The sequence below is a fragment of the Vibrio sp. Vb2880 genome (genome assembly GCF_033337975.1).
Taxonomy (GTDB): domain Bacteria; phylum Pseudomonadota; class Gammaproteobacteria; order Enterobacterales; family Vibrionaceae; genus Vibrio; species Vibrio alginolyticus.
Window position 1 is genome coordinate 57,672 of record NZ_JAWORT010000013.1, and the last position, 56,514, is coordinate 114,185.

Annotated in this window: 63 protein-coding genes (2 of these 63 running past the window's edge); 20 read left to right on the forward strand and 43 right to left on the reverse strand. The window is 44.1% G+C overall.

Going from position 1 to position 56,514, the window contains the following annotated elements:
• Positions 1 to 141, forward strand: partial view of an adenylate kinase gene (locus R7M92_RS15055; RefSeq protein ID WP_054728525.1) — the 3' portion only. Its footprint begins 375 nt before the window's first position; only the last 141 of its 516 coding nucleotides appear in the window; its start codon lies off the left edge, out of view; the stop codon is at positions 139 to 141.
• 81 nt (positions 142 to 222) lie between these two features.
• Positions 223 to 993, forward strand: a complete 771-nt coding sequence (locus R7M92_RS15060) for a sulfite exporter TauE/SafE family protein (protein WP_047102688.1) — start codon at positions 223 to 225, stop codon at positions 991 to 993.
• Positions 994 to 1,287: 294 nt separating this feature from the next.
• Here R7M92_RS15060 and R7M92_RS15065 read toward each other — a convergent pair whose 3' ends face one another.
• The 14 genes from R7M92_RS15065 to sctW form a co-directional block, all read right to left on the reverse strand.
• Complete coding sequence (locus R7M92_RS15065; protein WP_262653942.1) at positions 1,288 to 2,259, reverse strand: TAXI family TRAP transporter solute-binding subunit; 972 nt, start codon at positions 2,257 to 2,259, stop codon at positions 1,288 to 1,290.
• 259 nt (positions 2,260 to 2,518) lie between these two features.
• The gene (locus tag R7M92_RS15070) at positions 2,519 to 2,884 is read right to left on the reverse strand and encodes a hypothetical protein (protein WP_017821699.1); all 366 of its coding nucleotides are present in this window, start codon (positions 2,882 to 2,884) and stop codon (positions 2,519 to 2,521) included.
• Positions 2,885 to 3,237: 353 nt separating this feature from the next.
• A complete protein-coding gene (vopD, locus tag R7M92_RS15075) occupies positions 3,238 to 4,242 on the reverse strand; it encodes a type III secretion system translocon subunit VopD (protein WP_005377262.1) in 1,005 nt (334 codons plus the stop codon).
• Between the two features lie 10 nt (positions 4,243 to 4,252).
• On the reverse strand, positions 4,253 to 5,452 hold the full coding sequence (gene vopB / locus R7M92_RS15080) for a type III secretion system translocon subunit VopB (RefSeq protein WP_005377260.1): 1,200 nt from the start codon (positions 5,450 to 5,452) through the stop codon (positions 4,253 to 4,255).
• Between the two features lie 7 nt (positions 5,453 to 5,459).
• Positions 5,460 to 5,945, reverse strand: coding sequence for a SycD/LcrH family type III secretion system chaperone VcrH (gene vcrH / locus R7M92_RS15085; protein WP_005377258.1), 486 nt, complete (start codon positions 5,943 to 5,945; stop codon positions 5,460 to 5,462).
• Between the two features lie 12 nt (positions 5,946 to 5,957).
• Entirely contained in the window at positions 5,958 to 7,781 is a 1,824-nt protein-coding gene (locus R7M92_RS15090) for a virulence-associated V antigen (protein WP_318133748.1), read from the reverse strand.
• Positions 7,782 to 7,791: 10 nt separating this feature from the next.
• A complete protein-coding gene (locus tag R7M92_RS15095) occupies positions 7,792 to 8,076 on the reverse strand; it encodes an LcrG family type III secretion system chaperone (protein WP_005395092.1) in 285 nt (94 codons plus the stop codon).
• 60 nt (positions 8,077 to 8,136) lie between these two features.
• A complete protein-coding gene (locus R7M92_RS15100) occupies positions 8,137 to 8,550 on the reverse strand; it encodes an LcrR family type III secretion system chaperone (RefSeq protein WP_053304394.1) in 414 nt (137 codons plus the stop codon).
• Complete coding sequence (gene vcrD / locus R7M92_RS15105) at positions 8,550 to 10,676, reverse strand: SctV family type III secretion system export apparatus subunit VcrD (RefSeq protein ID WP_086013006.1); 2,127 nt, start codon at positions 10,674 to 10,676, stop codon at positions 8,550 to 8,552. The genes R7M92_RS15100 and vcrD overlap by 1 nt, the downstream gene beginning before the upstream one ends.
• Positions 10,660 to 11,001 carry a type III secretion system chaperone VscY gene (gene vscY, locus R7M92_RS15110; RefSeq protein ID WP_213871875.1) on the reverse strand — a complete coding sequence of 114 codons (342 nt, stop codon included), beginning with the start codon at positions 10,999 to 11,001 and terminating at the stop codon, positions 10,660 to 10,662. Before vscY ends, vcrD begins: the two co-directional genes overlap by 17 nt.
• 5 nt (positions 11,002 to 11,006) lie before the next feature.
• Complete coding sequence (gene vscX / locus R7M92_RS15115) at positions 11,007 to 11,384, reverse strand: type III secretion system protein VscX (RefSeq protein WP_005377246.1); 378 nt, start codon at positions 11,382 to 11,384, stop codon at positions 11,007 to 11,009.
• Positions 11,381 to 11,755 (reverse strand): type III secretion chaperone SycN, encoded by a 375-nt coding sequence (gene sycN / locus R7M92_RS15120; protein WP_017634544.1) that lies wholly within the window; start codon positions 11,753 to 11,755, stop codon positions 11,381 to 11,383. Before sycN ends, vscX begins: the two co-directional genes overlap by 4 nt.
• The gene (locus R7M92_RS15125; RefSeq protein WP_005377239.1) at positions 11,742 to 12,026 is read right to left on the reverse strand and encodes a TyeA family type III secretion system gatekeeper subunit; all 285 of its coding nucleotides are present in this window, start codon (positions 12,024 to 12,026) and stop codon (positions 11,742 to 11,744) included. Before R7M92_RS15125 ends, sycN begins: the two co-directional genes overlap by 14 nt.
• Positions 12,007 to 12,900 carry a type III secretion system gatekeeper subunit SctW gene (gene sctW / locus R7M92_RS15130; RefSeq protein ID WP_017821331.1) on the reverse strand — a complete coding sequence of 298 codons (894 nt, stop codon included), beginning with the start codon at positions 12,898 to 12,900 and terminating at the stop codon, positions 12,007 to 12,009. Before sctW ends, R7M92_RS15125 begins: the two co-directional genes overlap by 20 nt.
• Before the next feature lie 185 nt (positions 12,901 to 13,085).
• Here sctW and vscN point away from each other — a divergent pair, with 185 nt between their 5' ends.
• The 10 genes from vscN to R7M92_RS15180 all read left to right on the forward strand — a co-directional run bounded on the left by vscN (position 13,086) and on the right by R7M92_RS15180 (position 21,648).
• Positions 13,086 to 14,408, forward strand: a complete 1,323-nt coding sequence (vscN, locus tag R7M92_RS15135) for a SctN family type III secretion system ATPase VscN (protein WP_213894451.1) — start codon at positions 13,086 to 13,088, stop codon at positions 14,406 to 14,408.
• Positions 14,405 to 14,866, forward strand: a complete 462-nt coding sequence (locus R7M92_RS15140; protein ID WP_005377236.1) for a type III secretion protein — start codon at positions 14,405 to 14,407, stop codon at positions 14,864 to 14,866. The genes vscN and R7M92_RS15140 overlap by 4 nt, the downstream gene beginning before the upstream one ends.
• A 9-nt stretch (positions 14,867 to 14,875) precedes the next feature.
• On the forward strand, positions 14,876 to 16,087 hold the full coding sequence (locus R7M92_RS15145) for a type III secretion system needle length determinant (protein ID WP_213874506.1): 1,212 nt from the start codon (positions 14,876 to 14,878) through the stop codon (positions 16,085 to 16,087).
• Entirely contained in the window at positions 16,084 to 17,052 is a 969-nt protein-coding gene (gene vscQ / locus R7M92_RS15150) for a SctQ family type III secretion system cytoplasmic ring protein VscQ (protein ID WP_017634547.1), read from the forward strand. The genes R7M92_RS15145 and vscQ overlap by 4 nt, the downstream gene beginning before the upstream one ends.
• Positions 17,049 to 17,699 carry a SctR family type III secretion system export apparatus subunit VscR gene (vscR, locus tag R7M92_RS15155; RefSeq protein ID WP_005377232.1) on the forward strand — a complete coding sequence of 217 codons (651 nt, stop codon included), beginning with the start codon at positions 17,049 to 17,051 and terminating at the stop codon, positions 17,697 to 17,699. The genes vscQ and vscR overlap by 4 nt, the downstream gene beginning before the upstream one ends.
• Positions 17,700 to 17,712: 13 nt before the next feature.
• On the forward strand, positions 17,713 to 17,979 hold the full coding sequence (vscS, locus tag R7M92_RS15160; RefSeq protein WP_005377227.1) for a SctS family type III secretion system export apparatus subunit VscS: 267 nt from the start codon (positions 17,713 to 17,715) through the stop codon (positions 17,977 to 17,979).
• Positions 17,976 to 18,761, forward strand: coding sequence for a type III secretion system export apparatus subunit SctT (gene sctT, locus R7M92_RS15165; RefSeq protein WP_318133751.1), 786 nt, complete (start codon positions 17,976 to 17,978; stop codon positions 18,759 to 18,761). Before vscS ends, sctT begins: the two co-directional genes overlap by 4 nt.
• A 15-nt stretch (positions 18,762 to 18,776) precedes the next feature.
• Positions 18,777 to 19,826, forward strand: a complete 1,050-nt coding sequence (vscU, locus tag R7M92_RS15170; protein WP_005387129.1) for a SctU family type III secretion system export apparatus subunit VscU — start codon at positions 18,777 to 18,779, stop codon at positions 19,824 to 19,826.
• A gap of 102 nt (positions 19,827 to 19,928) precedes the next feature.
• Positions 19,929 to 20,639 carry a helix-turn-helix domain-containing protein gene (locus tag R7M92_RS15175; protein WP_054575033.1) on the forward strand — a complete coding sequence of 237 codons (711 nt, stop codon included), beginning with the start codon at positions 19,929 to 19,931 and terminating at the stop codon, positions 20,637 to 20,639.
• Positions 20,640 to 20,745: 106 nt separating this feature from the next.
• Positions 20,746 to 21,648: a DMT family transporter gene (locus R7M92_RS15180; protein ID WP_411974283.1), complete on the forward strand. Its 903-nt coding sequence runs from the start codon at positions 20,746 to 20,748 to the stop codon at positions 21,646 to 21,648.
• Between the two features lie 89 nt (positions 21,649 to 21,737).
• Here R7M92_RS15180 and R7M92_RS15185 read toward each other — a convergent pair whose 3' ends face one another.
• From R7M92_RS15185 to R7M92_RS15280, 20 genes are all read right to left on the reverse strand, one after another.
• Positions 21,738 to 23,216 carry a hypothetical protein gene (locus R7M92_RS15185; RefSeq protein WP_053304391.1) on the reverse strand — a complete coding sequence of 493 codons (1,479 nt, stop codon included), beginning with the start codon at positions 23,214 to 23,216 and terminating at the stop codon, positions 21,738 to 21,740.
• Between the two features lie 9 nt (positions 23,217 to 23,225).
• A complete protein-coding gene (locus R7M92_RS15190; RefSeq protein ID WP_005387141.1) occupies positions 23,226 to 23,684 on the reverse strand; it encodes a CesT family type III secretion system chaperone in 459 nt (152 codons plus the stop codon).
• 230 nt (positions 23,685 to 23,914) lie between these two features.
• Positions 23,915 to 24,892, reverse strand: coding sequence for a type III secretion system effector VopR (gene vopR, locus R7M92_RS15195; RefSeq protein ID WP_318133756.1), 978 nt, complete (start codon positions 24,890 to 24,892; stop codon positions 23,915 to 23,917).
• 10 nt (positions 24,893 to 24,902) lie between these two features.
• Positions 24,903 to 25,349: a type III secretion system chaperone gene (locus tag R7M92_RS15200; RefSeq protein ID WP_025768119.1), complete on the reverse strand. Its 447-nt coding sequence runs from the start codon at positions 25,347 to 25,349 to the stop codon at positions 24,903 to 24,905.
• Positions 25,350 to 25,604: 255 nt separating this feature from the next.
• Entirely contained in the window at positions 25,605 to 26,768 is a 1,164-nt protein-coding gene (locus R7M92_RS15205; protein WP_318133758.1) for a VopS family T3SS effector adenosine monophosphate-protein transferase, read from the reverse strand.
• A gap of 3 nt (positions 26,769 to 26,771) precedes the next feature.
• On the reverse strand, positions 26,772 to 27,203 hold the full coding sequence (locus R7M92_RS15210) for a type III secretion system chaperone (RefSeq protein WP_042523798.1): 432 nt from the start codon (positions 27,201 to 27,203) through the stop codon (positions 26,772 to 26,774).
• Positions 27,204 to 27,388: 185 nt separating this feature from the next.
• A complete protein-coding gene (locus R7M92_RS15215; protein WP_005387146.1) occupies positions 27,389 to 28,027 on the reverse strand; it encodes an HrpE/YscL family type III secretion apparatus protein in 639 nt (212 codons plus the stop codon).
• On the reverse strand, positions 28,006 to 28,671 hold the full coding sequence (gene vscK / locus R7M92_RS15220) for a SctK family type III secretion system sorting platform protein VscK (RefSeq protein WP_137282060.1): 666 nt from the start codon (positions 28,669 to 28,671) through the stop codon (positions 28,006 to 28,008). The genes R7M92_RS15215 and vscK overlap by 22 nt, the downstream gene beginning before the upstream one ends.
• Positions 28,664 to 29,410, reverse strand: a complete 747-nt coding sequence (sctJ, locus tag R7M92_RS15225; protein ID WP_086012989.1) for a type III secretion system inner membrane ring lipoprotein SctJ — start codon at positions 29,408 to 29,410, stop codon at positions 28,664 to 28,666. The genes vscK and sctJ overlap by 8 nt, the downstream gene beginning before the upstream one ends.
• Positions 29,410 to 29,754: a type III secretion system inner rod subunit SctI gene (gene sctI / locus R7M92_RS15230; protein ID WP_005387149.1), complete on the reverse strand. Its 345-nt coding sequence runs from the start codon at positions 29,752 to 29,754 to the stop codon at positions 29,410 to 29,412. Before sctI ends, sctJ begins: the two co-directional genes overlap by 1 nt.
• Before the next feature lie 8 nt (positions 29,755 to 29,762).
• Positions 29,763 to 30,398: a YopR family T3SS polymerization control protein gene (locus R7M92_RS15235; protein WP_054575039.1), complete on the reverse strand. Its 636-nt coding sequence runs from the start codon at positions 30,396 to 30,398 to the stop codon at positions 29,763 to 29,765.
• Positions 30,395 to 30,754, reverse strand: coding sequence for a YscG family type III secretion system chaperone (locus tag R7M92_RS15240; RefSeq protein ID WP_017634556.1), 360 nt, complete (start codon positions 30,752 to 30,754; stop codon positions 30,395 to 30,397). The genes R7M92_RS15235 and R7M92_RS15240 overlap by 4 nt, the downstream gene beginning before the upstream one ends.
• 3 nt (positions 30,755 to 30,757) lie before the next feature.
• Positions 30,758 to 31,006, reverse strand: coding sequence for a type III secretion system needle filament subunit SctF (gene sctF / locus R7M92_RS15245; protein ID WP_005377199.1), 249 nt, complete (start codon positions 31,004 to 31,006; stop codon positions 30,758 to 30,760).
• 18 nt (positions 31,007 to 31,024) lie between these two features.
• On the reverse strand, positions 31,025 to 31,228 hold the full coding sequence (locus R7M92_RS15250; RefSeq protein WP_005377198.1) for an EscE/YscE/SsaE family type III secretion system needle protein co-chaperone: 204 nt from the start codon (positions 31,226 to 31,228) through the stop codon (positions 31,025 to 31,027).
• Positions 31,215 to 32,516, reverse strand: a complete 1,302-nt coding sequence (sctD, locus tag R7M92_RS15255; RefSeq protein ID WP_213912363.1) for a type III secretion system inner membrane ring subunit SctD — start codon at positions 32,514 to 32,516, stop codon at positions 31,215 to 31,217. Before sctD ends, R7M92_RS15250 begins: the two co-directional genes overlap by 14 nt.
• Positions 32,517 to 32,521: 5 nt before the next feature.
• Positions 32,522 to 34,396 (reverse strand): type III secretion system outer membrane ring subunit SctC, encoded by a 1,875-nt coding sequence (gene sctC / locus R7M92_RS15260; protein ID WP_238939336.1) that lies wholly within the window; start codon positions 34,394 to 34,396, stop codon positions 32,522 to 32,524.
• The gene (locus R7M92_RS15265) at positions 34,393 to 34,821 is read right to left on the reverse strand and encodes a YscB family type III secretion system chaperone (protein WP_005377195.1); all 429 of its coding nucleotides are present in this window, start codon (positions 34,819 to 34,821) and stop codon (positions 34,393 to 34,395) included. Before R7M92_RS15265 ends, sctC begins: the two co-directional genes overlap by 4 nt.
• A gap of 12 nt (positions 34,822 to 34,833) precedes the next feature.
• Positions 34,834 to 35,814 (reverse strand): T3SS regulon anti-activator ExsD domain-containing protein, encoded by a 981-nt coding sequence (locus R7M92_RS15270; protein WP_318133761.1) that lies wholly within the window; start codon positions 35,812 to 35,814, stop codon positions 34,834 to 34,836.
• A gap of 148 nt (positions 35,815 to 35,962) precedes the next feature.
• Positions 35,963 to 36,823 (reverse strand): AraC family transcriptional regulator, encoded by an 861-nt coding sequence (locus tag R7M92_RS15275; RefSeq protein WP_005377191.1) that lies wholly within the window; start codon positions 36,821 to 36,823, stop codon positions 35,963 to 35,965.
• Positions 36,824 to 37,432: 609 nt separating this feature from the next.
• Positions 37,433 to 37,846 carry a YscW family type III secretion system pilotin gene (locus tag R7M92_RS15280; RefSeq protein WP_042523812.1) on the reverse strand — a complete coding sequence of 138 codons (414 nt, stop codon included), beginning with the start codon at positions 37,844 to 37,846 and terminating at the stop codon, positions 37,433 to 37,435.
• A 388-nt stretch (positions 37,847 to 38,234) separates the two neighbouring features.
• Here R7M92_RS15280 and exsC point away from each other — a divergent pair, with 388 nt between their 5' ends.
• Entirely contained in the window at positions 38,235 to 38,681 is a 447-nt protein-coding gene (exsC, locus tag R7M92_RS15285) for a type III secretion system regulatory chaperone ExsC (protein WP_005377174.1), read from the forward strand.
• 8 nt (positions 38,682 to 38,689) lie between these two features.
• Positions 38,690 to 38,995 (forward strand): T3SS regulon translocated regulator ExsE2, encoded by a 306-nt coding sequence (exsE2, locus tag R7M92_RS15290; RefSeq protein ID WP_005377171.1) that lies wholly within the window; start codon positions 38,690 to 38,692, stop codon positions 38,993 to 38,995.
• Positions 38,996 to 39,121: 126 nt separating this feature from the next.
• Here exsE2 and R7M92_RS15295 read toward each other — a convergent pair whose 3' ends face one another.
• Complete coding sequence (locus tag R7M92_RS15295) at positions 39,122 to 40,642, reverse strand: aldehyde dehydrogenase family protein (protein WP_104975362.1); 1,521 nt, start codon at positions 40,640 to 40,642, stop codon at positions 39,122 to 39,124.
• A gap of 239 nt (positions 40,643 to 40,881) precedes the next feature.
• Between R7M92_RS15295 and R7M92_RS15300 the strand changes: the two genes are divergently transcribed.
• Entirely contained in the window at positions 40,882 to 42,648 is a 1,767-nt protein-coding gene (locus tag R7M92_RS15300; RefSeq protein WP_042523814.1) for a sigma-54-dependent Fis family transcriptional regulator, read from the forward strand.
• A gap of 61 nt (positions 42,649 to 42,709) precedes the next feature.
• Here the strand turns inward: R7M92_RS15300 and R7M92_RS15305 are convergent, their stop codons facing one another.
• Complete coding sequence (locus R7M92_RS15305; RefSeq protein WP_005377165.1) at positions 42,710 to 42,847, reverse strand: hypothetical protein; 138 nt, start codon at positions 42,845 to 42,847, stop codon at positions 42,710 to 42,712.
• A 578-nt stretch (positions 42,848 to 43,425) separates the two neighbouring features.
• Between R7M92_RS15305 and R7M92_RS15310 the strand changes: the two genes are divergently transcribed.
• Positions 43,426 to 43,629 carry a hypothetical protein gene (locus tag R7M92_RS15310; protein WP_005377162.1) on the forward strand — a complete coding sequence of 68 codons (204 nt, stop codon included), beginning with the start codon at positions 43,426 to 43,428 and terminating at the stop codon, positions 43,627 to 43,629.
• A 10-nt stretch (positions 43,630 to 43,639) separates the two neighbouring features.
• Here the strand turns inward: R7M92_RS15310 and R7M92_RS15315 are convergent, their stop codons facing one another.
• The 5 genes from R7M92_RS15315 to zwf form a co-directional block, all read right to left on the reverse strand.
• Positions 43,640 to 44,167 carry a hypothetical protein gene (locus tag R7M92_RS15315; protein ID WP_053350328.1) on the reverse strand — a complete coding sequence of 176 codons (528 nt, stop codon included), beginning with the start codon at positions 44,165 to 44,167 and terminating at the stop codon, positions 43,640 to 43,642.
• Complete coding sequence (locus R7M92_RS15320; RefSeq protein WP_053350327.1) at positions 44,164 to 45,018, reverse strand: hypothetical protein; 855 nt, start codon at positions 45,016 to 45,018, stop codon at positions 44,164 to 44,166. The genes R7M92_RS15315 and R7M92_RS15320 overlap by 4 nt, the downstream gene beginning before the upstream one ends.
• Positions 45,019 to 45,215: 197 nt before the next feature.
• The gene (gene gnd, locus R7M92_RS15325; protein ID WP_005442184.1) at positions 45,216 to 46,664 is read right to left on the reverse strand and encodes a decarboxylating NADP(+)-dependent phosphogluconate dehydrogenase; all 1,449 of its coding nucleotides are present in this window, start codon (positions 46,662 to 46,664) and stop codon (positions 45,216 to 45,218) included.
• A 38-nt stretch (positions 46,665 to 46,702) separates the two neighbouring features.
• On the reverse strand, positions 46,703 to 47,419 hold the full coding sequence (gene pgl, locus R7M92_RS15330) for a 6-phosphogluconolactonase (protein WP_005387158.1): 717 nt from the start codon (positions 47,417 to 47,419) through the stop codon (positions 46,703 to 46,705).
• A complete protein-coding gene (gene zwf, locus R7M92_RS15335) occupies positions 47,416 to 48,918 on the reverse strand; it encodes a glucose-6-phosphate dehydrogenase (protein WP_017634563.1) in 1,503 nt (500 codons plus the stop codon). The genes pgl and zwf overlap by 4 nt, the downstream gene beginning before the upstream one ends.
• Before the next feature lie 537 nt (positions 48,919 to 49,455).
• Between zwf and R7M92_RS15340 the strand changes: the two genes are divergently transcribed.
• A complete protein-coding gene (locus R7M92_RS15340) occupies positions 49,456 to 50,421 on the forward strand; it encodes a helix-turn-helix domain-containing protein (protein ID WP_137282067.1) in 966 nt (321 codons plus the stop codon).
• A gap of 99 nt (positions 50,422 to 50,520) precedes the next feature.
• Complete coding sequence (locus tag R7M92_RS15345) at positions 50,521 to 52,656, forward strand: TonB-dependent siderophore receptor (protein WP_213904052.1); 2,136 nt, start codon at positions 50,521 to 50,523, stop codon at positions 52,654 to 52,656.
• A 91-nt stretch (positions 52,657 to 52,747) separates the two neighbouring features.
• Here the strand turns inward: R7M92_RS15345 and R7M92_RS15350 are convergent, their stop codons facing one another.
• Both R7M92_RS15350 and R7M92_RS15355 read right to left on the reverse strand, forming a co-directional pair.
• Entirely contained in the window at positions 52,748 to 53,434 is a 687-nt protein-coding gene (locus tag R7M92_RS15350; protein ID WP_017634565.1) for a response regulator, read from the reverse strand.
• Positions 53,431 to 55,050, reverse strand: a complete 1,620-nt coding sequence (locus R7M92_RS15355) for a sensor histidine kinase (protein ID WP_318133764.1) — start codon at positions 55,048 to 55,050, stop codon at positions 53,431 to 53,433. The genes R7M92_RS15350 and R7M92_RS15355 overlap by 4 nt, the downstream gene beginning before the upstream one ends.
• 476 nt (positions 55,051 to 55,526) lie before the next feature.
• Here R7M92_RS15355 and R7M92_RS15360 point away from each other — a divergent pair, with 476 nt between their 5' ends.
• Together R7M92_RS15360 and R7M92_RS15365 are read left to right on the forward strand one after the other, a co-directional pair.
• A complete protein-coding gene (locus R7M92_RS15360; protein ID WP_005377125.1) occupies positions 55,527 to 55,754 on the forward strand; it encodes a hypothetical protein in 228 nt (75 codons plus the stop codon).
• Positions 55,755 to 55,884: 130 nt separating this feature from the next.
• Positions 55,885 to 56,514 carry the 5' portion of a TolC family protein gene (locus R7M92_RS15365; RefSeq protein WP_318133766.1) on the forward strand. It continues 786 nt past the right edge of the window, so 630 of the gene's 1,416 nt are visible here — the first part of the coding sequence; its start codon is at positions 55,885 to 55,887; its stop codon lies beyond the right edge, outside the window.

Genomic DNA, 56,514 nt, shown 5'->3' on the forward strand with positions numbered 1-56,514 from the left:
TACAAAGTTCTTCAGCAATGCCCCGCATTCTGGAATGATGACTTTATGTATCGCCTCGAAGGGTACTCTCAAAGTAAAGCCGTTCATGTCATCAAAAACGTTACAGAACTGAACAATTTTGTTTTAGAGCGGGTAAAGTAAACCTCATATCAGAACATTAGAGCATGTAGGTTAGATCATCTGAAGCTCTAACAATGAAAAAGAACATAACAAGGATTGTTTATGCTTTTAGAACTCTCACTTTTATTCATTGCTGGCGTAATTGGTGGGATCATTAACTCCATAGCAGGAGGCGGAAGCTTTATTACTTTTCCGGCTCTATTGGCAGTTGGTGTTCCTCCTATTATGGCTAACGCAACAAACACGTATGCTTCATGTGCGGGTTACATTAGCGGAGCCGTCGGGTTCAGAGAAGAGATCATGAAGAACAAGCATGAACTGCTGTTCACAGTCTCATTCAGTTTAGTCGGCGGCGCTGTCGGAGCATATCTGTTGCTCAACACGCCAGAATCGCTATTTATGGAAGCTATCCCTTGGTTACTCTTATTTGCCACCGTGCTTTTTCTCACCGGTTCTCGTTTAACAATGCTAATCAAAACTGTCGCGAAAGAGCACAAACATGCTGGCATACTCGGAGCAATCGCGTTGGGTTTACTACTTGTTGGTGTCTCTGCTTACGGTGGTTTTTTCAACGCAGGTTTAGGGGTTATTGTTCTGAGTTATCTGGTAGTAGCTGGCCACCAAGACATTAATTTAATGAACGGTTTGAAATTGCTCGTATCTACGTGTGTTTCACTCATTGCTATCGTGATTTTTGTTGCCAATGGCTCCATTGACTGGCACACAGGTAGTGTTGTTTTGGTCGGTACGTTGGTAGGTGGGTATCTTGCAGCTCGTGTCTCTCGTCAACTGAATCCCAATCATGTTAAAGGGTTTGTTGCTCTTTCTTCTATTCTCATCACTATCTACTTTTTCATTGATGTTTATGTTTAAGCAAAACTTGTACAAGTGGATAACAATCCTACAAAAAACGCTAGCGCGAAAGATTAATGCAGATAGCTTAACGATTTTTTGTGTCACTCCAGCGAGGTTAGGAATCTAATAACACTACACTAAGCGGCTAATGAAACAATTTTGATCACAAAGTGCTCGGATAGAAGATCCTGTATCACGCTCCTTCGTCGCTGTACAGGATGACGAGAAATAGAAATATGCCACTCGCGGTTAAACGAGTGGCATTGATCGAGAAAGATGGCGTTTTACATCAATAATAAGAGAAAGTAACGCTTACTTAATCAGCCCTACTTCTTTGTAGTATTTGAGCGCTCCTGGGTGAAGAGGCGCAGATAAACCGTCTTTTACCATTTCCTCTTTCTTCAAGTTTGCAAATGCTGGGTGGAGACGGCGGAAATCATCGAAGTTTTCAAATACCGCTTTAACCACGTTATAAACCACATCTTCTGGTACCGCAGTAGAAGAAACAAACGTCGCGCCCACACCAAAGGTTTGAACATCACTATCTGTGCCACGATACATACCACCCGGGACATTTGCGACACGATAGAAGCTGTTGTCTGCAACCAGTTTTTTTACATTAGGTCCAGCTACCGTTACGATATTACTATCACACGACGTAGTGGCTTCTTTAATCGCTCCACTTGGGTGACCAACGGTATAAATCATCGCATCAATTTTGTTATCACAAAGTGCTTTTGATTGCTCTGCTGCTTTTAACTCAGAGACAAGCTTAAAGTCGTCGTTACTCCAACCATACTGGTTCATTAGCACTTCCATAGTACCTCGCTGACCAGAACCAGGATTACCAATGTTAACGCGCTTACCTTTCAAATCATCAAAAGTTTTGATGTTCGCGTCTTTACGTGCAACGACAGTAAACGGTTCTGGATGAACGGAGAATACGGCGCGCAGCTCTTTAAAAGGCCCGCTTTCTTCAAACTTACTGGTTCCTTTGTAAGCATGATACTGCCAGTCTGATTGCGCGATACCGAGGTCCAATTCACCAGCACGAATAGTGTTGATGTTATAAATCGATCCCCCAGTACTTTCTACCGAACAACGGATACCGTGCTCTTCTCGCGATTTGTTAACCAAGCGACAAATAGCGCCACCAGTCGGATAATAAACCCCTGTTACGCCACCGGTACCAATCGTGACAAACGTTTCCTCCGCAGACGCAGAAAAGCCTGTTGTGAGTGCAGCCAAAGAAGCCGCAAGTGCGATTTGCTTAAACTTAAACATTGAACATCCCTTTTACTTGTGTTGATGACCGTTTAAGTATAGCAACCGTTAACAATTTGATAACGTTTGAGTTCTCATCCTTGGCGGTTAGCTTAGTAATCACCATTTTATTGGCATATTCTGCCGTTATATAATGGCTCTATATAAGCGTAAACCGTATAGTCTAGAAAATTAAATCTTTAGACTGATATGTCCATTCTAAATTATCTATTAAATAGAAATACTCAGGTCAAATTACTATAATCTTGTTAAATAACCTTTATTCTATATAAATATGATGAGTTATAACTCCAGCCAGAAGACATGATGTACTTGAAATAAATAATACGAATGAGAGAACAAACAATCGTTGAATATGAATTGGAACCTTATCCCTCTTCTCTAACATTTTGTATCGTTTCGCATGAAAAGTGCTCAGAAAAACAGTTCCATATTGTAGTACTCCGTGACCTGATAAGAATATATTCAGAGTGTAGTATCGAACTCCATTATCAAGAGCATCTTCAAGATACTTCAACCACTTGGATTTCAAATAAATAACAAACAAAAACCAAGCAAATATACCTAAAATTCCAACCGTAGTCAGATAAATCACTAAATCTGATGCTAAACTGATATCTTCCATCTTCGACTACTTATTAAGTTGAGTTTTATATAATTCTGTTCCCAAATACTCACCAGTCGAACTACCATATTTTGTTATTGAGTATCTAATTACACCCTTCACTACAAAAAATTCTTAAACACACTTTTTGTGAATAATAATGGCACTTTAACTTAATTTTACGCAACAAGGCTACTATGAAGTTGTTAGCTTTGAGCTGAGTTCAACAAAAACAGTAACTTTTATGCAATGTAACTCACTACGTTATATTGCTTTACAAACAAATCACCCAGTAAATATCCGTATCTAGTTTAGATAGCTGAAATAAAAAAAGCGTTGTATAAACAACGCTTTGTAGTTAGTGAAACAGATGGTTACACCGTTGGGACTGATGCTCGCCACGCTTGATTCTGGCTATCTGAGATAGATCGGAACAAGTCACGTAGCTCTTTCAATAAGCCTTCTTGGAAACCAATGTTTTCATCGGCTTTCTGTTTGGCTGCTTGTGCGCGAGTCGCTTGTACTTCATCATCTTTGCTGCGCGCTTGCGCTTTGGTTTGCTCTACATTCGATGCTGAGTTTGCCATCTGGCCCAAAGCTTGAAGAATAGCGTTCTTCGCTTGGTTTGAGCTCATCAACTTATCGAACTTACGACCACCACTTGTCAGCTGCGCTGTCGTGTCTGCGATATTGTCTTTCGCTAGTGAGTGCGCACGCTTAACCTGATCTTGCTGAGTTTTAGACAAGCTATTGTTATTTAATAACTCTTCTGCTTGATCGAAGCCAGCTTTTTGCGTTTTCAGTACATTATTGCTCGCCATTTCATTCTTGATTTCTTTCCCTGCTTTGAAAGAACCAAGGGCACCAATAATTGCGGTAGCACCCGCTAGTACACCCGAAACGACTGCCATCGCGATCATTGCGCTTGCCGAGTTGTTGAGTTCTGCCGCTTGGCTTTCTAAACTCGCGACGTTTGCTTCAACAGCAATTTCACGTTGTAGCACTTGCTGCTCACGGCTCAGCTTTGATACTTGATACAACAATGTTAATAGCGTCAACGATTGTGATACCGCATCTGATGGTGACTTGATCACCTCCTCACCGTTAAGTGCTTTCATCGTTGTGCTCATTAATGAGCTCACCGTCGGCGCAAGAGCACTCATTAAGTTTGCAACAACTTGAGCTTGATTACTCACTGTAGGAGCTTTAGGTGTCTCTAACTGGTAGCGTGCTGCACCAGAAACACCTGACTCACTTTGGCTTTTAACGGCGCCCGCTTCAAGCTTTGTTTCCGGCGCTTTTTCTGCTTTGTTGGTTTTAATGGTATCGCCTAAACCGTATAGTTCACCACGACCCGTTCCGCCTACTTTATCTAGCATAATAAACTCCTTATACCGTTGCAGGACGGCTTAACACCGTTTGCATAGTTTCACTTTTCGCTTGAATCATTTGCATGATGAGGCTCATCAGCTCTTGGAAGTCTTCCATCAACTTACCAATCTCTTCTTTGAGCTTATCAATGACAGCCTGGCTTAACGTCATTTTGGCTCGAAGGTCTGTGATATCAGCCTGAATCTCTGTCACGTGAGCATTGTTAGCAGCGTGGACACTGTCCGTTGCGCCTTTACCCACGTTGACGGCGAGATCAACGGTTTCTGCGCCATAACGAATCGCTTTCGCTGTTGTTGTCGCAGCTTTTGTGCCCATATCCGCCACTTTCGCCATGTTTGCAGCGGCTTTCGTAGCGATTTCCGTGACCTTTTGAGCTACCTTACCAGCACCTTTCGCTGCAAGTTTCGCGATACCACCAGCTGCTGCACCACCAAACGTCACAACAGCTCCGATAACCGCGACGGCGATTTCTAATGCCATTACGACTTTGTTTAACACATCGACATTTACGCCCGCTTCTTTTAGCGCATCTTGAACGGCTGGCTCTTGCAACGCCATGCTCACTGCTCCCATGACGCCACCAGCGATCATAAGTGCACCGGCTGCTGCACCAACACCCGTTGCCACCATTACGGCACCAACAACAATAGAAACCACCGCACTGATCCAACCAAAGATCTTCGCTGCTAAGCCTGATTTTTGGGCTTCTTTTGCAGCGGCTTCCGATTCTTTGATTTTGTCTTGGTTTTCCACCATCTCTTTTTCGTGCTTAGCTTTTGCGACCTTCACTTCCTGAATTTTCAGCTCGTTTTGAGCACTTTTCAGTTTATCCGTGATAGCAGCAAGCTCTACTTCAAAATCATCAGCAGATCCTGCGATGATTTTGACGGCAATCGAACCTGTTTGGTCTGCAACTGCATGGAGAGATTTTGCAATGGTATCGACGATCTTTTGCAGCTGTGCCATGGCTTTTAGCGTCAAATCATTCACTTTGTCACTAACAGCTGCGTTAGGTGCATCTAACTGAACTTTTACTTTTCCGGTGTTCAGTACATCTGCATCTTTACTCTTCACGTTTTCTACCGTCACAGAAGGCGTCGCTGTAGACGCCGTTTTCTGCACGTTATCTAACGTGGCTTGGCCAGATTCAGGGCTATAAACCTGTGTCTGGATGCGGTCAAGTGCAATAGAACTCATAGTCTAATTACTCCTTTTTATTTCTCACCGCTTCTAACATGATGCCTGCACGCTCATGCAAATCTGCATATTGTGATTTTCCGGCAGACATCTCCTTCGCGCTATAAAACCCACTCTCTGCTTCTGTCAGTTGTTCCAGTTTCAGGTGACATTCAGCAGAGTGAAAAGGTGGGCGTGGATCATTTACGTCCACTAGCGCTGCGTAGCTGTAGGCGTCTATTGCCTGCAGATACTCACCCAACTCCTGACGAGCCGCGCCAAGGCCAATGAAAAATCGCGCCTGATAATGATCAAGCATGCTGAGTAATTGAAATACTTTCGCTGCTTGCTCAATCTTTCCCGATTGGAAAAAGTTGTAACCTACGGCATAAATGTGTTCGATGGTGTCCTGAGACACATCGTGCAACATTTTTAGCGTGCCTCCCTCTTCCAGAAAAGACAGCAGCTCTTCTGCTTGCATTTGGGATGGATCGGTCGCGTTTGTTTTAGTCATGGTTGGTTATCCTTAAATGGCTCGTAGGATTTCTTGTAAAATACTGTGGTACTTCTGAACAAACTTGTTCATCGCTTCAACGGTCGAGTTGTATTGAGAACTGGTGTCGTTCAGCTCAGTGGTTTTGATTTGCACTTCATCGTTAAGCAACTTGGATTTAGCACTGACAGAACTAGAAAAATTAGACAGTTTTTTCGACTTCTCTTCGTCTTGGTACGACGCACCATCACCGATAGTAATACCTTGTGTTTGAAGGAAGTCTCGATGGTTTGTTATCTTATTATCCGTCAAATACTTGTACTCAGGTGAAGCTTCAAAATCCGTTTGATTGCTGTAGTTAAAGTCACTCGCTTTGAAGTTACTTTCTGGATATCCCGGTTTATAAACCCCATCAACACTTTGCGTAGAGTGAATTTTTGATTGCACAACACCAAAAACTTTAAGCTGTATTGTGAGATCCTCTAATGCCTCTTTCTGGTCATTACGTTTCTCTAAACGGTTAACACGACGCTCATTTAGTGCAAGCAGCACTTGCTCATCAAAACGGTCTCCAATGCTGGACTCAACAACGGCCAACAAATCACGAGCCGTTAGAGAGTGCTCTGCTCTCACCTCGCGATCCGCTTTCTCTTTATCGGTGATATTGAGTAGACGCTCTTTCAATGCCCCTAAGTTCTTGCGCAATGCCTCGTATCGCTCAGTAAATGAAGCCCCGGTAGATTCACCTTTTACTATTTTTTCAAACTGTAATCGGATATCTCGTTCGGTGTTTTCTTTGATCAAATTAACTTGAGCTGCCGTTATCTGTGTCTTTTGGACATCGGCTATCGCGCTGTCCTGGAAAAAGTCGTCGATTTCTATATTTGTTAAACTCACCGCGAAGTTGGCGAACAGACTAGAAAGAGTCAAAGGCTCAGTTCCACCAATAACAGTGTTAAGTGCTGCTTTTAGATTGTTCGTTCCACTCGCCTCACCATAAGCTGCGCTATATTGGCCTTTCACTTGAGCGGCCATTTCATCTAACGCTTCTTTAAGCTGCTGTTTAGAAATACCAGGAGTCCAGGTAATTCTGCTAGGTAGCGCACTTGCGTCATCGGTGCTTAAAGTAATACCGATGCCTTGAAAACTACTTTTTAATTGAGCTGAGACTTGAAGAGCGAAACTCTCTTTAGTCAACAGAAAATCCGAGCTCTTCAGTTGCGCGAGATTAACGGAACCTAAGCTACTAAAGGCATTGCGAAGAAAAGAAATAGAAGCATCTCTCACTTCACGGGAGCCCATTTGATTAGCAAGCTCTGCAACAAAAAGAGAAATTTCTTTGGTGGCATTAGCCAGACCTGTCTCGGAGAGGTTGGCGATCTGCTCCGCTTGGTTACTCTGAGTGCCCAGATTAAATTGACTAACAAACTCAGTAGACAACGAGCTATCTACGTTTTCCGTCAGTAACTTACTAAACCAAGCCTGAAACTGATTTGATAGCGTTTGGTTTGTTTGAGCATTAAACTCAGCTGTGGTTAATTCGCCATCTGAGTTAGAACTTTGTAGCGACTTTATCCAGACAGATGCGGTGTCGTTCAACGATATGCCAGCAAACGCGTTATTTTTCGCTTTTAGGTTTTCAAGTGTATCAACATAAAGCGCAATGCTTTGTGATTCCGTTTGTCCCGAGATAGTTGGCAATGAAGAGATTAGAGAGGCAAGTTGCTGAGTCTCTGCTTCACCCAGTACAGGGGTAAATGCCTCTATCAAGTTTTGTTGGAAAGTGGGTAATGGTGCACTACTCGCAGCTGTGTCTGTTGCTCCTGTCGTAGAGCCAGTCGTTTTCATATTCGTCATTTCCAAACCTCTAAATCATCATGCCGCGCATCACTGTGGGACGCTTTCTGCGTTTACCTGACGTACCTTGTAGCTGATTTTGTTGTTGCCGACGGCGCTGGACTTCGTCTATTAGCTCTTGCTCTGCACGTTTCATGGTATCTACTGGCGCTTTTATGCCGCCAAGTAAAACATCCCCCGCGACAGGACCAACACCTAAACCTTCCAATAGCTCGTTAAAAATATCGGTTCTGTCTTCAGCTTTTCTAATGGCAAGCTCAGCGTTCTCAATCGCATCGGTAAACGGTTGCTTCATCTTGATTCCTATCTTAAAGCGGGTCATCTCATCGGTGCTGTCAGTAACAGTCGTGAGTTTTTACTTTTTCAACTTTTTCAAAGGTCTATAATCTGCTAGGCGCAAACAGTACCAGTCGTCTAGCTCATCATGGCTTGCACCGCATGCTTTTAGATAGAACTGTGCTAATCGCTGGCTGCTCATGTTGCTACCACGTAACACATCGACGTTGCCGCGAATGACCCAATCGGAGGGATAAAGTTGAATGGCATGTTCAGCCAAGAGAAATAAGCCGGCAAAGGGGTTACTCAACCCCAATTTTGGACGAACGCGTTTCAGAAGAACGATGATGATTTCACCGTCCTCCACCCGAAAAACGAGCTCTAAGCCTTCAACTTCAATTCGATAACCAAGTTGAATTTCACTTTGTTGCCAAAAGTATGGCGTCACTTCGATCCCCGCTTGCGCCAGCGAGAGTATTAGTTTTGTTTTCATTACATCCCCACCCTTCCAAGTGGCTGAATATTGATTTGCTGGGTTAGTTCTTGAAATGACAAAACGGGCAGATCGTAGTATTCCGATTCAATAAGCTTTCGCACATATCGGCGTACATCCATAGACACAACTAACACAGGTTTGTTCGGCATGCGGCTTAAGTCACCAATGGTCTGTTTCACATCACTGACAAATTGTTGCGTTACTGACGGGTCTAACGCCAAGTAACTCCCTGCTGAGGTTTGACGAATACCGCTGCGTATTGTGTCTTCGAGATTTTGATCCAATAAGTAAGCGGGCAACATGTTTTGTCCGCTCGCGTATTTGTAGCAAATGTAACGTTTTAAGCTGGAACGAATGTACTCCGTCAGCTGTACAACATCTTTCTCTTTTTGGCCCCACTCAACCATCGCTTCCAAGATCACGCGAAGGTTTCGGATAGAAATGTCTTCAGAAACCAAGCGTTGCAAGATTTCCGTCATTTTTTGCAACGGAACAATACGCTGGGCCTCTTTGACTAGCTCCGAATAACTGCCTTCCATCTGCTCCAACAGATAACGCGTCTCCTGAATACCAATAAAGTCTTGTGCGTACTCCTTGAGAACATGAGACAAGTGGTACGTTAAAATCCTGTCGGGTGTGAGAAAACCGACATGACTGGCTACGAGTTTTTGCTCATAACTCTGTGCCACCCAAATGCTAGAAATACCGGGTAGAAAATCTTCATCTTGCTCATAAGGCACGCCTAATAAGTCGATCTGCTCATTCCCTTCTGTCACCAAGAGTTGGTCTTTTACAATTCGTCCTCGTGCAACCGGAACTTCTTGTAACTGAATTAAATATTCGCCATTTTGCATCCCCTCGTTAAAACGCAGGTGGATACCCGGGAAAGGCACGCCGAGGTCGAGATATAGTGCGCGCCTCACCCTTGCTAGCTCTTCATTTAATGCGACCGCTTCCAAGCTTTCCTGAAGGCTCGCGTCAAGATCAATCAACAGCGGGACCGTCATGGCGAACTCTTCTTGCTCACCTAACTTACCTTTACTGTTTCTAGAAGGCGTAGGTTTGCTTGGCTTCGCTGCTGGCGAACCGGCCCCTTGCGAAACAAAGCTTGATAAGTCGGTGCTATCTGATTCCGCTTGTTTTTTCTGTTGATAGAAAAGGAAGAAACCACCACCACCAACCACGGCGGCCAAGACCAGAAAAGTGATTTTTGGAAACCCAGGGATGAGTGCGAACAGCACCAAAAGCACACCACCAATAAGAAGTGCTCGTGGCTGAGCAATCACCTGCCCACCAATATCCGATCCAAGATCAGAAGAGTCTTCATGAGAAACACGCGTCACGATAATACCGGCGGTAATCGCGATAAAGAGTGCCGGGATCTGCGATACCAAACCATCACCAACGGTCAAAATCGCAAACAATTCAAGTGCTTCAGAAGCACTCATGCCTTTTTGCGTTACCCCGATCGTGACGCCACCTAAGATGTTGACCACAATGATGACCAGACCCGCAATGGAGTCGCCTTTAACGAACTTCATCGCGCCATCCATCGAGCCATACATTTGGCTTTCTTTTTCAATCAGTGATCGTCGGTGCCTAGCTTCGTGTACGTCAATTACTCCGGCACGCATGTCACCGTCAATACTCATCTGCTTACCAGGCATCGCATCGAGTGAGAATCGCGCACTAACTTCTGCTACCCTTTCTGAGCCTTTAGTGATCACCATAAACTGAACAATGGTAATGATCAGAAACACAACGATACCGACCACTAAGTTACCGCCCACAACGAAGTTACCGAATGTATAAACGATTTGACCAGCATCGCCTTGTAGCAAGATCAAGCGGGTTGTCGTGATAGATAAAGACAGACGAAACAATGTCGTGATCAATAGCACCGCAGGAAATGCAGAGAACTCAAGTGGCGTGGTGATGTAAATCGCTAACATAAGCAGCACCACCGCAATGCTCATGTTGGTGCCAATCAGCACATCCACCAGTGCGGTAGGAAGTGGCAATATCATCATAAAGACGATCGCGAGTAACATCACCGCAAGCATGATGTCTTTGCGTTGCCCTACTTTGTTTAGAATATCGATCAACTTATTCATGTGATTCACTATTTAAAGATTGCAGATAGCGTCGGTGCGCTTGACGGGCACCATCGACGTCATTTTGTTTCCAACGCGCTTGGCTTAAACAAAACCAGAGTCCTGCCGAGTCAGGATGAAGGTCAGATTTTAATAAGTGCTCACACACCTCAATCGCCCGGGGATATCGACCACTTTGTAAACACGCCACAGCAAGTGTTTGCATCGCCTCTTTGTGCTGCGGCTCTATTTCTAGAACCGCATCGAGAATAGAAATGGCATGCTCTGGCTTTTGGTATTGAACTTGTAGCGCAGCGTGAACAAGTAAGAGTTCAATGTCTTTGGATCTCAACATGTTGGTTAGACCTGAATAAGGAGATTGAGCGCCATAGTGAGGTAACGCTGATCTAGTTGCGTACTTTGTAGCGTTTCGGATGCTTTGATAAAAGAAGCGGAGCCTGAATCCTGTGCAAGAACTTGCAGCTGAGCTAACGTTTCATCAAATTGTTGACGGTATTTTTCTGGACGCAACAACTCTGAGTGCAGCAGCTTGGGCTTAGTTAACGCGATGAGATATTGGTCTGAAGGCCGGAGGTCATAGAGCTTCTCTAAATGTGTAGCGACCGCCTGCCCATCCGGAAGTAATTGAAACCGTTCAGGGAAATCGGCCTTAACCTCACTATGAGTAACATGCGTGAAGGCTTCGATGCCTACGTTTAAAGTGCTGACTCGAGTCATGAGCCTGCCACATCGTTATGTAGACGAGCCAAAAGCGTAAACGCTTGCTCTAAGGTCGGAAGTGTTACTTCTTCTCCTTTTAGCCTTGCTGAAAAAACCAGAGTTTGCTCATCTAACAAGCCGGTTTTAATTTCGAAAGGCCAGCCTTGATCGGCATGACACAAACACAGTGCACTTTGAATCATGTCACTGATTTGATGCCAAGATAACGCTCGAGACAACATCAAGAATAACTGCTCACCCTGTCGCTCAATATGCAGCGTACCACTTTGCTCAAAATCCAGCTGCACCCGTCCAGCTGATGAGAAATCGACGGCATCGAGCCCCATTCCTCGGCAAAATTCATCGACGGATGCATCAATCCAACTCATCTTCCCACGCTTCCTCTTCTTCTATATCAATGGCTTCGTCTAGCGCCTTTTGTACCGCTTGGATTAAATTCTGTCGTTGTTCTTCATCGGCGAATACGTCAATTGGGATTGCGCGAACTAACTTATGGAACTCTCGAAAAAAATCGATTTTTTGTTCTACCGCCGTCAATTCCATTGCGTTGGCGACTTTCCATATCTCATCACTGCTTACCCATCGCTGCTCTACCAACGCAATCACATCAGCCATCAAATTAGAAACTTGATAAGCCATAATTCGTCCTTTCCGGTTTAAACATTTGGAACAGCTGACTCACACGATCTTGCAACGTATTTAGAGTTTTGAGTTTTTGCATATCGGACATCAACCACTGCAACTTAACCGAATCGATACTGCTACCTTGAACACTAAGATCTGCACTCATGCCTTGCAGCATAAAGTCAACAGCGGTCGATACCTCCTGCTCACCAAAGCGCGCCACTACATCTTGATAAGCCGCGCCGAGCCCTTGATAACTATGAACGGTATCGCGGTAGAAGCCGCGCAGCTGATGCAAAGAGCTAAACTCTTGCTCTTGGCTGTATTCATCAGCAAAATTTGAGACACGGATTTCCGTATCAATTTGAGACCATGTATCTGGGTTTTGCTCGATTCTTAGAAGTGCTTGGTCAATCAGCGCTAGTAGGTGTTTACTTTCTGGACTCGCACTCAAAAACTTTTTAACGGCTTTTAGGGCGAGGTATTGATGGCTTTTCTCCTCGGAAAACCCATTCAAGTAGGCTTGTAATTGAGCGATGGTCGAGATATTCCCTCCCGCCATTTTTGTAGCCAAATCTTTGATCTTTTGGTTCTTTTCAAGATCAGGGACTTTTCGCAGATAGTCCGAAACGAGTTCGTGCGCTTCATTAACTCGAACACCACTGTCTTTCACTTTGCGCTTGGTCAGATCTTTCTCTGCTTTTTCGGAACCGAGTGAAGTGAGTTCTTCCATCGCATCAAAAAGTGATTGTGTGGCATTGTGAACACGGACGGTTTCACCGCGATAATTGCCTTTTTGTGAAACGTCGGGACGAGACGATTCCAACCCGTTTTGGATAGACGCATCAAACTTTGGATTTGTTGCGATATGATTGTTGATAATACTCATTCACTTGCACTCCTTCCGCACAATACAGGCGAATTATAGGAAGTGCGCTTTGTTGAAGCTGTCAAAATCAGACGTGTTTTTTTAGTGCGCTTTCAGTTTTCTAAAAACTCCCGACTGATATTCACTATAAATTGATTCTTATACTTTCTATCCTCTCAGCATCAATCATTGCGCATATTTTTACCTTGAACGATTTCTCATACATCACTGATATCCAACAATCTGCGATTAAACACACGCGTTTGATCCAAATTCGCGGGCGCGTGACACAAGTCACCGGCACCATTATCAAAGCTGTCGTCCCTGGCGTTCGTGTAGGTGAACTGTGTGAGTTGCGTAATCCCGATCAAACTCTGTCTTTGTTAGCGGAAGTGGTTGGCTTCCAGCAGCATCACGCTCTGCTCACCCCGTTAGGAAATATGTTTGGGATTTCCTCAAATACAGAAGTAAGCCCAATGGGTAAAATGCACGAAGTGGGTGTTGGCGACCACCTGTTAGGTACAACGCTTGACGGGCTTGGACGTCCTTTCGATGGTACGCAAAGTCAGGAACCAAGCGCTTGGTATCCTGTTTATCGCGATGCGCCACCACCAATGCAACGTAAACTGATTGAAAAGCCAATCTCTCTTGGCGTTCGATCCATTGATGGGCTACTGACCTGTGGTGAAGGTCAGCGCATGGGTATTTTTGCAGCAGCTGGCGGGGGTAAAAGTACCCTACTGGCAAAACTGATTCGCTCCGCAGAAGTTGACGTGACCGTTCTCGCCTTAATTGGTGAACGCGGACGCGAAGTACGCGAGTTTATTGAGCATGACCTAGGCGAAGAAGGAATGGCCAAATCGGTTTTAGTGGTCGCTACCTCTGATCGCCCAGCAATGGAGCGCGCCAAAGCCGCTTTTGTTGCCACTTCTATCGCAGAATATTTTCGTGACCAAGGTAAACGCGTGCTACTGCTGATGGATTCTGTAACGCGTTTCGCCCGCGCACAGAGGGAGATTGGACTAGCCGCAGGCGAGCCACCAACACGACGTGGCTATCCGCCTTCCGTTTTTGCCGCTTTGCCAAAGCTGATGGAACGAGCTGGACAATCAGACAAAGGATCAATTACAGCACTGTACACCGTGTTGGTGGAAGGTGACGACATGACAGAGCCTGTCGCGGATGAAACTCGCTCAATTCTAGACGGGCACATCATTCTCTCGCGTAAACTTGCGGCAATGAACCATTACCCTGCGATTGATGTACTTCGGTCAGCAAGCCGAGTGATGAATCAAATCGTTGAATCCGATCATCAGGCGTCTGCTGCTCATATTCGCGAAATGTTAGCTAAGTATGAAGAAGTTGAACTGCTAATCAAAATTGGCGAATACCAACATGGCGCAGATAGCCGAGCGGATATGGCCATTGCACAAAGTGATGATATAAACGCCTTTTTACGCCAAGGCACGCATGAACCAAGCGATCTTGATGGCGCTATCGCTCAACTTAAAGGGATGGCGAAACAATGATAGAACGCTTATTAGAAATCAAAAAAATTCGCGCTGACCGTGCGGATAAAGCCGTCAAGCGTCAAGAATACCGAGTGTCAAACGCCGCAGCACAGGTTCAAAAGGCCGAACGTTCTGTCGCGGACTATCACGTTTGGCGCCAGGAAGAAGAAGAGCGACGTTTTGCTAAAGCAAAACAACAAACGCTCGTTCTTAAAGAGCTGGAAACATTAAGACAAGAAATCGCGTTGTTAAGAGAGAGAGAAGCCGAACTTAAACAACGTGTGGCCGAGTCAAAAAAAGCGCTTGAAATCGAACGCTCGGCACTTAAAGAAAAGCAAAAAGAGGCGCGACAAGCCCATAAAACCAAAGAAAAATTCGTTCAGTTGCAGCAACAAGAAGTCGCGGAAAAATCGCGAGAAAGGCAATACCAAGAAGAACTCGAACAGGAAGAGTTTCGCACTGTCGACATTATCTAAAGGTTCACTATGCGCATTACCCCAACAACTGAAACATCGAATACGCTGCACAAATCAACGCCGGAACAAGTGCCTCTCGAGAAGGAGGCCGAGCTTCAATCACAATTCGAGCATGCAATGACGAAGAAGCCTAGCAAGGGAAAGGAGTCTATCGTTGCGAATCCCCAAAAAAATCATACTGGCGAAGAAGACATACCGCTAAGGCATAAGACATCTCAAGGTCTAGATAAGAAACCTAACTCATCGAACCAAGAAGCCAACGCTGACAAAAACACCTCCACTTTAAAAGGTAAAAGTGACGTCGTCACTAAGAGAGATATAGAGAAACCGCAAGACGACGCAGCAAATAGCGAAGAAATAATTAGCGAAAACAATAAATTGCTTAAAAATGATGGAAAAAGCGATGGCGACACAGTTCTAAGCTCCCCTTCTACCGAGCGTGTTGATCCTCACTTTCAAGCTCAAGCTCATTTGAAAGATGATAAACCGACGCCGATGGATAAACATACCTCGCCGGATTGTCTCTCTACGCTTGAATCTGGCTTGCTTCCCCAAAGTGCGACAGAGACAGAGCTCGCTCAATATGGGATTAACATTGTTGGCTTAACGAAAAAGCAAACTGAAAAAACGCACAATAAGCGTGCAACTCCGTCGCTACAGAATACAGGCAAACGACCAGACCAAACTGGTGGCCTGCCTGAAACCAAGCCTCTTGAAAAAATCGTGACGAAAAGCGCACTAGTCGCCGTTAAAACGGATGAAGAAAAAGTGCCTTCTCAACCCTTTGCAAGTGCGGTAACACAAGGCGATGTCATCCTAAAAAGTGTTGCTTCGCAGGCTCAACCAAGCCCAACGCGAGACGTAAACCAATTACTCCAGCAATTGGTGGACAAAATCTATGTTGCTCTGCCAACCGCATCGGACAACAAAGAGGTTCGGCTGTTTCTAAGTGAAGGGCAATTAAAAGGTGGTGAAATCCACATAAAGTTGGACGCTCAAGGGTATAGCGTGACGATTCGACAAGAGCATGCCCTTTCCATTATTAGCCAGCAAGCTAGACAAGATCTTGCTGAACGGCTAAACCGATTCGGCGGTGAGCAGCCACTTCGCTTAGCGATCAGCGAACAAACTCAACAGCTCGATCAACAACAACATGAACAACAACACTCACGCCAACAACGCAGCGTGTATGAAGAATGGCAAGCGGAGAATGACCTATGACGCCGTTAATAATCCCCAAAGTGGATGCAGAAAGTATCGCGCTCAGCAATCAACTTTGTGCAAAACAGTGCCACTTCCAAGGGACTGATGGTCAGAGCGTATCGATTACTGTTGCTCAAATCCCTTCATTTGAAGGGTTCCGTTTAACCACGTTGATTGGAGGGCAAACCCTACAAGTAGACTTTTCTCGTGCGCAGCTCCAACATTGGCTGAAATCGACCTTAAATGCTACTGCGTTTGAGTCCCTGCCTAACTCCCTCCAGTTAGCACTTTTGAGCTCACAGATAGAACCGCATAGTGAGGCAATCAAAGCGCTATTTGGTCAGTTACCCATTCTTAGTCAACTACAGCCGTTAGAGGCGAGCCAGGCCCAAGAGCATACTTTAATGTTAACCCTCAATAAGCCTAACGGCTCTCTTTGTTTGTGGGTTAGCGAAGGATCAGACGTGTTGTTGGATGCGCTACCAAACAGCGCTGCTCTACAAGCTCGACACCTCGCTTTACCTGTGTGGTTAAGTCTTGGAAGGACCCATTTGACGTTAAGCGAATTTAATTCGCTCGAGCTGGGAGATGTCATCTTTTTTGACGATGGTTACATCGCCAAGCAACAAGCCATTTTTCAAGTATCTAACCAGAATCTCTGGCGCTGCCAACTGGATGACCAAACTCTTCACATTATGGAAAAAGAAACCAATATGAATGACGTAAACACTTCAGAAATGTTAACCGACCACCAGCAACTGCCTGTGGAACTCACGTTTGATATCGGCCATCAAACCATCACGCTAGAGCAGCTTAACCAGCTTCAGCCAGGGTACGTATTCGAGCTAAACCAGCCTGTATCTAAGCCGGTAACATTGCGTGCCAACGGCAAAATCATTGGTGAGTGTGAACTGGTTAATGTTAACGAACATTTAGGCGTGCGCGTACTGGAGCTGTTCGGTGGCACGCAGGAGCCAGCATGATCCAGTTACCCGACGAGCTCAATCTCATTGTCAGCTTAGCACTGCTGGCACTGATCCCATTTATCGCCATGATGGCGACGTCGTTTGTGAAACTCGCCGTTGTATTCTCACTGTTGCGTAACGCTCTCGGTGTACAGCAAATTCCGCCGAATATGGCGCTTTACGGATTGGCTATTATTTTGTCAATTTTCATCATGGCTCCCGTCGGGTTTGAAACCTACGACTACGTAAAGCAGCATGATATCTCCCTTGAAGATTCTGCAAGTGTAGAAGGCCTCATTGAAAGCGGTTTACAGCCTTATCGAGAATTTTTGAAAAAGCATATTCGGGAAACCGAAGCCATATTCTTCACTGATGCCGCACGCACATTGTGGCCACAGAAGTACGTAGACCGTTTAGAGTCGGACAGCTTATTGCTCTTACTGCCCGCATTTACCGTCAGCGAGCTTACTCGCGCTTTTGAAATTGGCTTTCTGTTGTACTTACCGTTCATCGCTATTGACCTAATTGTGTCGAATATCCTACTCGCGATGGGGATGATGATGGTATCGCCAATGACGATTTCCCTCCCCTTCAAATTGTTGCTTTTTGTCTTGCTTGATGGCTGGACAAAGCTCACCCACGGCTTAGTGTTGAGTTACGGTTAATCACGGAGAAAGTATGCATTCTGCTGAAATCATTCATTTCACGACTCAAGCATTAACCCTAGTGTTGTACTTGTCATTACCGCCGATTTTAGTCGCAGCATTGGTTGGTACATTGGTGTCGCTTATTCAGGCGTTAACTCAGGTCCAAGAACAAACGTTAGGCTTTGTGGTCAAGCTTATCGCGGTCATTATTACGCTGTTCGTCACAACGCAATGGCTAGGGGCAGAGCTCCACGCCTTCGCCTCGCTTGCCATGGATAAAATTCCTCAAATACGATGAGTTATCACGACTTACACCAGGCTTTATTTTTGTACAGCCTGACGTTACCTCGGTTAATGGCATGCTTCATCTTTTTGCCTATTTTGAGCAAGCAAATGCTAGGCGGCACCATGGTGAGAAATGGTGTGCTTTGCTCACTCGCGCTGTTTATATTTCCGATGATTAATCAGCAAAGCTTGCCCGCAGAAACCGACGGCATTTGGCTGATAGTGATTTTGGGTAAGGAGGTATTAATTGGGCTATTGATCGGGTTTGTTGCTGCTATCCCCTTTTGGGCGATAGAAGCGGCCGGTTTTCTGGTCGACAACCAACGTGGTGCTGCCATGGCAAGTATGTTTAATCCAACGCTAGGCTCACAATCCACACCAACAGCGGTATTGCTGACCCAAACGTTGATTACCCTGTTCTTCTCTGGCGGGGGCTTTGTCACTTTTATCTATGCGTTATTCAAAAGCTATACATCTTGGCCGATCTTGGACTTTTTCCCAACCGTTAGCGACGCATGGGTGAGCTTCTTCTACGCGCAATTTGAACAGCTTATGTGGCTTGGTGTGTTGATGTCCGCTCCACTAGTGTTGGCAATGTTTCTTGCTGAATTTGGTCTGGCGCTTATCAGTCGTTTTGCACCGCAATTGAATGTTTTTTTCCTTGCCATGCCAATAAAAAGTGCCATCGCGAGTGTTTTACTGATCGTGTATCTCGGAATAATGATGGATCACTTTGAAGTACAGTTTTACGGCATTACCCGATTCGCAGAACAACTCAATACCATTTGGCAATAACGCTTAGGATTCTTTATGAGTGCAGAAAAAACAGAGCAACCCACCGCAAAAAAGTTACGCGATGCTCGACAGAAAGGTCAGGTTGCCAAAAGCCAAGAAATCGTATCGTCTGCATTAATTTTGGCGCTCATAATTGTACTGTTTGCGTTCGCCGATTATTACATGTCGCACATCTCAGCGCTTATTCTACTACCAAGTAAGCTTGCTTATCAGGGCTTCCAAGATGCGCTAGTCGATGTCGCTATTGCCATCGCAAAAGAAATTGCCTATCTACTCGCTCCGATTATTCTGGTTGCTGCACTCGTCGCCATCTTTTCCAATATGGGGCAGTTCGGCTTCCTATTTAGTGGTGAATCCGTTAAACCCGACATCAAAAAGATCAATCCCGTCGAAGGGGCCAAACGCATTTTTTCCCTCAAGAGTGTGATTGAGTTTATCAAGTCGATCCTTAAAGTCTCTCTTCTTTCCTGCATTATCTGGGTGACATTACGCGGTAACATCAACGCTTTAATGCAAATTCCAACTTGTGGGCTAGAATGTGTCCCGACCATTACTGGCGTCATGATTAAACAATTAATGATTATCTCTTCGGTAGGCTTCATCGTCATCGCTGCAGCAGATTTTGCGTACCAGAAGTTTGATCACACGAAAAAGCTCAAAATGAGCAAGGACGAAGTGAAGCGCGAATACAAAGAGATGGAAGGCAGTCCAGAAATAAAAAGCAAACGTCGTCAGTTGCACCAAGAGCTACAAGCCTCCAATCAACGCGAAAACGTTAAACGTTCTAATGTATTAGTTACAAACCCAACACATATCGCGGTTGGCCTTTATTACAAGAAAGGCGAAACGCCCCTGCCCGTCATCACTTTGATGGAAACCGATGCGGTAGCCAAACGTATGGTCGCAATCGCTAAAGAAGAAGGCGTTCCTGTGATGCAAAAAGTCCCTCTTGCTCGTGCACTATACGCCGACGGCAACGTCGACCAGTACATCCCAAGCGATCTTATTGAAGCAACTGCGGAAGTGCTTCGTTGGTTGGCCTCGTTAGAGTCCGAGGCGGACTGACAAACCACATCCCATTCAAGATCTGGGCTTACAACTGCCCAGCTTTCAACCTCGATACTTTCAACGCTATAATGCGGCATCCTTTAACTGTATGTTGTTTTTATGAAATCTAGCTTAAGCATTCGCTCCTACACGAAACGTATGAGCCGACATACTCATAGTGATTATCATCAACTCGTGCTTCCTCTCCAGGGCAACATACAGATTGATATGGATAGTTATGTCGGAAAGGTGGCGGTTGGCGACTGCATAGTCATCCCCAAAAGTTGTGCTCACGGTTTTAATGCCGAAGAGTCATCACGCTTTATTGTTGCGGATATGACCACTTTGCCCACTCATTTGATGGATAGTAGTGTGGCTGTGTTTTCGATTAGCCCGCCTCTACTGAGCTTTATCCAGTTTGTCGAAAAGCAACTTGAGTATCAGGTTAATGATGAAATTGAAAACTCAATGGTTGCAACCTTCTATCTGTTGCTGGAGCAGCAAAAGCGGTCTCGCTCCGTGGATTCGCGTATTCGAGATGTACAGGTTGTGATCGCCGAGCAGCTTGATCAGCCACTCACCATTGCCTCATTAGCGAATGCCGCTTGCTTGAGTCCGACGCAGTTTAAAAAGCTTTTTAAAGAGCAGCTAAAAGTGAGCGTCCATAAGTACATTACACTACAACGTATGGAAAAAGCCAAAGCACTACTGACTCATACAGACCTTCCAGTTCAGTTGATAGCTGAACGAGTTGGCTATAGTGACCTTTCCGCGTTTAGTCGACGGTTTTCAATGCATTTTGGTATGTCTCCTAGAGAGTTTTCCCGATAGTCACTAAAATAGTCTTCTGGAACAAGTATTCCGTCTTTTCAGCACAAAAATCTCTATCGCTTTCTTTTATTCTTTCTACCCTAAAACAGCCATTCACTAGGTAGAAATTACAGTGTTAAAAAAACATTTCACCGACTATCAATTAGGAACTTTATCCATACTTTTTGCTTCAACCCTGTGGGGAACGACGGGCACCGCTGCCAGCTTGGCACCGGATGTCAGTGCTCTCGCCATTGGCGCATTTTCTATGGGTATTGGTGGATTTATGCAAGCATGTCTGTCTGCGAAGTCACTGAAGAGAGATTTTCGAAAAGTCGTACATAAGAAGAAAACGTTACTGGTTAGTATTATCGCCTTAGCCACCTACCCACTGGCTTTTTATTCATCAATGCGATTCGCCGGTGTGGCTATTGGTACGGTTGTTTCTATCTCCACTGCACCTTTCTTTTCTGCTTTGTTAGAGTGTCTCTTTAGCCGAAATCAGACCATAACCAAGCGCTGGATGATGAGTTTCGCAATCGGGGTCATTGGCATTACCTTGTTGCTGGCTTCTGAGTCATCCGCAAATAGCTTATTTGATCAGGATATGAAGCATTGGGGTGTATTACTTGGCCTATTGGCAGGTCTGACGTACGCCATTTACTCATGGGGAGTAAAGGCTATGATTGACCACGGCATTGAATCGCAAACGGCCATGGGAAGTGTTTTTGGTATTGGTGGAGTTTTGCTTCTACCAACACTTTTCATCACGGGCGATAATCTATTTGCATCATCAACTAATACGATGGTCATGCTCTACATGGCCTTGATTCCAATGGGGTTAGGTTACGTCGCTTTTGGGTTTGGGCTACGGTTTGTTACAGCCAGTGGAGCTAGCATACTCACGCTATTTGAACCTGTTATCGCAGCAGCACTAGCAGTTGCGATTGTTGGGGAAGAAATTTCTTTCATTGGTTGGGTTGGTATAGCGTTGACACTTGTGTGTTTGTTTCTTCAGTCGAAAAGTTAAATTCAATGGCGATGAGCCAGCCCCAAAAAGGAACGCTGACGGTAGATAAAGTAAGGAGCGGCACCTACTCCCTACTTTACCATTTGAAATTACACCCAGCCTTCTGCCAAGTACATCAATCGCAATTGACTTGGTGAGCCTAATTTTTCTAGCGCATCTAACTGGACGTCACTCAGGTTTGGGCATTTATCAAGATAAACTCGTCCGTTTGCTGCATCTAGGGGGAGCTTGTAGGTGAGCTTTTCGTTTATTTTACTTGCTTCCCCTTTGTCAATCGCTCGAACAGCTGGCATGAGCCAATCCCAATCTTCTCCTAACAGTTTTTTAAACGCCCCGTTAGCAATAGACTCGGTTTTACTTGGTGCATCCTCTGGGCTTAGCTTCAAGATAGAGTCTACGTCAGGAACCAAGTGCTCACTTGGCTCTGAACCCAACATCTTTTTCAGTGTTAATCGAGCGGCTTCCATCTCTTGTGCTTCTTTAGGCGCTTGAGGAGAAGTCATTGCAGTATCCTCCTTAGGGCCAAGGTACGCCATTAATGCGCGGACAGAAGCCGGATCTTGCATACTGAAGGTAAAGTCTCCTTTTGCATTGGAAACTTCAAGTCTAGGTAAAACACCAGACATTTCGCCTTGCATAAGTTGCTCTTTTACTTCCGTATTTAACCCGTATGCCCCAGCTTGGTTCGCCACAAAGCCACCGCCGCTCATGATAGCAGTCGTTGCCGCAGAACCGATTGCCTCTTTTGCTATCGGTGTGACGCCCACCGTTGCTACAGAGCTAACACCGAACGTGCCCAGGCTCCCCGTCGCCATACCTAACGTAGCTCCAATGCCACCTTCAGCCGACAGTATCGCATGACCTTGAGCCAAGGTTTGCTGCATCGGCATAGAAAGACGTTGATCTCGCCCTGGCAGCTGTGAAATTTGTTCTAACTGATGATGGTAAGCCTCAGCATCACCATTTACGGCCGCTTTGTGCAGCTCTCGACCTGTAGAAATCAATAAGCCAACGCCAGGTAATGCCAAGTTAATAACGGCGTTCACACCAGAACCTTTTAGCTTTTCTTTGCCCATCTGTAACAGTTCAGCAGCGAAGCCATCCATTTTTCCCGGATACTGGGCTTCTAAACTCACCTGCATACGCGGATCTTTGCTGATCGCATCAAACGTATTTTTAAGCTGCTGGTACGTATCGCTGCTCACTTTTATTTCATCCAATAGGCTGACAACTTCTAAGATTTTACGCTCAGTAAGTGGCTCACCGCGATAGCCTGAAGGACTCACTAGGGAGTAAGCCAACAGCGCAACCTCAGGTTTTTCTTGCTTAAGTAGCGCCTGCTTTAAATCAAGGTGAGTTTTGATGTTTTCTTGGAAAAACTTAGTGTATTTGCTTCTCAATACGCCTTCGTGAATAGAAGCAAACTTATGACCTTTGTGGAATGTGGAAGGTTCTTTTACTTCACCTCTTTTACTGATCACTCGGTCATCTTTTTGCGCAGCAACTGCACGAAACTGTTCTAGATCAGGTACTGGGCTTTGGCTGATTTTTTGTGTTGTATTAACCATTTTTCTCTCCTACACACGAAGTGATTGAACATGAGCTTGTTCATGATTAGAGGTGGTTGGAATCGCTTGATCCAACATTGCGAAACGCGCTTGCCACAGCTCGGCCTGTTCAATAACTTCGTGAAACCAAGCGGTAAGGTTCGTCGTATTTAGATGCTCAACGGGTTTACGTCCTGCTAAGACAAGCTGTCGACCGTTTGGAGCCAAAGCAAGTGCGAGGCTGCCACTACCAATTCCTTGATAGTTAGCATGAGCAAGAAGCTCTAAACCTTTTAGTCGTTGTTCACCGGATTTTTCTAACCCTCCGAACGTTACAGACAACATCAAATCATCCGTATCTGTCGCGATGAAATACAACATGTAGCGATCATCGACCAGTAGCTGACAACGTTCATTTTCTTCAAAATTCAGTTCGGGCAACTCATTGAGTTGGCAAAACTCCAAGAGCAGTTGTTGAATCGTGTTCATAACTTTTTCCTTTTGTTTCAATAACTCTATTGAACAACGATTGCAGATTGAACGATGTCGGTAATGGCTTTATTTTTGTCACTTTTTCGCCTGCATTGTGAGGTTTTCCGCAGAAATCTCGCTCTAAAAACGAGTTTCCAGAGTAATAAAAAAGAGCAGCTCAGGGCTGCTCTTTCAATAAAGGTTAGGTGCTTAGCATGGTGTATTTGCTCACTTCTTTTGCAGAGTGACTAACCCAGTTTATGGCTATCAAAAATGACTTCTGTTGGCGGGAACATATTCGAAACAGGTGGTCGTTGTGCATCTCCAAACATTGGTGCACCGAATGCAGATGTCGCCCACGGGTCAACAATTTTCACATCCTTACTCCACGTTGATGGATCTTTTATGTCGCTCCCCTCTTGTCGACCAACCAGTACATAAAGGTGTGTACCTGAATGACCCTTTTTAAACGCAACCACTTCTACTTTGGGTTCACTTTCAGGTGTTCCTGACATGCCTTTAATCATCTCAGCGGCGGCAGCAAAGGCAAATGTAGTACAGCAGCCGGCTTTCGCGGTTTGTACTGCCTTAGCAATGTTCTGTAGAGTGCTTAATTGCGGTGCGGTTCCTCTTTGTGCTGCAGCTTGAACTCCGTTTGCGGACATCGTCGCTCTGTGATCTTGCATGATTCGCGCTTGATCCGCGTGAAGCTCTTTTAGTCGTGGCTTTCCTTTTGTTTCATAAAACTGTGACCCCTTAACACCGAACGTATTTAAGTCCGTACAGGCAAAATCACCAAGCTTTTGAAGGTTGGCTTTATGTTCGTTGATAAGCGCGACACTCGATGAGGCTTTATTGGTTTTGGAAGAAGAGGCTGCCGTTTGTGCAGTGGGCCAATTTGAGCTAGGACCAGACGACAATCTCTCAAGATTTTTCAGGCTCCCAAGCGTTAACTTGTTTTCACCGTTCAACAGATTTTTCAGCATGAGCTTCGCAACATCTTTAGGAATACCTTGCTTAGTAAGCAGGTTCACTACAATATCTTTCGCTTTATTCTGGTGGCTAATACGCGCGCTGATACTTTTATTTTTTGGTGCGCCCTCTTTAACAAAAATATCTTTACCGTTGTGTGCTCGAACCTCTTTGTCGTCAGCTTGATTTTGTGTCGCCAAATGTGACGTTAACTGACTCAACGAGTGCATTTTCGATGTATTAATATTGACCATGTGTGATGCCTTAAACTTGAATAAATGCGTGTACGTCTGTTTGGCTAAAATCTACAACCGTGTTGTTTTGAAATAACTGTCCCCAAGTATCAACTAATTCGTTCAACTGAATGATTAAGTTAGCAATGTTGGTGAGTTCACTTCCAGTCGCGATAGCAACTTGAAGAACAACGTCTTTGCGTGTTGGATTCACACAAAACTGCACACCACCTGTTTCTCGATACAAAAAGTTGTATTCAAGTAAAACTTGAAGTTTATCTAGCGTAATATCATCTTGTTCTATAAGCAGGTTTTTGGAAATCAATAACTCGCCTTTTTCCTCTACGAGCAGAACATCGACACTGTTGTTTTCAGCAAAATGCAGTGACCACATTTGATCGTCATACGCTGTCACGCGCTCAAGGTTCAGCACTTCTCCTAGCTCAGAGAGAAGCATATTAATCTTTCCCGTATCCATGTTGTGTCCTGTCTAATTTATTATAACTAAGTGACATCGATATATTTATTGCAGCGAAGCCACTTGGGTATAACGGCTCATTTAAATAAGCGAATAAGGATAAAAGAGATTTTATGGCGAGATAGAAACCGACACTTTATTTCAACGTCTCATTTTTATTGCTATTAGCCGTTTTATTGAGAAGAAAAATTAAGGTTAAGCTGGAAAATAAAAGAGCGGCAATCGCCGCTCCAAAAATTAAATAGAAGTAAAAAATCACTTAATACCGTGAAGGCTATTTTCTGCATCCATAGCTAAAGGATTGAACGAGTCGTTACGAAGTTCTGCTATCGCGTATAGCATGCGACCCATGCGACCATTTCCATCGGTAAAGCCATGGTACCCGATAACTCCGGCGAACAAATGCTTACCTAAGTCTTTATCTTCTACAGGGTTCTCTTTCAAAAAGCCTTCAATGTGCTGCTTTAACATGCCCTCACCGCCAATACTTGAAGGCAAAGTGCCACCCGAAATATTTGGCCCTCGGTAATCACGCTCAACATTAGGCACCAATCGAGCGTGTAGCTCTTTTAGGTTTTCCATATTCAATAAATCTTTACCATTAGACGCGTACTCTTTAAGTAAAGACGTAATATTTTCGGCATTGTTTCCTTTAGAGTTAGAAGCATTAATGATCCACGCCGCAGCTCTTTCAACATTATTGGTTACGCCACTTTTGTTAAACGCATCCTCTGCCAGTCCTTCAGCGTATACACCTTGGCTTAGATCGGTGCTTGCTAGACCTTCGATATGACGTTGCGCCGATTTAAGATGCATCACCTCCATATCAAACACCGCTTGCATTTGATTAATGCTACCTGCCGGGTTTTTCTGCGCTGCAGATACACCACCGCCGTAGTCTTTTACTACACGTCCAGCAAGCGACTTCGCTGCACTTTCGCCAATCAGTGATGTGAGGTTTTTACCAGAATCGGTTTCTAACATTGCCTCTGTCATCGCTCGCTCTGCTAACTGGTTTAGCTCAGCAGAGTTCGACTGAACTGATTTACTGTCTAACTTCGCAAAGGCATTTAAGACATCTGATGCGGTTTTTATGCTTCCATCTTTGAAGAACATTTGTCCATGCTCAACAGAAGAAGCAGCTTGTAAACGCTGAGCTTGTCCTTGCTCATTATCAAACACGGCTTTTGTAAGGGCTTTCGCTACCGATTGTGGGCTACCTTCGCGAAACAGTTTTCCTGTCGCTTCAAAAAATCGCGCTACCGCACCATTCGTAGGATTGGTACGAGTAAATTCTTGGGTCGCTGCGTTGATTTGGTATTCTTTGCCACCAATACTCAGCTTACCTTCGTTAAGTATCTCGTTACGAGCTTGCGGCATGGCGGCCTGTAACGCGCTAACACTTCCAAAACTGATCATGTTTTAAACCCTTAATGTGGAAAAATGAGTGGTATTCGTTTCCGGTACTTCGGTTGTTTTGTTGGTTACTTCTTGTGTATTCGCACTTTTTAACCACTCGATGAAATTCGCAAATGACTCATCGAAAAAAGATGCAGTTAGCAGTTGCTGAGGCAGGTGTATGAAACCGATGTATCCGGTCTCTTCCTCCCAGCATACCGCTGGAGAACCTTGCGTTAAGGCATCTTTCATATGTTGATGCAAAATATCAGCACTCGGCTTATCGCCTGAAATCAGCCCGATAAGCGTCACACGATCTTCTTGTGCACGAATTGTGATTGCTGTGTTTTGCTCAACGAGTAGATGGCAACAATCATCCTCATCAAAAACCAACGGCTCCAATTGGCAGCGGCTGGCAAAATCTGTCAGTAAAGAAGTTATAAATCCATTAGCCATTCGACTAAATAATCCTATTTTTGTTGTTTTAGATGCGCTGCTTAGTTGCAACACTTATCAACTAAGCAGCTTTCTTAGGTGTATTCTTAAGGATTTATGGCAGTGAATATTTTAGAAATGGTCGGATTTTTTTTGTTTAAAGGCATTAAAATGAAAAAACTCAGCAAGTGCTGAGTTTTTGAGGTTCATTCATGAATCGTAATTTTACGCTCGCTGAGCTGCTTCACCATGGCTTGCTTTAATGCATGCAGCTGTCCATCAATACTAGCGTCGATGATCCCAACTTCTGTTTCCAAAATGCAGCCTCCATTTTTCAAGCGCGCATCTGCTACCACGTCAACGTAACCGACTTCAGGGAAATCACTTAATACACCAGCCACCTTTTCTCTCACCTCAACAACCTGCTCTGGGTGGACATGTAAAATGACCTGCTTTTGGTTACTCACCAGTTGCAACGCTTCTCGAACTACACTCACCGTGGTATCGACATCATCGAAGGTATCGATGATCTTACGTACTGCTTCTAACACCACACCTGTCATTTTTTCTTCGACTTGCTGATAGTAGTCATTACAACGTGCTAAGGTTTCAACCATCGTTTGCGCATTTTCAATCTTGGCTTGTGCAAGGCCATCTTGATAACCACGTTGTTTTTCGGTTTCGTAGGCTTGCTGGGCATTAGCAATGATGCTTTCAGCTTTGGAGTTCGCGGCTTCAACTAAGTGTTGCGAATCCAGATAACTGGCATAATCTTTCGCTTTCAGCACCTTTAAGCCAGGTGCCAGCTGCAAATTGTCTGTTTTTATTTCAACAAATGAAACCATTGAGGAATAACCTGTTTTGCGATTTTTTTTGTGAGTCGATACGCCAGATCTCGTTGATCCGCTTCCAACCAGTTAGCTGTTTCCGCGTTTTCGCTAAGTTGCTTTTCTAATTTGAATTGCCAACGAAGAACAACATCTTCCGGTGAGTTAATCAAAATAAACCTCATCCAAAAATATCCCAGCGCCCTCATGCTTGCTTCAACAGACCTTTCATCCAGTAGTTCTGGTAACGAACGCTGCCAGCCTTGCGGCCAGCTGGATAACAGCATAGGCCCGTTTTGAATTAGGAACCGAGCGCCTTCCAAACCAAATACGTTGTTCAGAACCTGTTTAGGATGTTTTAAAACAACGCCTCGCATTGCCACACAATGTAAAGCTCCGCCCACCATCAATACGAGTTGGTTCAACGCATCCGCTGGGAGCAACGCCAAGCTATGGCAAGGTTTGTTAAAAGCCGTCTCAGGAACGGGAGATAACGCCCACTCATTTATGCACCATTGGTTAAACATGGGGTTATCTCTCCAGCCTTCGATATTTAGTAACCAAGGCTGCTTTTGCTCTATCCAACTTCTATGGATGTACTGGCAAGGCGCATAGTTAAACTGGTGTTGTACCTGCGCGAGTGGTGTTTCTGGTTTAACCACGCTTCGTGTTCCTACGACACCATGTAAAAGTAGCGATATTCGAGCCGATGAGTGCCGCTACCAAGAACACCAAAATGGCGATAAGATTATTCGCCGTCTCTTTGGTGACCTGAACCGACAAAATGCTTTTAAATTGATTGTTTTGAGTAGCAACTCGAACCTCTGATGAGGGTACCATCACTACGCTGATTCGATCGTAGTTCAGCCCCTCAATGCTATTGTTCACTAATAATTTGATCTGCGGAACATATGAATCAAGCGCAATATCTGCTGCGTGTTTAATAAATACGGAGGCAGAAGCTGGAGTTGGGCGCTCTCCTGGACGCAGATCTTGATCTTCCAAAACAACATGAACACGTGCCACTAGCACGCCATCAATCTGAGATAAGGTTGAGGAGAGCTCCTGAGATTTCGCGTATACCAAACGTGCTCGTTCTGCTAATGGTGACGAGATCAAATCGTCTTTGGGAAACACTTCTTTCAGTGTGGAAAACTGCTCTCTTGGATAACCTTTTCGCTTTAGCGCGTCTACCGCGAAGGCGATTTGAGAACTGTCTACCATTAACTTGACGGTGTTGTCTTTGTCAGGCTCTTTTGTTGCAACGACACCTTCGGATAGTAAGATCGACAACATCTCATTACCCTCTTTCTGAGTAACGTTGGTGTATAACTCGGTCTGACAACCTACCAGAAACAACGTGAGCATGATGAAAACTGCTCTCATTTTATTCATCATCACTATTGTGCCTTCAATAAGGTTTCTACGTTTTGTGTGGTTTTACCCACGGTTTTCGCGATCAGCTCTTCTTGAAAAGTAATGCGTGTCAGCGCCCACTGCATTTGCAGTAATTGCGCCGGATCATCACCCACCATCTTCATGTTGTCTTGCAGGTTACTTTTCGCGTTATCGATAGTGTTTTTCAACTCGCTGATGTTTTCTAGCAAACCTCCCTCCAGGCCATTACTTGCCTCGGGAACCGACATGGCTTGCTCAAAACGTTCGCTTAAACCGTCTTCGACTTGCGCATCCTGTAACTTATCAATGTTGGTTTGCATCACCTCGGTGTACTGCGTGTTTATCATATGTACTCCTAAGATAAATCTAACTTGTGACTGTGAGTCATGATGTTTTTCACCATCGCATTTTTTTGGATCATGAAGCTAAGTTCATCACGAACCATGTCCAGTGTTGATGCCATATCAGGTAACGACTTCAACTCTGCCCAGCAATGCCATAAGGCTTGTTCTTTCTGGGCACCCAGTGGAAAATGCTGCGCTAGCATTGCTTTTAGTGCTGTTTTATCAGCAGGTGGTTCGGCAATAAGCTGTCCCGAAAAACTCCCTAGTAACTCCTGCTTCAACACCTTTAACAAATCAGATTGTGGCTGTTCGTTGCCTTTTGCACTCTTCGCCTCATGAAAGGCGTACCACATTGCCTCTCGTTTAACTTGAGGGTCGGAAAACGCTTCATTTAACGACGATAAGACACTTTGTTTACTGACAACCTCTGCGTCTTTTAATGATTCATACCACGCTTTGATCTCCGCCAGTTTCGCTTCTGTTTTCTCTAGCGTCTCTTTTGGAGAAACATGTGAAACTTGCTCTTGCTTGTCACTTCGCTCCATGAGTGCTTTCATCTTGTCTTCATCGCTCCGCTCATAATGGCGCGACTCCGACTGGCGCAAAGATTGGTGTTGAAGACCTAGGTTACTCGAATCAATGATCATCCAAGATTCCTAATCTCCTGAGAAAAGCTCGCAGCAAATGCTTGGCTTTCTTCGCTTCCTTGTGACGCAAGTTCTACCCAGCTTTCCGCTTTGCTCAGTAAACCGGCTTTGGCAGAAGCAAGAGCCGCTAAGCTGATCAGATCTGGATAGGCGTTACAAAGTGGTTCGAGTAATTGATGAGCCTCTTCATACAAGCCTTTATTCATGAGGCTCATTGCACGAATCATCGCAACGGTCTCTTCAGAACCTGAGCTTGCTTCAAGGCCGTCTGCAATCGTGTTGGCTTCTTGATGACGATGCATACCTGTTGCCATCAGCGCGATTTCAGCCAGCAGTTGGCGCGTTTCTCGTTCCATGCTTTACACCTTCTGGAGAATCGACTGCATCACATCTTTAATCGCACGAGTGGTGGTCGCATTGATATTGTAAACAACAGACCATTTGTTGATCGCGTGCTGAAGCTCGGCAAGCTTTGATGGATCATCGGCATTGGTTTCTAGGTTCTTGATGGCTGCCGTCACTTCTGTGTTGGCATCTTTCGCTTGTTGTTCTAACTTAGCTTTAACATCATCAAGGTTTACACTGTTACTAGCATCGTAAAATGACATAAGACTTCCTCGTATTTTTTAGTTAGCTTCGTATGATTCAACGACCGCATGGGCGGCTGTGTAAGCTTCATACTGTTTGAGTAGCAATTGGTACTGCTGTGGTGAGCACCCTAAATCCAACTGACGTTTCACCACCGCTTGTGCTTCTAAGAGCTTGCTCTTAATCTTGTGCACTTCCGCACCGTTTGTGTCGTTATTTAAAATTTGTTCAAGATTTGTCATTGTTCGTCTCGCCTTCATATCCAAGTTCTATTGTTATCACCCGCCCGCCTTTAACCAACTCAATACCAGCAGGTGTAACACTGGATATTCGGTAGCCCTGAGGCGTTCTTGCACCGACCATATAGCGAACGTTATCGGTCAGAATCACATATGGAACCTGGCCAAAGTTAACGCTACGAAACGGGAAATCGATGTTAGTGCCTTTACTCACCTTAGGTATGGATTTCAAAACTAAGTACGGTTTCTCACCATATTGTTCCCGGAAGTCTCGGGTCACACCGTAAAATCGAGTCGTTTCGATATCATCAAGCTCACCACGAACTTCGATGCGATCACCGCTGGTGACCAACTGGACTTTCTTCAGTAGCTCCGCATCCGTTAATAACGCTTTTAGCGTATCCATGTAGGCACCCGCTCGCTGCAGTTCAACCTTCCACGCAACAAGACCAGGCACGTCTCGCTCCAAGATTTGTTCAACTTGGTTCCAGCGGCTTGCATCATCGATATAGCCCGTCAGCAGCAGTGTGCCGGTCTCATCGCCATTTTCGACTTTCACTTGGTGATAGCCGAGGTTGCGCAAAATAAATCGAACCCCGCGACGAATTTCTTCCATCGTTCTTAAGTCACTTTTGTAATTGATGCCCAAGACATCAATTCGACCAAGCAGATCGAGTTTCTGTGTTCGGTCTTCAACATAACCCTCTAGGACTGCTTGGCGTGCGGCGGCATTCCATTCCACACGAACGTCGCTAAGTTTGAGCTCGCCTAAGATGTTACGTACCAAAACAATGGGTTCTGCTTCTGTAACAATTTCATTGTTGTTTCCGTTAGCTTGGCTGTACCACATACCAGCAAAAATGACACTCGGGACAAAACTGCAAAGCAAAGCGATGAGTGTTGTTTTTTTCCAGCTAGAGCGTTGCACAGCAACCACAGGTGTATTCTGTTGGCTAGATTCGTCGCTGACGTTACTCACAATTAACGCATCTTCCGCGTATCCCAGAGCGAACTTCACAACGCCAACCGAGACAACAGCATGGCGTGACAACTCGATACCATCACCTGCAACAGCGATGTCTTCACTGTTAAGATTTGCCTCTTCACAGCCTCGTAAAATGACTGAGTCTTGCTGGCAAACGAGGGTGAAATGGTTCGCTTCGACCCCAGCATCAGACAGTACAAGATCAGCAATAAAGTCGTCACTGCCAAGCACGAGAGCACCTTCAGGTAAGGTGACTTCTACTCCGGTATGCACGCCTGATAAAATACGAATTTTCCATTGCTGCATCGCGGTTAAGACTCCTCTGAAGGGCGCACACACTCACTTTGTGAGTCATCACATTCCAATACTTTCACCCGCCAACCCTTTTGCCCTGTTGGTAATTGGCACTGCGTTAATTGAGACGACTTTTGCTGTGACAATAAGTCTTGTTGATAGCGCTCGGCTTGAACCCTCGATGTGCAGCTATATACTTCCACTACCGATTTAAATTCAGCGCTATTGTTGGAGATGTTGTTAAGCTTGCCGATACTTGGTCGCAAGTCATATTCGTTGCCAATCAACACACTATCGCCAATACCATCCACAACAATTCGAGGTTCTAAAATAAACATTCGTACTGTGCGGCGCTTAGTATTGGTATTACTTCTAAACAGCGCGCCTAAATATGGGATGTCTCCTAGCAATGGCACTTTACGTAACTGATGGCTCACTTCATCTCGGTACACACCACCGATAAGTAAGCTTTGCCCTTGTTTAACCGTCGCTAAGGTGCTGATTTCAGTTTTACGAACGGAAGGAAGGTCATCGACGCCACCATCAGCGATCTTTGCACCGTCTTCGAGATGAAGGCTCAGGTTAATTTCAGGTCGTGCAGCAAATCTATCACCAACGATACGTGGGACAATTCTCAGTAACGTGCCATACGTGACCTCTTCCAGTGCTGCGGTTTCTTTACCAACCAGCTTGACGTAAAACGTGCTGCTGTTGTTCAGTACCGCTTCGACATTTTCCTGAGTTAACAATGTTGGTCTTGAAACCACTTGAGCACTGCCTTTGGATTCCAATAAACGAATTTGAGCCAGCAAGTAATTTAGGTTGGTTGAATCAAGCAAGGACTTAAAGTTCTGTCCACTGCCGAGCGTCACATCCCCCGAATTCACATCCCCTGTTGTTTTGATATCGACAATGCGGTTGTTTCCGACAGACACTCCCGCTCGCCAATCCACGCCTAACTGACTTAAATCGTTGGCACTGATATCGACAATCGATAGCGCGACTTCAATTCTTGATTGCGGCTGGTCTAATTGCGCGACCAGTTTACGATAGAGCGGTAATCGTGCTTGAGTATCACGAACGATAATCGCATTAAGGCCCGGCTCTGCTTCAACTGTTGCGCCACCATGAACTGAGGCGGTTTTATTACTTTTTACAGGCTTATCTGAACTGGTAACTTCTTTGCTAGACGCACTCGTCACTTGAGTTTGAACACCAGACACGACCCGTTTTAACACCGATGCGATGCCAGGGACCGTAATTGTCTGATCTCGATATGCAATTTCTCTATCCGTTGCAGAAGCGTACTTCAAAGGAATTATCTCAACGAATAATTCGTCGGTTGAATTCGATTTCTGCAGCAAGCGCGTTTCCAATGCCTCCGCCGTTTGTACCACTAAGTCGACATAACGTGGAGGACCCGCAAGATAGACTAACCCTTTGCTCTCAGCCGCTCTCCAACCATAACGAGAATCCCAAACGCCGGTGGAAATTAACGTACTGCGTAGCTCTCTAGCCGTAAGTAATTCCAATTGAAGTAAACGTGAGCGAGTTTCTGTCGCCTTATAGACATGTAAGACGGCACCATCGAAATACCACATCAAGTTGTACACTTGCGATAAGTAATCGAGGAATTCCGCCGGATCTTCAGGGGTAAAACGCCCATTCACTCGATCGTTGACTTTGTCACTAACAGAAACCGAGACACGATAATTTGCACCGAAGTTATTCAACAACTCTTTTAATGAGTCGTTATCTGCATAGTAGCGGAACGGTTGTTCGGGCCAGTGTAAGTCTGTTGCTTGCGCATATCCCAAAGGAACAACACTCACTGCGCATAACAATGCCTTTGTTGCAGCACGTCTAATGTTGGGAAAGATTTTTAGCATCATGGTAACCACACTGTATGGTTGATTGTGTGGTTCACACGTTCTTGTTCCAATAATGCAATGTAACGCTCACAGAGATTGACGTGCTTAGAAAGCAAAGCAGAGAACCGTTCCACCGAACAGTCCTCAACCCGTACTTTACTTTGCAAAATCAATTGCTGATCATCATTGGTTGTCAGTACGCCGCCATCCTCACGAATGGTTTTTAATGAGAGCTGCATGCAACGTTGTAACGCTTGTTCTTGTTGATAATCTAGATGCTCTTTAAACTGGAAGGGTAACGTCGCTTCCCATAAAATCCATGACGCATGTTGCTTGATGGTCAGTGATAACTGGTCAACCTCGATGTTGTAAGAACCATTTTCTGAGGCAATAAAATCCCCTACCTTTAGCGCTTCCGCTAAAGATTTCATCATCTTATCTAACATTTAACGCCCTATTTAGATCTGGCTGAGGTGATTGCAAGCCTGGCCGCACTGACCACTTTGAGTATCAAAATAGTAGTGATCGATATCACCAACAGTTTGCATGTTCTTGAACCATTGCCATACTTTCGCAACCGCATTTTGGTCGTTGTAAACCACATCGCATGCATCCCAAACTTCGTTCAGCTCAGGGGCTTCAAGTCGCGCTTCCAAACACCAATTTTTCCACTCAGAAATAAATTGTTCGGTTGTAGAGGTGTACTCCGCGAACCCTTTCAGCTCGTCTAAAGACGGTTGCCACTTCTCAATTAACAAACGATGACATTCAATCACTTGCAACTGTTGTTCGCTTAACGTCCCAAGTTGCTTTTTAAGTTGATGCTGCTGGCTCTTAATAAGATCGAGTTGCTGTTGAACAAAGACGGCACTGGTGTCTTCCCCTGATAGCTTCGACCAATATTCCTTCTGAATATCGAGTTGATTGATAAGTTGTTCAACTTTAATCGAAGCATGAAGAGCACTTTGATCGACTTGTCGGTTAATCCACTCGTTGAGTGATAAATGGAAACAAAGCATCAACGTTTTTGGGACAGCCAAATTAAAGCGAAAGCCCAGACGAGAGTTGATGTAGTCCAGCCTTTGTTCGAACGTTGTGATTGTGCTGCTATCACTGAGCTGCGATCCAATTTCCAAAAATAAACGCATGGCAAACCGGTCTATCGAAGCACCAAGTTTTTGATACGTTTTAACTAACTGGCTAGCGCATAGGCTATCGACGACATTTCTATCCAACAAGCGTTGAAGTAAAGATAACTGCTCATAATTTATGACGCCTTCACTCAACAATTGTCGGTGATTGACGTGCACAACATTGAGATCCTGCGTAGGTTTCGAGGCGCTTTCATAACGAGCTCCTCTTTGTAAAACAGTCACTTTCCGCTGTGTCACTATGCTGTCTGGAAAAAGCGAACGGCGTCGCCAATGCTGCTTTTTCATTTATGTTCGTCTCCGCACCCCTTTCGAACAATCCAGAAAGAAAGAGATGTAATAATTTTTAATCGTTCGTTGTTACACGATACATAATAGAATTTACACTGGTGAGTGACTTTCAAAATTAGTCAGAAAATTTTAGTCCCAAGTCATTTCATTTCGCGATAGCCACTTGATCGTCTCCCGAACGTACGCGGCTTGGGGTCGTTCCAAAACGACGACGGTAACTCTGCGTAAAGTAAGACTGGCTGGAAAACCCTGCCTCCATCGCCACATCTACGATGCTCATCTTGCTCGTCAACAGCAGTTTATGAGCATGCAGTAGTCGACGCTCACTGATCCAGGCTCTTGGAGAAATGCCATAGTGCTCATTAAAAAGCTCTTTAAAAGTGGTTAAGCTGGCACCAAACTCCTGCGCGTAGTCTGTCAACTTCCATTCTTTTAAGTAATGCTGTTCCATAAATCGACGTAACCGTTCCGACGTACGGTTTGTTTGTTGTGACAGCAACGCATACAGTGATTCTCCTCCTTTGCTGTGTAGCAAGAGAATGAGTAGTTCTTCGTATTTTAGGCACATAATGGCATCAGGGTACGCTTGTTGCTCAAGCGTCTGCATGCTAGAAAGCACTTGTTCAACGAGTATGTTCAAACCAAAAGTAAACAAACCAGAACAAACTTTGTCTACCTTAGGCAGCATCATCAAGAGATCACTGTGTTTTTGCAGCAACTGACTAACGAGTTCATTGTCGTAAGCAATAATCGACGCTTTGTATGCCCCATCTAGTGGAGAGTACTCTAACAAGTAATCCCCTTGGGATAGAAATACCCCATTTTCTGCAGCAACATCGATTGTGCAATCACCTGTTTGAACTCGAAGCTGACCATTGTGAACGACAACAATGTGAGACTGGTCTGAGTGAAATACTTCGTCAGATTTTTCATAGCAGGAAAAACTACGAATTTTTCGTGAACTCGAGTCGACCCTTTCTGAGTTTAGTTGGCCTGACACATCCATTTTCTACCCTTCATTATTTTGAGTTTCTCAGTGCAAATGTTGAGAAACTTTCAAAGCACTACTTTGATTGTTGTTATTTCTAAGTACTGCTGTATGAATTAAAGAAGCAAAGAAAAGAGCATAGAAGTTCTATCACTTACCATACCCCCCGAATAATTAGCGAATAACCCAAGCATTACCTTTACCTAAAGGTAAAAGTTTGACTTAGTAAATTTCTGCTGTCCGTCTTTATTATTTTTATCAGATAGCGTTTATCATTAGCCAAAACTTAAATATCATTTGGTTATTTAAGTTTGGTTGTTTTGTTATACATTAGAATACAATTAAATAGATTTCGGCATCGTTTCGAGAACAAAATTAAATTTCCAAAATCATAAAAATGTATATTTTATAGCCTAAAACGCCAAACCAACGTGTTCAAGGAGCGAGATATAATCATAAAAAATACTGTTTTTGCAACAAGTATGAGTCTAAAAAACAACTGACCCGATGACTTCAAAGTCATGTAATTAATGTTTATAAAAGACAACAAATCTTTCACAAAAGGAAAGATATAGTCTTTATTTTTATAAATTAGAAAATTCTAATAAAAATGTAGTGCTTAAAATTTTATCTGTTTATTTTTGGAACAAGAATCAAGTTTTCTTGTTTATTTCCCTCTAAAAATAAATAGCTCTTTTCTTTTTCCGCAACGAGCTCACCGTTTGAATAAAGCTTTCCAATAATCTTCATTTTTCCTTCACCAGCTTGAATTGGTGCAATTAAAAACGAATACTGCACAGGCAACTGAACGCCTTGGTAGCTCTGAGACGCCGATTTAAGACATTGATTATCAATAACTTTACATATTTCCACTTCAAGAGAAGTAATCGAAGGTGGAAAGTAGCCGTCGACAGAAACCCAACCATAGACTGATGCCTGACTCTGTGTATCAAAGCCATCCACCCCATTGACGGACACAGTCTGACTGCACCCACTCAGTATGAATAACCCAATAAAACCAGCCCATATAGAATTGTTCATTATGACCCCATAAACGTATTTTATATAATCTAGCTCATTTGAAATTCACACAATTCTTTATGTAAAAATATAAAAGATCAACTTATATTTATACTACAAGCGGACAATAAATCGCATTTTTCAACAACACGTAGTTAACATGGACTGTAATTTCAAAAGCAGTTTCTGTTCTCTTTCATTCCTTCCTTAATTGAAGTTCATTAGAGAAAAGTGATATTCATATATATCATTGCCATTAAGATATGCATCTGAACACATTTAATTTTTCCGTTCTATTTCTCTCAACACATTTAAAAGCCAAAATATAATAACAACCGACTAATATTGATAAACATGAAGAGATACATCTAATATTTTCCTTGATAAAATTTCAAAAGGGACTACTCCTATGTCAGCACGCCAAACTATCGATGAGATTTTGCTAAAGTTTGCTCATCAAATAGGCTTGCCTGCACTGCATCTAACGGAAAATGAAGTAAGCTTAGCCTTTGATGATAATCTAAGGGTGCATATCATCTTTCATCCTGAATCGACAACTCTGCAACTCGAAGCTGAGATTGTTGGCCTTCAAATTGTAAATTCCGATCTCTATCGCTCTTTCTTGGCCTTTAATTATCACTGGCCTGAGCACCAGTTATTTTTTAGTTTAGATAACCACCGACATGTCCTATGTTTAAACCGACTCATTAACATTAGGCGACTGGATTACGAATATTTTGAAACAGCTTTAGCAGAATTGCTGACGCACAGCGAGTCGTGGGAAGCGTTATTGTCTTCTCATGTAACCATTGATGAGGCACCACCGATGCCACAAACTTTAGACTTGAGAGTTTAGGTGTCTTTATGTCCAATGACATCCAATCCACATACACCAATTCATCGGTTCATGACGTTCAACAAGCGCAGCAAAGTGATGCAGTGCCGCAAGGAACGTTTCATGGCCGTAAAGTCACCCTACTCTCCTCATCAGAAAGCAGTATGACGCGAACAAGCTCTAAAAGAGAGCTTGGTGAATGTTTAAATCAATTTGCCAGTCTCGAATCTTGCAATCGCGTTTTGGACTTTGATCCGCAACTCAATATTGACAAGCAAAACGCCGCCGTAGAAAAGCTTATGGAACGAAAAGTGGCGATAATTCAACGTTCCTGATATCACAATAAAAGCAGGTTAAACATCTAGGTTAACCTTCAGCCGACAAGCTCACGCTAATAAAAAACCCCGAAGATTCGGGGTTTTGATTCATACTGCTTTTTCTTTATTAATTACTTAGTTTCACTAGAAGAAGCCTAACGGGTCGATGCTGTAGCTAATCAGCAAGTTCTTAGTATTCTGGTAGTGATCCAGCATCATCTTGTGCGTTTCGCGCCCGATACCCGATTTTTTGTAACCACCGAACGCTGCGTGTGCAGGGTAAGCGTGGTAACAGTTAATCCAGATCCGGCCAGCTTCAATATTACGGCCCATACGATATGCAACGTTCGCATCACGTGTCCAAACACCTGCGCCTAAGCCATATTCAGTGTCGTTTGCGATTTCCAACGCTTCAGCCTCATCTTTGAATTTGGTGATAGCGATCACTGGGCCAAAGATTTCTTCTTGGAAGATTCGCATCTTGTTGTGGCCTTCCAACATGGTTGGCTGAATGTAGTACCCCTGGTTGATAGACTCTGGCTGTTCTGACACTCCACCACCAAAGACCACTTTTGCGCCTTCTTCACGGCCGATTTCCAGGTAACTTAAAATCTTATCAAACTGTTCTTGAGAAGCCTGAGCACCGACTTGAGTATCGGTATCGAGCGGATTACCTTGTTTAATCAGATGTGCGCGTTCCGTCAGTTTCTCTACAAACTTGTCATAAATCGCTTCATGAACCAGTACGCGAGATGGACAGGTACAAACTTCACCTTGGTTGAAGAAACCAAGTAACGTACCTTCGATACACTTATCAAGATACTCATCTTCGTAATCGAAGATATCTGAGAAGTAGATGTTTGGAGATTTACCACCTAACTCAACTGTCGATGGGATCAAGTTGTCTGCTGCACATTTCAGAATGTGGTTGCCAACTTGCGTAGACCCGGTAAACGCGAGTTTCGCAATGCGGTTGCTGGTTGCTAATGCTTGACCCGCTTCAGAACCATATCCGTTTACAACGTTGATGACACCAGGAGGAAGAAGGTCACCGATTTTTTCCATCAGAACCAGAATGGATGTTGGGGTTTGCTCTGCTGGCTTCAATACCACACAGCAACCCGCCGCTAGTGCCGGTGCTAGTTTCCAAGCCGCCATCAACATTGGGAAGTTCCACGGAATAATTTGACCAACCACACCAATCGGTTCTGGGAAGTGGTAGCTTGCGGTGTGCTCATCCAGTTCTGCCGCACTGCCTTCTTGCGCGCGAATACAGCCAGCGAAGTAACGGAAGTGATCCACTACTAAAGGTAAATCTGCCGCCAAGGTTTCGCGAACTGGTTTGCCGTTTTCCCAAGTTTCTGCAACCGCAAGCTCTTCTAGATGCTGCTCAATACGGTCAGCAATTTTCAGCAAGATGTTCGAACGTTCTGTCACGCTGGTTTTGGCCCATTTTGCTCTGATGTTGTGCGCGGCATCCAGTGCTAAATTAATATCTTCCTCGCCAGAGCGAGCAACTTTACAATACGCTTGTCCGTTGATTGGTGAGATATTGTCAAAGTACTCACCACCCGTTGGTTTTACCCATTCCCCACCGATAAAGTTATCGTAATGCGATTTAAAGTTAACAATGGCATTTTCACTACCTGGCTGTGCATAGATCATAACTCTTCCTTTTGTTTCTCGTTCAATGTGTTATTGCAGTGTCGTATCGCACTGTTCACAAAGAGCATTACGCAAGTCACACGCCAACTACACCACACTTGTTGTTAATTAAATGTAAAACTATGATTACCAAGCGATAACAAACCAAGTGAGCGACGTTTGAGCGGATGTATGGTGTGAACACCAATGTTCAAGTGTTCCAAAATGGCACACCCTCACTGTGACAAAATGGTACAGTCATGGAACTTCAACACATTAGCGATAACAATTGGCTTTCAACTTCATGGGTCAGAAGTGAACAAGCGGGTTTAAAACAGCGTCGACGCCCTGAAGATATTCGAGTAACGCCAGCAACGCTCCAAGATAGGCGTCACCAACTCAATTTTTTGCTAGAGGCAGTCACTCAATTTGCGCTCCCTTTGTTTAATCAGCTATTTGCTCATAGCGACAGTCGCTTAATTTTGACAGACTCAGATGGTGTCATCATCGGCAGTTGGGGACAGCCTAGATTTCGTGAAAAGTTAACGGAAATCTCGCTAAGCTCTGGAGCATGCTGGCAAGAAAAGGTCAAAGGCACCAACGCGATTGGTACAGCTTTGGTTGAAGCAAAGCCCGTTTCTGTTATTGGAGATCAGCACTTTATCCAACACCATCGTTTTATTAGCTGTTCGGCTAATCCTATTTTCGATCATCTTGGTAACCTCATTGGCGTATTAGATATTACGAGCGAGCAAAAGAGACATGACTTCTCAACGCAAGTACTAGTACAAAACATGGTCCAGCAAGTGGAGAATCAACTACTTAACTTGATTCCACAAGGGCATATTCGTGTGGATTTAGCGTGCGAAAAAGGTTTACTGAATAGTTGTTGGCAAGGAATTATCATTGCAAATGAAGACGGACAAGTTTTGGCTCACAATCAAGTAGCCTCTCAACTTTTTGCGCAAAAAAATATCATTGGGCAATCCTTAGACGACATTCTATCCACTCGGGGAAATGTGCACCCTTTCGTTTTCAAAACAAAACCGCTTACCGATAAATATAGCAAGGTCAAGTCTCGGGCTGTAGCGGCGTCCAATGATCTTCATTATGGCGACTCCGCTGTTGAGCACTGTTGGCAGCAAGCCAATCGCGTCATCGATAAAGACATCAGTTTGTTGATTATCGGAGAGACTGGTGTTGGCAAAAACGAGTTTGTAAAAGCACTCCATAAAAACAGCCAGAGAAAAACGGGACCGTTAGTTTCCGTCAACTGCGGAGCGCTACCAAAAGATCTGGTTGAATCTGAATTGTTTGGCTACGTAGCCGGTGCCTTTACTGGCGCAAACAGCAAAGGCTATCAGGGAAAAATTCGCCAAGCGCACAAAGGGATTTTGTTTCTGGATGAAATCGCGGATTTACCCTTGGAAGCTCAAAGCCGCTTGCTCCATGTATTGCAAGATAAAACCGTGCTTCCCGTGGGTTCAAACCAAAGTATTCAAGTCGATACGCAAATCATTGCAGCCACGCATAAAGATCTGGAACATTTGGTCAGCGAAGGATTGTTCCGCCAAGATTTGTATTATCGCCTTAATGGCTTGATCATTGAGCTACCTCGCTTTGAGGAACGTGATGACAAACGACAACTGATAGAGAACATTCATCGGCGTCACGCCGAATCTGAACAACAGCTTTGCCCTCACCTACTTTCTCTGATGCTGTCTTACTCATGGCCAGGAAATTTACGTGAACTCGATAGTTTAATCAAAGTATCCGCCTTAATGGCGCAAGGTGAAGAAATATTGGAACTCACACACGTCCCAGCCCACCTAAGTAAGAAACTCAGCCAAGCTCAAGAAGGGGCAGCATCCGCTGAACCAACTTCAGAACTGCGTGCAACCGTCGAAGATAAGTTGCTCAAAACATATCAAGCCAATCAGGGGAACATTAGCAAAACGTCTCGTATGCTTGGTGTGAGCCGAAATACCATTTACAGAAAGTTGAAAAGCCTTGGCATATTAAGTTAATTCTACGACCTCAGATACAAAAAGAGCACCGTTGCGGTGCTCTTTCTCTTTGAAACCTAGCTTACAGGCCGCCTTGTTGTTGCGCCTGTTTTACTAATGCCTGACGTTGAGTTTCCTTCTCAGAGATCACTTGATTGTCCTTGTGCATTTCCTGTTCCAATTCTGCTGGAATGAAAACAAAGTACTTGTTAAGAGTCATCTTAGAACCTCAATTTGCTGTGTTAATTACCTTCTTGGTCGACGTAAACAAAACCAGAAAAACATGTTTTACTGGATCCTTGTTGCTAGTTTCAAAAAATAAAGGATGTTCATATAATAAACATCCTCCATGTGGGCGCTAATTATAGGCGTAGTTTAAAGGCTTACCTAGCACTCTTTTTCACCTTTTGTGCAATCTGAGTTTCGATCGAAAAACGGGTTTAATTGCCCGTAGTTACTAAGGTATTGTTAAAAAGAGAAAAAAGCTTTTACTGTAACTGACGACAAGGATGAGCTTACGAGTGTAGTTTCACTTGCAATTGTGCATCGTAGAGTTCGAATACGATAATAATAACGCTACATGCCCTTAATCTGCGTAGTTAAAAACTTTGAAGTTATAGACAACCGAAGTCATATCTGTGCAACTCAGTTTAACGATTTGTCTACCAGTTCAATATTTCACCTTTTTTGAGAAATCTTTAGCCACTTTTTTGTGTTAAACGCCCCAAAAGAGCAGACAATTAAAAGTGTGGCATATGACCACAATTGTCTATCCCCACTTAGCTTCGGGAGGCGTTTATGAAAAGTAACAAACTTGGCCATGTGATGTCTTTCAGCAGGATGTTTTCCTTCATTGCATTCTTGACGGCCACATTCGCATGGATTCTCAGCATGTACGCCCTATTCACTGTTTCTTTAGTGGCTCTTGTGGTCAGTGCAATTCTCTACCTAAAAGACAGATTTTATCAAAACAAGAAAACGACCACTGAAAAGAGCGCCTAGGCGCTCTTTTCTATTGAATGTCATTTCTATGTGACTTGATATAGTTATCAATCCGTTCGAGTTCGTGAAAATAACCATACATACCAATACGATTAATTTCTGGTTCTATACAGTATTTTTCTTCTTTTACCATAGCTTCTACAAACATTCCGCTTGATGCAATTGTGAAAGGTGGACATGTCAAGTAACCGTTGGTTTCGGCAATATTTTGCAGTCGTCCGAACTCCCAAAGTCTTCCAGGAATAGCAACTAGCAAAGCAAGTACAGTTGCAAAACCCATCCATTTGATCGATACACTTGAAGATTTAAAAATAACACGAGAAGCTATAAATACACTTAAAGTCGGAGCTAGAATCAGGCCACTAACACTAATCACATGAGACGTACTTAAATATATGACTAAAAAGTTACTATTTATTTGATGTTGGAGAGACTCTAATGTTAAATACTCATACAACCGATAACTTGAGTACGCACTCAAGGTAATACATATTACCAAAACGAAAGCTGAATGCGCCGGGTGCTTCTGTTCTATCATAAGAAAATAGCCTTGGTGGTAGCACGCTTAAGTTGACTTATAGATTTGCGTCTCACAATGTCTTCATTGATTTCGTCAATTGCTTGTATAGCCCTCTTCTCAAAGTGCTCATCGATAGCCGCAATAACTTTTTCTTTCAATTCGAGCTTTCCTTCCAAAGAATTTAGCACCTCTCCAACTAATAAAGCAGCAACAATACCAACTCCAATAGGTAATAATACGACTCCTGTAGCACCTATAAAATAAGCTCCTGCTAAGTATCCAATTGTCGCTGAAATTGAAGCTTTTATAACGTCAGAACTCACATTGACAACCCAATTACTGAACAAATAATCTTTTTTAAATGCAAGCTCTAGAGTTCGATAGGGGACTGAATAAATAATTGTGAGAAACACTCCACCTTTAGCACTCACTTTCAGACCAGCTTGTCCTATTCCTAAAGCCAAAATGTTGGCATTGTTCAAAAGGTAACGTGTGCCTTTTACTATACTTCTGAGTCTGTGGTTGCCTTTAAAGGTGATGTAACTTTTAGAACCATTCCTAGTTATCTCATATTTCCCGATTATCGTCCCTCCTTTATGAAGGTCTTCTGCGAGTATATAGAATGCGGCAATATCATGTAATAAACTTCCCCTCGAGCTAACAAACTCAGCAACTTTCATAGATGCTGCAAGGTCCTTAACTTGTTCTTCACTTAATCCTTTGAATCTTTTTTCAAATATCCAAAGATCAACGAGGCCTCTGCTATCTAATACATATATATCTACTTCATTTTCTTCAATTTTCTTTAAGCAACCATTTCTTTTAACTTTATTTCTTTTACTCAAACACTGAAACTTATCGGTGGTCATCTCCACTATTCCTTAGACTTTTTAACTCGGCATATTCTAATCGGAAGAAAAAAACCTGCTCTCCCATTTCTGAGAAGTGCGTGACGAATCAACGTTTAATGTAACTTTTAAATCTACCAATATCTTACAGACGCAAAAAAGGATGCCACTTGGGCATCCCTTTATATCTTTATATTTAGTCGGTTTACTTAAAACGATTACACGTCGTAAGTTGTAGACGCTGTGTCGCCGCCTGTACCAGTCCAGTTAGTGTGGAAGAATTCACCACGTGGACGGTCAATACGCTCATAAGTGTGAGCACCGAAGTAGTCACGTTGAGCTTGAAGCAGGTTCGCTGGTAGACGAGCAGTTGTGTAACCGTCTAGGAAAGATAGCGCAGAAATCGTACATGGCATTGGGATACCAGACTCTAGAGACTTCGCTGCTACTTTACGCCATGCTGCTAGGCTGCCTTGTAGGATGTTTTTGAAGTACTCATCAGAACCTAAGAACGCGATATCTGGGTTCGCTTCGTACGCATCACGGATGTTGCCTAGGAATGCAGAACGGATGATACAACCACCACGCCACATTAGAGCTACGTTACCGTAGTTTAGGTCCCAACCGTTCTCGTTAGACGCTTCGCGCATTAGCATGAAGCCTTGAGCGTAAGAGATGATCTTAGAAGCTAGTAGCGCTTGACGTAGTGCATCAACCCACTCTTGCTTGTCGCCTTCAACTGGAGTGATTGTCTTACCGAATAGAGACTCAGCTTCAACACGTTGGTCTTTCAGTGCAGATAGACAACGAGAGAATACAGACTCAGAGATAAGCGTTAGTGGAATGCCTAGGTCTAGTGCGTTGATACCAGTCCATTTACCAGTACCTTTTTGGCCTGCTGTGTCTAGGATCTTCTCAACTAGAGGCTCACCGTCTTCATCTTTGTAGCCAAGGATGTCAGCCGTGATTTCAACAAGGTAGCTGTCTAGTTCAGTCTTGTTCCAGTCAGCGAATACTGCTTGCATCTCGTCTGCAGACATACCAAGACCGTCTTTCATGAACTGGTAAGCTTCAGTGATAAGCTGCATGTCACCGTATTCGATACCGTTGTGTACCATCTTAACGAAGTGACCAGCACCGTCGTTACCAACCCAGTCACAACATGGCTCGCCAGCGTCAGTTTTTGCAGAGATACCTTGGAAGATAGGCTTAACCGCTTCCCAAGCTTCAGCCGCGCCGCCAGGCATGATTGAAGGACCAAAACGTGCACCTTCTTCACCACCAGATACACCAGTACCGATGAAGTGAATGCCTTTCTCACGGCAATGTGCTACGCGACGGTTTGTATCTGGGTAGTTAGTGTTACCACCGTCGATGATGATGTCGCCTTCGTCTAGAAGCGGAATTAGGTTGTCAATGAACGTGTCAACAACGTCACCTGCACGAACCATAAGCATCACTTTACGTGGTGTTTCTAGCTTCTCTACTAGTTCTTCTAGAGAGTATGCACCGATGATGTTTGTGCCTTTCGCTGGACCTTCCAGGAACTCGTCTACTTTAGCAGCAGTACGGTTGTGAGCAACCACTTTAAAGCCGTGATCGTTCATGTTTAGGATAAGGTTTTGACCCATTACTGCTAGGCCAATTACACCGATATCACCTTTCATTGTTTCTCTCCAATTTTATTTCATCGACGAGCAGCGTCTTAAGCAATTTTTGCTGCCGCGTCTAAATCTAAATACCATTCCGTTAGGCCCGATTTCGCTTGAATCTTAGCCGCTGGGTATGGCAGTGCGTGTGCTGGTGAACTGTTAATTTCTTCAACAATGTCCGCTTTTCCTGCACCAAGCACTAAGTAACTAATGCGTTTCGCTGCTTCTAATACGCGTGCGGTTTTCGACACACGAAGTTGGCCCGATTCAGGATGCGACGCCACAAGAGATAGGTTCGCATCATCATAATTCGTTTGGCCAGGGAACAGAGAAGCTGTATGACCATCTGCACCAACGCCTAATAAGATCCAGTCAAACACAGGTGTGCCGTTTTCATTCGGGATTACCTCTGCCATCTCTTTTGCAAAGCGCTCGGCTTCTGCTTTAGGCTCATCTTCGCCACGGATGCGGTGAATGTTTTCTGCAGGAATATTTACTTGGCTAAACAACAACGTGTTCGCTTCACCGTAGTTGCTTTCTGCATCGTCAGGGGCAACACAACGTTCGTCACCCCACCAAAAGTGGAGGTTTTCCCATTGAATGGAGGTTGCGTAAGCCTCTGAAGCCAGTAGTTTAAACAGCATTTTAGGAGTGCTGCCGCCAGAAAGAGAGATGTGAACAGGTCTGCCCATTTCGCTAAACGCTTTCATATCGTTAGCTAGGCTTTCAACTACCTGTTCTGCTGTTTGGTAGATCTTATGGTTGATCATAGTTCACAGTAATCCGTATCTGTTAAGTTTTTACATGGGAAACGCCAAGCGCGGCCATCACGCTGTAACAAGTCATCTGACTCTTTAGGTCCCCAAGTGCCGCATGCGTACCCGAAGAGGGATTGTGGATCTTGCTTAAAATCTAAGATTGGCTGTACGTATTGCCAGCACGCTTCCACCGCATCACTACGTGCAAATAGCGTAGCATCACCATTCAAAGCATCAAGTAGAAGACGCTCGTATGCCGTTAGCATTTGCGTTTCTTGCAGGTCAGCGTAATGGAAGTTCATTTTCACTTCCTTCGCTTCAAAGCCTGCGCCTGGCTCTTTCAAGCCAAAGCTCATTTGAATGCCTTCGTCTGGTTGAATACGAATGATCAGCTTGTTTTCTGGTGCGTTTTGACCAAACACAGGATGCGGTGTTTGTTTAAAGTGGATAACCACCTCAGTAACGCGTGTTGGAAGACGCTTACCAGTACGCACGTAAAATGGCACGCCATTCCAACGCCAGTTGTTGATGTACGCTTTCAAACCGATGTAAGTCTCTGTACGAGAATCGTCTGCAACTCCCGGCTCTTCACGGTAGCCGCGTAGGCTTTGCCCACGAACTTCAGACGCCGTGTATTGGCCTAATACTAGGTCATTGCGCAGAGCGTTTTCGTCTAATGGCTTTAGGCATTGAAGCACTTTTACCACTTCATCACGCATCGAGTCTGCATTGATTTGCGCTGGTGGTTCCATACCTACCATTGCTAATACTTGTAGCAAGTGGTTTTGGAACATGTCGCGCACAGCGCCAGAGTTGTCGTAGTAACCACCACGCTCCTCTACGCCAAGGAATTCTGCGCCTGTGATTTCAACGTAATCAATGAAGTTACGGTTCCAAAGCGGCTCAAACATCGCATTAGAGAAACGAAGCACAAGTAGGTTTTGTACCGTTTCTTTACCTAAGTAATGGTCAATTCGGTAGATTTGATGCTCTTGGAAGTGCTCGTGAATTTCTTTGTCCAGAATACGCGCCGATTCAAGATCATAGCCGAATGGTTTCTCAATGATCAGGCGTTTCCAGCCATCCTCTTCACTGTTAAGACCATGTGCTGCAAGACTTGCAGGGATCACACTGTATAAACTTGGTGGGGTTGCTAAGTAAAAAAGCGTATTGCGTTGCTCGAATTGATATTCGTCTGCAAGTTGGTCTAAGCGAGAAGATAGCTTACCGTAATCTTGTGTGTCAGAAGTATTAATTGCTTGGTAGTGCAGATGGTTAATAAATGCATCAAGCGTTTCTGGCTCAGTCTTTTCCATTTCCTGAAGCGATTTTTTCAGCTTCGCGCGGTAAGACTCATCACTGTATTCAGTGCGACTTACACCCAGAATGGCAAAATTCTCTGGAAGCTGCTTGTTCGCGTAGAGGTGGTATAAAGCAGGAATGAGCTTACGGTACGTAAGGTCACCTGAAGCACCAAAAATAACGATGCTGCTGTTTTCTGGTATTACCATCATCTTTCCCTTAAAAACGAGGTACTTATTGTGTGCCCGGATACGGCTAGAGAATGAGCCAACCCTATCAATGGCACCTCAAAATAGAAAATTGGTCTTACCTATTACGTTGATAGGTAAAGTCTATGGGCCCAAAGAACCTCAAGAAGTTGCATTTCCGATTCTTGGAAACACGACGTATTGAGGTCATTTAAGTCACTTATGTCTCAAAAGTACACACTGTACTCGCTGGAGGAGAGTCCGACACGGGGCAATATTGTCTACGACTATTTGATTTACATCAACACTTGCCAGTGCAAACGTTTAAATAAGTTGCACAAAACGTCATAAGCGATTGTATTTTATTGATAAAAAAAGTTTCATCTGAACGCTCCAGAATTTAAGCAAAAACTCTAATATGGGCAATAATTACTCATACTTGCAATCCATTACAGTTTTATCGTGATCTGTGTTACTTACTTTTTATTTCATCATCCTATTGATAATGATACTCAATTAAAGATAATGAAATCACTATTAATGTGAAAGTAGAACGCCATGAAATCAAGCGCCATTAACCCACACCCCATAAACCGAATACAATCGGTGCTTGACTACATTCACACCAACTTAGACAGCACTCTGAGCGTAGATGAAATATCGAAAGCAAGTTGTTGGTCGCGCTGGCAACTGCAACGCGTATTTCAACAACACACTGGCGTATCCGTCGCTCACTACATCAGAGAGCTTAAACTTAGCCTTGCGGCTGAGCGCTTAATCCATACTTCTGACCGCTCGTTAGATATAGCGATAGAAATGGGATTTACATCTGAACACGCATTTAGCCGAGCGTTCAGGAATATGTTTTCAAAAAGCCCCCGTGAATATCGAAAAACGCAACAACTCTCCGGGTTGAGACAACCTTTGACGCTGCGTAAGACACCAAAAGAAGAGAAAAAACATCAGCGCTTTATTGAAGTTCGAATAGAAACAAAACCGGCTTTTGAACTTGCTGGTTATCATGAACCTATTCACGGATTGTTTTCCGCTGCGCCCGATTTCCAATCCAAAGTACCGTCACTTTGGTCACGTCTTTATTCATCTGAAAACCTTAACAATTCGGAAAGTAGTTACTTTGGCGTGATTGATGTGACTCAAGCGTATTCAAACAACCAACAACTTGAGTATTGGGCAGGTTATGAGTGCAGTCCAACAGCAAACGCACCAAGATCAACGAACTCTTCCAACTCGGGGTTAGACCTCTTGGCTGTTCCTGAGCAAACCTACGCCGTCATTACACACATAGGCAAAGCATCAGAGCTCGCCTCAACGCTGGAATGGTTTATTTTACATTGGCTACCCTACTCTAATTATCATGCTATCGATGGTTATGAGTTAGAGCTTTATCCAGAAGGTTATGATGTTGATAGCGAACAAGCACAAATGCAGTATTGGATTCCTGTCGAGCCAAACGACTCGCTATCTTTAAAACCTAAGAACAGAAGAATAAGTTCCAAAGATTAGTGTTTTGCACCAAATTGTTAACTTTTCCTATTTCTTTGAATATAGAATACAAATAACAATCATTATCAATAAATAGAAAAAGTAGTGGAATTTATAAATATGGAAAGTCCGATTCGATTTCATCGTTCAGCGGTTGCTATCGTCGTATCCGCATTGCTCGCTGGCCACGCCAATGCGACTGAGAGCGTATCCCAACACGAAACGATTACGGTGCTAGGAGAAACATACCGAAACACCGCAACTAAAACCGTTTTAGAACCGGAAGAAACACCGCAAGCGATCACGGTAATCACTAAAGATGACATGGACCTACGCGGCGTAAACTCGGTGAGCGAAGCATTGCGTTACGCGCCTGGCGTAAATACAGAATTGCGTGGCGGTGCCGTTTCCCGACTTGACCTATTCAATATTCGTGGTTTTATTAACTACACCAACTTTTATGATGGTCTTCCTTTGCTGTACAACGGTTGGAACCTTCAACCGCAGGTCGATTCCGTTGCTCTTGAGCAAATCGAGGTTTTTAAAGGGCCAACGTCTGTTCTTTACGGCAATATTCCACCAGGAGGTATGGTCAATATTATCGCCAAGGCGCCTCAGTCAACACCCTCACACTCTGTCTCGATTAGTACTGGGACTAACAACCTAAAAGAACTGACGTTCGACACCACAGGACAAGTTGGTGATTCTAATGTTGATTACCGTATCGTCGGCCTGGCAAAACAGCGAGATGGTCAAGCCGATACGTCTGAAGACGAACGTTATGTACTCGCCCCATCTTTCAATTGGCAAGCGACAGAAAGCACATTAGTGAACGTGAATGTTTACTATCAAAATGATCCATCAGCAGGTATCTACACGACTGTGCCTGCATCTGGCTCAGTGATTAAAAACCCACTTGGCTCGATGTCACCAAGCACTTATTTGGGGGATGAGGACTGGAACACTTACGAACGCGAAGTTCTGATGATGGGTTACAAAGTCCAACACGACTTTAACAACAATTGGCAATTTCTACAGAATGCCCGCTACATGACCGCCGATGCCTATCAGGAAAACACATATAACGGTGCACTTGAAGCGGATAACCGTACCGTTGGTCGAAATGCCTATTTAACCGATGAAAAGTCCAAATCCTTTGTGATTGACAACCAACTATCGGGCTACGTTAAAACAGGAAATTTTGAACATAACTTATTGTTCGGGCTTGATTATCAGTATCTAGATTCAGATGTAAAATACAAAGACACGCTTGGGTATTCGCTAACTCAGGACATTTTTAATCCTGACCACAACAGCATTGATCGTAATGCACTGAATTTCCAATACAAACAAAACTTGGATATCAAAACGAAGCAGATTGGCGTTTATTTCCAAGATCAAGTTCGTTACGACCAACTTGTAATGATTGCAGGTCTTCGTTGGGATAAATACGATTCAAATACAGACGCCGTTAGCGATTATCTAGGAACAGTATCCAAGAGCAAGGAAGAGTTAGACGATACCAACGTATCTTTCCGAGTCGGTGGTTTGTATGAGCTAGACTTTGGTCTCTCGCCATACCTTACTTACTCGGAAAGTTTTGAGCCAATTGCGGGTGCCGACTCTTCTGGTAAAGCATTTGAGCCATCAACCGGTCATCAATGGGAGTTAGGCTTTAAATACGCCCCATTATCTGGTGATATCTCAGGTAACTTAGCACTCTTCCATATTACGAAGAAAAACGCGATCTTGACCGATCCGAATAATCCTTATGCACCGAACTATCAAGCGGGAGAAGTGGTATCACAAGGTATTGAACTTGAGGCAAAATGGCAAGTTACAGCACAAGCTGATTTCACTCTAGGCTATACATATACCGATATGGAGATTACCGAGGACAGTTATTACAACCAAGAAGGTAAAACGCCGGTTTGGGTACCTGAGCAAACGGCTTCTCTATGGGCAAATTACTTCTTTGAAGGAAATCTTTCAGGCCTTCGTACCAGTGCTGGCGTTCGCTATGTCGGGGAAGCACAAATTGATGCACAGAATAGTCAAAAAGTACCGGACTACACCTTGTTTGATTTAGCAGCAAGTTACGATTTCTCAACGGTATCTGAATCAATGAAAGGGGCTAGCGTCACGCTTTCTGCAAGCAATCTATTCGATAAAGAATACTATTCTTGTTACGACAAAAATAACTGTTGGTTTGGCGCTGAGCGCTCTATCGAAGCGAAGTTAGAATACAACTTCTAACCTCTTAGAACGGAACAGCAGTAATTTGTAAAGCGATGGTTTCTACAACAAGCCATCGCTTTTTATTTTGCATAGAGCATCAATATAAACGCTACCGTGTCACTTTTTTATAGCACCTTTCTGGCCTACCAACAGAGCCATAGTTTAAATCAGCCTCTAGTTCACCAGTGCTGATAAGATACTCCAAATAGCGCCTCGCCGTTGTTCGGCTCGCGCCGATCTTTTCGCCTGCCTCATCAGCGGTCAGCACACTGCCATTTGGGAACAACTCTCTGATCTTGTCTAGGGTTACACCATCAATCCCTTTTGGTAATCGGTTCGGCAAGTTGTCTTGATTGGCATGAGACTGCAGCATTTTATCAACGAGGTTCTGATCCAAACTCTCCACGATGTCTAGTTGTTGGCGTTGGGACACATACTTTTTCAGTGCGGCATCTAAGCGTGGAAACATCACGGGTTTTAACAGGTAATCGACAACGCCACCCCTCATCGCCTGTTGTAATGTATCGACATCCCTTGCGGCTGTAATCAAAATGACATCACACGTTTGGTTACTTGCACGCAGTGTATTTAGTATCTCAAGCCCTGTGCCATCGGGAAGATAGACATCCATCAATAGTAAATCTGGCTTAAGAATGTCGAGTTGCATTTCCGCTTCCATTCTCGTGGTCGCAATTCCAACCACTTCCAAACCTGTCAGTTGGCTTAAGTATTTGTGGTGCAGCTCAGCAATAGCCAGATCATCTTCAATGATCATTACGCGAGTCGCCATACTCATAATTGTTCTTCCTTGGGTAAGTACACCGTTATTCTTGTCCCATAATTTGTATTGGGTATCATCTCAACATGGCCGTGATATCGAGTAGCAAGCTGATTGACAAGGTGTAACCCAACACCTCGATTTTGACGAGATTTCGTCGAAACGCCTTTTGTAAATAATGTTTGTGGATCCACTGTTTTTGGGAGGCCACAGCCATGATCTATCACCTCAAGTATCACTTCATTTCCGTAATCGCTAACGGACACATCAATATTTCTGCGTTCTGACGCAACATTTGATTCATCGCGAATTGAAGTTAACGTGGCATCGAAAGCGTTATCAATCAAATTACCCAAAATTGTGACAAGGTCTTCCGAATTTAGCCACTCAGGTAGGGGCTCCAGACGACAGCCTTCCTCAACCACCAGTTGTAAGCCTAACTCGCGAGCACGTTCAGTTTTTCCAAGCAACATACCTGCAATTAGCGGGTCCTTAACGGTATCTCTTAAAAACTCAATCATTGCTTGATAGTGTGCGGTTTCTTGTCCAATTAACTTTTGCACCGCATCAAGCTCACCCATTTGTACTAGCCCGCTAATGGTGTTGAGCTTATTTCGATGCTCATGGGTTTGCGAACGTAACAAATCTGCATATTCCTTGGTTTGTGATAGCTGTTCGGTTAGATCATTGATTTCATCCCTTAAACGGAAACTCGATACCGCCCCCACGATTTTTCCATCAACATAAATTGGAGAGCGATTTGCAATCAGGCGCTTATGATTAAGGAATATTTCAATATCATGATCTTCCTGCCCGCTTTCTAACACTGTATATAGATCGCTATCACGCAGCGTATCAGTCAAAGGTTTATTGAGCGCTAATTGTCTATCAATACCGAGAATCTGGCAGGCACTACGATTTATCGAGCGAAGTATCCCTTGGGCATCAATGCTTAACACGCCCTCTTTGATGGTGCTCATCGTCACTTCTAATTCGCCGTACAACCGCCCTATCTCTTCAGGCTCAAAGCCTAAAATGGCGCGCTGAAACTTTCTCGACGCATAATTGGATACAATGGCATTAGCGACGACAACTACGATGACCATTAAAATCAAAAAGGCCAAAAATGGTTCGATGCGGTCTTGCAGTCGGTCGAGCAAATAGCCAACCGAAACCACACCAATGATGTTCCCTTGCTCGTCAAAAATCGCAGCTTTACCACGAACTGAATAACCTAACGAGCCCTGTGCCGTCGAAACATAAGACAACCCCTGCTCTAGCGCTCGACGATTGTCGCCACCTCTCATTGGCTTGCCCAACCGCTCATCAACAGGGTGGATTAAGCGTACTCCCTTATGGTCGCCAATAACGATGAATGCAGCACCTATGGCTTCGGTTAATTCTCTAAAGCGAAGTTGGTATGGCTGGGGGTTTTGGGTTTCGATCATTTCACGAACAACCGCTGAGTCCGCTAAAAAACGGGCAACACCCAGTGCTTTTTCTCCCATTTCTTGCTCTTGATTGATTTTGAGATAAGTGAACCCCGCGGCGACAAGCAATAACAGCTCTATCAACCCCGATAGCGTCATGATAATGAGCATCCGCTTACGAAAGCTGATGGTTTTCCAACTCATTGATACATCCTTGTGATTCACTCTTGAGCGTAACGTTAACACTCAGTTAACAGCATGACGTTGTCGCGGTGATAAATCTGTGAGGAAGGCAAACAAACCGCAGAGTTTACGGTTAATTAATCGACGAGCTGAAACATAAAATTACAACCATTCACCAAATTTAGCATTCCTCTCTGATACTCAATTCCATACATAAATTGCCCTTAAAATCATGATCGCGATCACATCGATTTTAGCGGTTTTTGAGGCGTTTTTAGACTTTACAACGTATAATTTTTAATCAACGAAACCAATGAGAGTTTCGGTTTGAAAGCAGTGAAGCTGGAAGTCTATTAAAAGCTCAACATTGATGTCAGTGGTTTGGACAAAAATAAAACAAAACACAAATACTGACTATATGACAAACACTTAGACACCATCTGAAAACTGGAAAACTATAAACAGAGGTGCATTTATAGTTAGAAGGAACACCAAACATGGAACGCGATACCTTTGGAATATGCCTGAATAAGGCGATGCTGTCAGAGAATATGTATTCAACATTTACACACGTCAGGGCTTATGAAAAAAACGGAGGCGGTACTTCTGATCTCAAAGTCCTGTTATCGTTCCCTCAAATGAGTGGAAAAGATCTATTGAATACGATGCGAGGTTCTCGTCAGCTCGAGTGGAGAGCGGAGTTTCACTGTCCATATACGAAATAAATGTGTAACATCTCCCGCGCCCAGCACAAATATAACTGGGCGCATACTACTGCCCAATTTTCCCTCCTACTTAACACGCAGTTACGAATCCTTTATATTAGAGCTAATACTCTACGACAAAGCAGCCATTATGAAAAAAACAGGAAAGGTTTGGATACTGGGCTTACTTAGCAGCTCGATTTCCCTTGCCTGTCATGCGGCACCGATCACTTTTGATACCGCATGGCAGCTATTGCTAGAAAACAACTATTCTCTTAAAGCTCAACGCTCAAACGTCGAGAACTACCAATACCAAGAGAGTGCCACCAGCAATCTCAACTTACCTCAGGTTACTATTGGCGCGAATTACACGCGTTTAGATACCGATATCACGCTGTCGGGAAAACAGATCCTAGACAGCACAGGAGCACACATTAACGTACCTCCTGCTTTTCAGCCTATTTTTGGTGCCTTAGCTAATATCACTTCGACCATAACCGAGCGCGATATTTTCTCTTCGTCTATTCGTGCCATTTGGCCAATTTTTACTGGTGGTCGAATTTCTGCGGCTCAATCAGCAGCAGAAGGCAAAACGGATGAGGCGAAAAGTCAGCTTCTAATGGAACAACAAGCGCGTTTTGAAGATTTATCGAAGTACTACTTTTCTGTCGTACTGGCAAAGGAAGTACTCGCAACGCGGCAAGCGGTTGAAGCTGGGCTAAAAAAGCATCGAGATTTTGCCATTAAGCTTGAAGAGCAAGGACAAATCGCGCACGTTGAG

Bases quoted from the DNA above. Each gene is read 5' to 3' on its own strand.
- R7M92_RS15060 (WP_047102688.1), top strand. From the start codon at position 223: ATGCTTTTAGAACTCTCACTTTTATTCATTGCTGGCGTAATTGGTGGG.
- R7M92_RS15065 (WP_262653942.1), bottom strand. From the start codon at position 2,259: ATGTTTAAGTTTAAGCAAATCGCACTTGCGGCTTCTTTGGCTGCACTC.
- R7M92_RS15070 (WP_017821699.1), bottom strand. From the start codon at position 2,884: ATGGAAGATATCAGTTTAGCATCAGATTTAGTGATTTATCTGACTACG.
- vopD (WP_005377262.1), bottom strand. From the start codon at position 4,242: ATGCTAGATAAAGTAGGCGGAACGGGTCGTGGTGAACTATACGGTTTA.
- vopB (WP_005377260.1), bottom strand. From the start codon at position 5,452: ATGAGTTCTATTGCACTTGACCGCATCCAGACACAGGTTTATAGCCCT.
- vcrH (WP_005377258.1), bottom strand. From the start codon at position 5,945: ATGACTAAAACAAACGCGACCGATCCATCCCAAATGCAAGCAGAAGAG.
- R7M92_RS15090 (WP_318133748.1), bottom strand. From the start codon at position 7,781: ATGACGAATATGAAAACGACTGGCTCTACGACAGGAGCAACAGACACA.
- R7M92_RS15095 (WP_005395092.1), bottom strand. From the start codon at position 8,076: ATGAAGCAACCGTTTACCGATGCGATTGAGAACGCTGAGCTTGCCATT.
- R7M92_RS15100 (WP_053304394.1), bottom strand. From the start codon at position 8,550: ATGAAAACAAAACTAATACTCTCGCTGGCGCAAGCGGGGATCGAAGTG.
- vscY (WP_213871875.1), bottom strand. From the start codon at position 11,001: ATGTTGAGATCCAAAGACATTGAACTCTTACTTGTTCACGCTGCGCTA.
- vscX (WP_005377246.1), bottom strand. From the start codon at position 11,384: ATGACTCGAGTCAGCACTTTAAACGTAGGCATCGAAGCCTTCACGCAT.
- sycN (WP_017634544.1), bottom strand. From the start codon at position 11,755: ATGAGTTGGATTGATGCATCCGTCGATGAATTTTGCCGAGGAATGGGG.
- R7M92_RS15125 (WP_005377239.1), bottom strand. From the start codon at position 12,026: ATGGCTTATCAAGTTTCTAATTTGATGGCTGATGTGATTGCGTTGGTA.
- sctW (WP_017821331.1), bottom strand. From the start codon at position 12,900: ATGAGTATTATCAACAATCATATCGCAACAAATCCAAAGTTTGATGCG.
- R7M92_RS15140 (WP_005377236.1), top strand. From the start codon at position 14,405: ATGATAGAACGCTTATTAGAAATCAAAAAAATTCGCGCTGACCGTGCG.
- R7M92_RS15145 (WP_213874506.1), top strand. From the start codon at position 14,876: ATGCGCATTACCCCAACAACTGAAACATCGAATACGCTGCACAAATCA.
- vscQ (WP_017634547.1), top strand. From the start codon at position 16,084: ATGACGCCGTTAATAATCCCCAAAGTGGATGCAGAAAGTATCGCGCTC.
- vscR (WP_005377232.1), top strand. From the start codon at position 17,049: ATGATCCAGTTACCCGACGAGCTCAATCTCATTGTCAGCTTAGCACTG.
- vscS (WP_005377227.1), top strand. From the start codon at position 17,713: ATGCATTCTGCTGAAATCATTCATTTCACGACTCAAGCATTAACCCTA.
- sctT (WP_318133751.1), top strand. From the start codon at position 17,976: ATGAGTTATCACGACTTACACCAGGCTTTATTTTTGTACAGCCTGACG.
- vscU (WP_005387129.1), top strand. From the start codon at position 18,777: ATGAGTGCAGAAAAAACAGAGCAACCCACCGCAAAAAAGTTACGCGAT.
- R7M92_RS15175 (WP_054575033.1), top strand. From the start codon at position 19,929: ATGAAATCTAGCTTAAGCATTCGCTCCTACACGAAACGTATGAGCCGA.
- R7M92_RS15185 (WP_053304391.1), bottom strand. From the start codon at position 23,216: ATGGTTAATACAACACAAAAAATCAGCCAAAGCCCAGTACCTGATCTA.
- R7M92_RS15190 (WP_005387141.1), bottom strand. From the start codon at position 23,684: ATGAACACGATTCAACAACTGCTCTTGGAGTTTTGCCAACTCAATGAG.
- vopR (WP_318133756.1), bottom strand. From the start codon at position 24,892: ATGGTCAATATTAATACATCGAAAATGCACTCGTTGAGTCAGTTAACG.
- R7M92_RS15200 (WP_025768119.1), bottom strand. From the start codon at position 25,349: ATGGATACGGGAAAGATTAATATGCTTCTCTCTGAGCTAGGAGAAGTG.
- R7M92_RS15205 (WP_318133758.1), bottom strand. From the start codon at position 26,768: ATGATCAGTTTTGGAAGTGTTAGCGCGTTACAGGCCGCCATGCCGCAA.
- R7M92_RS15210 (WP_042523798.1), bottom strand. From the start codon at position 27,203: ATGGCTAATGGATTTATAACTTCTTTACTGACAGATTTTGCCAGCCGC.
- R7M92_RS15215 (WP_005387146.1), bottom strand. From the start codon at position 28,027: ATGGTTTCATTTGTTGAAATAAAAACAGACAATTTGCAGCTGGCACCT.
- sctI (WP_005387149.1), bottom strand. From the start codon at position 29,754: ATGATAAACACGCAGTACACCGAGGTGATGCAAACCAACATTGATAAG.
- R7M92_RS15235 (WP_054575039.1), bottom strand. From the start codon at position 30,398: ATGATCATTGATTCGAGTAACCTAGGTCTTCAACACCAATCTTTGCGC.
- R7M92_RS15240 (WP_017634556.1), bottom strand. From the start codon at position 30,754: ATGGAACGAGAAACGCGCCAACTGCTGGCTGAAATCGCGCTGATGGCA.
- sctF (WP_005377199.1), bottom strand. From the start codon at position 31,006: ATGTCATTTTACGATGCTAGTAACAGTGTAAACCTTGATGATGTTAAA.
- R7M92_RS15250 (WP_005377198.1), bottom strand. From the start codon at position 31,228: ATGACAAATCTTGAACAAATTTTAAATAACGACACAAACGGTGCGGAA.
- sctD (WP_213912363.1), bottom strand. From the start codon at position 32,516: ATGCAGCAATGGAAAATTCGTATTTTATCAGGCGTGCATACCGGAGTA.
- sctC (WP_238939336.1), bottom strand. From the start codon at position 34,396: ATGATGCTAAAAATCTTTCCCAACATTAGACGTGCTGCAACAAAGGCA.
- R7M92_RS15265 (WP_005377195.1), bottom strand. From the start codon at position 34,821: ATGTTAGATAAGATGATGAAATCTTTAGCGGAAGCGCTAAAGGTAGGG.
- R7M92_RS15270 (WP_318133761.1), bottom strand. From the start codon at position 35,814: ATGAAAAAGCAGCATTGGCGACGCCGTTCGCTTTTTCCAGACAGCATA.
- R7M92_RS15275 (WP_005377191.1), bottom strand. From the start codon at position 36,823: ATGGATGTGTCAGGCCAACTAAACTCAGAAAGGGTCGACTCGAGTTCA.
- R7M92_RS15280 (WP_042523812.1), bottom strand. From the start codon at position 37,846: ATGAACAATTCTATATGGGCTGGTTTTATTGGGTTATTCATACTGAGT.
- exsC (WP_005377174.1), top strand. From the start codon at position 38,235: ATGTCAGCACGCCAAACTATCGATGAGATTTTGCTAAAGTTTGCTCAT.
- exsE2 (WP_005377171.1), top strand. From the start codon at position 38,690: ATGTCCAATGACATCCAATCCACATACACCAATTCATCGGTTCATGAC.
- R7M92_RS15295 (WP_104975362.1), bottom strand. From the start codon at position 40,642: ATGATCTATGCACAGCCAGGTAGTGAAAATGCCATTGTTAACTTTAAA.
- R7M92_RS15300 (WP_042523814.1), top strand. From the start codon at position 40,882: ATGGAACTTCAACACATTAGCGATAACAATTGGCTTTCAACTTCATGG.
- R7M92_RS15305 (WP_005377165.1), bottom strand. From the start codon at position 42,847: ATGACTCTTAACAAGTACTTTGTTTTCATTCCAGCAGAATTGGAACAG.
- R7M92_RS15310 (WP_005377162.1), top strand. From the start codon at position 43,426: ATGAAAAGTAACAAACTTGGCCATGTGATGTCTTTCAGCAGGATGTTT.
- R7M92_RS15315 (WP_053350328.1), bottom strand. From the start codon at position 44,167: ATGATAGAACAGAAGCACCCGGCGCATTCAGCTTTCGTTTTGGTAATA.
- R7M92_RS15320 (WP_053350327.1), bottom strand. From the start codon at position 45,018: ATGACCACCGATAAGTTTCAGTGTTTGAGTAAAAGAAATAAAGTTAAA.
- gnd (WP_005442184.1), bottom strand. From the start codon at position 46,664: ATGAAAGGTGATATCGGTGTAATTGGCCTAGCAGTAATGGGTCAAAAC.
- pgl (WP_005387158.1), bottom strand. From the start codon at position 47,419: ATGATCAACCATAAGATCTACCAAACAGCAGAACAGGTAGTTGAAAGC.
- zwf (WP_017634563.1), bottom strand. From the start codon at position 48,918: ATGGTAATACCAGAAAACAGCAGCATCGTTATTTTTGGTGCTTCAGGT.
- R7M92_RS15340 (WP_137282067.1), top strand. From the start codon at position 49,456: ATGAAATCAAGCGCCATTAACCCACACCCCATAAACCGAATACAATCG.
- R7M92_RS15345 (WP_213904052.1), top strand. From the start codon at position 50,521: ATGGAAAGTCCGATTCGATTTCATCGTTCAGCGGTTGCTATCGTCGTA.
- R7M92_RS15350 (WP_017634565.1), bottom strand. From the start codon at position 53,434: ATGAGTATGGCGACTCGCGTAATGATCATTGAAGATGATCTGGCTATT.
- R7M92_RS15355 (WP_318133764.1), bottom strand. From the start codon at position 55,050: ATGAGTTGGAAAACCATCAGCTTTCGTAAGCGGATGCTCATTATCATG.
- R7M92_RS15360 (WP_005377125.1), top strand. From the start codon at position 55,527: ATGGAACGCGATACCTTTGGAATATGCCTGAATAAGGCGATGCTGTCA.